Consider the following 45103-nt stretch of genomic DNA (forward strand, 5'->3'; position numbering starts at 1 on the left):
TCTGTTGTATCTGTTCCCTTGTCCATGTGTGTGTAGGATTTGATAGACTGCACTAAATGTCCTATTCTTTCAGAAGCATCTTTAATTTCTTGAACAGTATTTTCAGTAATCAGATTATTACAAATCCAATTCAAGACTGGACTGAGATGCGTTTCTGAAACAATTTCTTCTACCTTTTCCAAATCGCTCGCTGAAAAATTATATTCTACAAAAGTAGGGGCAATATCAAAGGCATTTTTTACGTCTCGGTCTTCCATGTAATCTAAAAGTTCATCTTCTAAGTTACTTTTTTGAAGAATAGATTTTTTTGTTTTATTAGAGGTATTTTTATCTCTACATTGATGTGAATTTATTTTTTCAAATAAAAAATCATTAAGTTTATCTACCTGTTGAGGATTTACTTTTATAGAAATAACATCTTTAAACTGCTCAGGTGTATTTTTTAAATGTTTTTGTAGAGCATCTGCACTTCTGACAACTGCCGAAGCAGGGTTGTTAAGCTCGTGAGCAAGTCCAGCTGAAAGTTTTCCTAAAGAAATCATTTTTTCAGTCATTTGCTGGTTTTTTGTAAACTCCCTTACTCGTGTTGTCATTCTTCTGACGAGGGCTTCTGTAAGTTCGTAATTTTCTTTAATTAGAGTTTTGAATTTATCTTTATCAAAACACAAAAGTTTTGTAGGTTCTAATGCAATACCGTACCCAGATGATTTTGTCATACGTGAGAAGGGAAGCTGACCTGTAATTTCATGAGGTTCGTAGATAGCAAGCTGACGCATTTGTCCATTTTGAGCGATATAGAGGCGAATTTTGCCACACAAAATAATGTGCATACAGTCAATTTCTTGTTCTGGTTGAAATAAAAATTCTCCCTCTGCCAAGTCTTGACAGTCTGATTCATCTAAAAGCCACTGTAATTGACTTTCAGGAACTTCTTGAAAATATGGATTTTCTTTTAAGTATTCTAAGTTGCTCATTGGTTTTCTTTGTTTATAATACAATAAAGTATTACCAATTTATAAATTTTCACGTACTTGGCACTTGGAAAATTTATTTTTTCTAAAAACTTGAAAACTCTCATTAAGAATGGTAAATTTGTCCATTCAAAATAAAAGCATATAAAAGACACAGATAAAGCATTTTTTATGTTGATTTTATCAATATTTTAGCTAGTCGTGTTAAACTAAAAGTGTTTTTATTTATTATTTATTACTGATAGTAAACCTATTGCAATTATTTTTCGTAAGATATAATGGAAGTCAAATTTACCGAAGAAGGCAGAAACTATATAATTAGTATTGATGGAGATTTAGATGCTTCTTCTTCAATCAAACTAGATAAAGTGCTTGCTAAAGCCATTGGAGAAAATCGTAATCCAATTTTAGTGGACTGTACACAATTAGACTATATTTCCTCACCTGGAATTGGAGTTTTTACCTCTCACTTGCAAGAGTGTGAGGCTAGAAATATTAGTTTAGTATTGTATGGTATGAACGATAAAGTACTTAAAGTTTTTAGAATCTTGGGTTTAGATGAAATCATTCCAATTACTAAAACAAAAGAGGAAGCCAAAAGTAGAGCAAAGTAACATCCAAGTAAAAAATATTAGTGTATGTAGAATATTTTATAATAGATACTTACTAGCGATATAATAAATAATAAATGATTCACAGCATTCGAATTTCTTGTCTGAAAAACAACCTAAGCAGAGTTCGTAACTTTGTAGAAGGGGCATTAAAGCAACATTCTATCTCGCCAATCGACATAAATTTAATGGTTTTGGCAGTAGATGAACTTTGTGCCAACCTTATTATTCATTCGCACAAATGTAATCCTAAGGAAGATATAGAGGTAAGCGTGAGCAGAAAAGACAATCAGTTTGTATTTGAAATAAAAGATGAGAGCGCACCAAGTTTTGATTTGCTTTCTTATAAAGAACCAGATATGAAACAAATTATTGCAGAAAAGCGAAGTGGAGGAATCGGACTCATATTGGTAAAGAAAATAATGGATGAGATTCAATATGAAAGAAATGGTTCTGCCAATATTTGTAGAGTTTCTAAAAGATTGGCTACATAAATAATATAGATTTATTTTACTCACTGTTATTTATTTGAATAATAGCACTGTAAAAAGCAACTTTTTTCAAGTTGCTTTTTTTATTTCTCAATACATCAAATAATTTTTTAGTTTTAATTTCTCATTATCCAACTTATGATAAAAACAGCCATTATAGCAGCCGTAAAAGCGGGACAAAGAATTAAAGAAATCTACGACAAATTTGATAATGAAAAAGATACAGATTATACTAAAGACACAATCGTAACCTATAAGTCTGATAATTCGCCCCTCACGCTTGCAGACAAGGAAGCAAACAAAATCATAGAAAAACATTTGAAACCTCTTGGGTTACCTATTTTGTCGGAGGAAGGAAAAATTATTCCTTATGCTGAACGTAAAAATTGGGGGAAATTTTGGCTCATAGACCCACTAGATGGAACAAGAGAGTTTGTCAAACGCAATGGAAATTTTACGGTAAATATTGCCCTTATGGAAAATAATATGCCTGTGGTAGGAGTAATTTATGTTCCCGTTTCTGGTGTTTTGTATGTGGGAGAAATTGGCAAAAATTCATACAAGCAGACTCTAAATATGAAAAATGAAGTGGAAAATGAATTAGATGTAGCCGAAAAAACTCTAATAGAGGTAAGCCAAAGAAAAAATCAAGATGGTATTATTGCTTTCAAGAGCCGTTCACACTCCAATGCAAAAGACAATAATTATTTAGATAGATTTAATGTCAAGGAGATTCGTAAGAAGGGAAGTTCTGTTAAGTTTTGCTTATTAGCTGAAGGAGTTGCTGATTTGTATTATCGTAATGGAACAACGATGGAATGGGATTCGGCAGCAGGAGAAGCAATTCTAAAAGCTGCTGGAGGCAAAATAATAAATGCAGAAACAAACACGCCACTAAAATACAATAAAGAAAATTTAGAAAACCCTTCTTTTTGTGCGATGAATGCTCTCATCTATGAAGACTTTTGATAGTAACAAAAAAAAATACAAAAATCTAATTTTTTAAAGTGTTTAATTTTTTCTTAAAAGAAGTAAACATTTTTGTGTTTTTTAAGGTAATATACTGTAAAGTATTTGCTCTCTTGGACAGGTATAAGCTAATAAATAAAAAATATTGTAGAATTTGTAGGGGTAAGTACAAAAAAAATCGTCTTTACTTTATAATGGAAAGTGAAAAAAATAAAATTTTTTGTTAAAATTTGTAAGTTTTTTGGAAGAAATGCTACTTATTTTATGAAAAAACATTCGTAAATTGCAGCTTCAAGGAAAATATAACAACCTTTTGCTTAATTTTTTCACTTTTTTCTCTAATTTTTTTGAAGAAGATGCAACGTTTGTTAAAAAAAACTGTCTATATAAATAGATACTTGTAACAGAACTTAATTTTTAAGTTTTGAACAGAGCTATGAAAGCTGTATCAAGTTATAAATTAGGACTCTTACTTAATTAGTATAATTATGAAAATTAAAATATGTATTCTTTTTTTGCTCGTCTTTGCAGCGATTGGACAAACTATATTTCTCAATATAGATGCCAAAAGTAATTTTTTTGATGAGCAAAAACTAGAAAATAGCCATACAACATTGGATAAAATGTCTGAAGAAAATGCAGTACAATCTCCAGAAGTAGTTGTAACTATTCGTCAGCACGAGACACAAAATGATGAAAATTTTATGAATGTAGGCTTAGATGCAAATGCCGATGATGAAAGCTTGGAAGTTTCTACTTCATCAAAAACAAAGAAACCTTGTAGTCAAACAACAAAAAAGGAACGTCTGATGTGTCAGAAAGCAAAGGAAGCTGAAGAACAAAAACGTGTAATGGGTAGTAACTTTATGAAAAATAGTACTATCCAAACGCCAATGCCTTAATAAATAACACATTAGCTTTAAGCTTTTTTGTTTTATACGCATACAAAAATTTTATAGTATATGGTACTTACTTTTATTTAGTAGCCGAACATTTTTAAAGTGTTCGGTTTTTTCTTTTAAAAAATAAAAAACTATACTGTTATACTATTAAACAATGCACAAATTTTGTAGTTTTATAGTATATGAAACCCTCAAAAAATCGCTTACAGATTCAAGACAAATACTTTGTACCCTATTTGTCGGAGCAAGAAATGCAACAGCGTGTACAAGAGTTAGGAAAGCAAATTGCAACTGATTATTCAGATAAGAAACCGTTATTGTTATGTATTCTGAACGGTTCGTTTGTTTTTGCTGCCGATTTAGTCCGAACTATGGATACTGTTTGTCAAGTTTCCTTTCTAAAATACTCTTCTTATGTAAAAGATAAATCTTCTGAAGAGGCTAAGGATTTATTAGGCATTAAAGGCTTAAATGAAGAATTGAAAGACAGACATTTGATAGTGGTAGAAGATATTGTCGATACAGGAACGACAATGAATAAACTATTAAAGGAACTTGATACCCATCACCCTGCTAGTATAGAAATAGCTACTTGTCTTTTTAAACCTGATGCTCTCAAATTTGATATTTCTCCAAAATATGTCGCTTTTTCTATTCCAAATCACTTTGTTATTGGTTATGGATTAGATTATGACAATTATGGAAGACATTTGTCTGGCATCTATATTGTCGACGAAGATTGAAAGAAATTAATACAATCTGAAGGAACTATAAGAGTTTCTTTTTCCTTTTATTTTTTAGTGAATAATACGCTGAGAAGGCGATTTGATATAGTTGTATTATTCTATTGTCCACATTATTCTATTGTCCACACTAAAATATGAGTTGCTATGGTATATACTATGAGATATAAAGACCTTAAAAATTTGGTTGCAGAAGGTGAGGGACTGCATATAGAGTTCAAACGAAAAGTATATTATCCTCAAAAAATATTACGTGAAGTAGTAGCTTTTGTCAATACAGAGGGAGGAAAACTGTGTATTGGTGTATCAGATAATGGCGAAATTCCTGGTTTAAAATATCCTGATGAGGCAATTTATATGATGGAAAAGGCAATGGAAGATTTTTGTAAGCCTCTCGTAACTTACGATATTTATAGAGTACACGTTCCTTACACAAATGGATGTGAGGTAGTTGTTTTTGATTTCAAGCCACATCCAAAACGTCCTGTTTATTTACTTTATAAGAAAAATACACGAGTGGGCAAGGCGTATGTCAGAATTGCAGACAAGAGCGCACAAGCAAGTAAAGAAATGCGTAAAATCATAAAGGCTAGAGCTAATGAAAAAGATGTTTTGTTGCAGTATGGACAGCACGAAAGAACTCTTTTACAATATTTAGGTTCTCACAAACACATCAATTTGGAAGAATATGCTGATTTGGTAAATATATCCCAAGATGAAGCCTCTGCCATTTTGGTTAATCTTACTGTGGCAAATATTATAGAGGTTAAGCCACAAGAAGGAGGATACGATTTTTTTGTACATGGAAGAACTGGCTTTAAGGCATAAAAACAAAAAAGGTAGTGATAAGAACATTTATCCTACCTTTTTTACTTCACTTATTTTTCATTTAGTGCTGAAACAGAATCTGCCTGCTTTATGTAAGATTGTTTTTTCTCTTCGTTCTTTTCTATATCATAAAGCCTAGCGATAGTTCTATATAATTTCTCTGATTTTGGAAAATATATAATTGCACCCTCAAGAGTATAAATAGCTTTACTTACCTTGCCTTGTTGCTCATATAATCTACTTAGTTTTAGATAAGCGTCTAGGTTTCTTTTATTTTTGCTAACAGCTTTCAAATATAAATCAATGGCATCTTTTGTTTTGTTAGTCGTAGAATCATTTTGACTTTGTTCTACATAAATGTTTGCCATTCTGTAATAGGCATCACCCACCACATTATTGTAATCTGAATCTTTGAAGGAAACAACTAAACCATAAGCTGCCGTAGCCGAATCGGGTTCTTCTAAAAATTCATACGTTTTTCCTAGATACAAAAATGCTTCTGGATTCATATCTATGATTCCCCATTTTTTGAAACACTCTACTGCTTGGTGATAATCTCCATTAGCTAAACACATCTTTCCGTATTCTTCTTGCGTAACAATAGATTCTGGGTTTATCTGAATAGCTCGTTTATAATAACGACCAGCTTTATCTTCTTGTCCTAAGTCAGTGTAAACTGTTCCCAAAAGAGCAATCGCATCAGCATAACTTGGATAAATTGTAACAGCTTTTCTAAGTTGGTCGGCTGCTTTTTCCAAATATCTAGCTTTCTGTCTGAAAGAAACTGTACTATCTGCTTCAATAATATAACTTCTTCCTAACATGTAACGAAGACGAACACTATTTGGAGAATTGTGTATGTCAGCTTTCATGAGGGTTAGGTCATTTTTCCATGCTTCGTTTCTTATTACTGTCTTAATACTGTATAAGACCATTACAAGAGAAGTTCCTAAGAAAGTATAGGTATAAACCCATCTTGCAGCTCTTTTTCTATTAGAAACCAACCAACCAAATAAATCATATAACCCAAAAGCTGTTGCAATACAGAAAGCTAAAGAAGGCAAGTAGAGAAGTCTTTCTGAAATTATAGTACCAGGGGAGAGGAATACAAACTCGTTAGGATTGATTAAAAATTCTGTAATGTAGATAAAAAGTAAATAACCAATGAAATAAAAATAAGCAAAAGTATAAATACCTTTTTTCTTAATATTAGCTACTGAAATAATGCCAGCTCCAACTATTGCTAAAAAAGTCATTACTATGCGTACATCTGTCCATTCTTTGAGTGTAATCTGATTGAAAGAATAATCATGAGAAAGATTGATAGGCGCAATCAAGAGTTCTATATATTTTGCAAAGGCAAAAATAAGAGTGCTTATTTTTTGAGATAGGTCAGCATAAACAAAAGGATTGTTCAAGACACTGTGCATCAAATGAACTTGATTTATATCTTTTGTGAAAAATTCCCTTAGTTGCCAGTAGGCGAGTGCTGTTAGTAAGACAGGAATAGCTAAGACAAAAATATCTACTTTACGGAGTGGAATAAAGTAATATAGAATGAGTGGCAAAATAAACAAAAATGAGATTGCTGTCTCTTCTGTCAAGAGTGCTAAGAAAAATGAAATAGCTACCAAAGGAAGATATACAAAACGAATAGCACCTCTTGCATACGCCGTACGAAGAAGTAAATAAGTCATCAAGAGTAGCCAAAAAAATGAAAGAAGTTCGTTGCGTCCTTTTATACTTGCTACAATTTCAGTATGTACAGGGTGAGCTATAAAGATAAGCGTAGCTACAAAAGCTAGAATCTTGCGAGGTCGTTCTTCTAAATAACCAGAAAAAATACGATTCAAGACTGAAAGCAAAAGCATCCCTGTAAGTGCATATAGAAGTACATTTATAATATGACTAATATTAGGGCTTTCTCCGAATAGTGTATATTCAATAGCAAAAGTCAGTAGGGTAACAGGCTGGTAGTGTTCGTTGGCTGGAATAAATTTGGATTGGCTATCCTTTGCATCTGCATAGCTATCTTGCTTAAAGATATTCATTATTCCATCTACTCCCAATCCTTTGTGGGCTACATCGCTTTGAGAAAGCAAACGAGAACCTTCAGTAGCATATTCGTGTGTAAATGTATTAGCATAGAGTCCAATAGCAAACACTACTAAAAAAATACGCTGAAAAAGAAGGCTAGAAAGCCATTCTCTGCCCAAATAACGAGTAAATTTTTGAAGAGATAGAAGAAAGGTAGAGCGTTGTTTCATTAAAAAGAAGATTATGCTATTAAAGGTCGCTATCTATGCTGTAAAAGTCTTTCTAACTATAATTTGTTTTAAGACCTTGCCTAAATAGCTTTAAAAATAGTAGATAGATACTTATTTTCCTAAAGTAAATCTGAATTAATTAACTGTATAAATCTTTATTGCTACTGTTTTTAATTGGTATGAAGTTAAATAGTGTTTAATTATTAGCAAATAGTGTTTTAAAACTAACCAAACAAAGTTCAATTCGTTTACCAAAAAGAATTTATCAATCGGCTTTTCTAGTTTACTCGTCGAAATAAATTAAAGCTTTATACTTTGACTTCTCTAAAAGTAATCTCTCAACTTATTTTCCTACTTTTCCATTTCTTATGAACCGACAGTTATTCTCCTTAGTTTTTGTTTGCATACTTCTTTTGTTAGATGTATATATTTTTCAACTTATCAAAACCCTAACACTTTCTTCAACAGAAACTACTCGCAGAACTATACATTTTATCTACTGGGGAATAAATTTTCTCACGCTTGGAGGTATTATTTTCTATAATTTTTTCCCAGCCGACCAAATTCCTTATACATTCAGACAGTTTTTACTCACTTGGGCATTTATGCTCTATTTTTCTAAATTGTTTGGTGCATTGGTGCTTCTTTTAGATGATTTTATTCGTCTTTGTATTTGGATTTATCAAAAAATAACGCCTAATGAAGTTTCTCAAGTTGTAGAAAATGGAAAACAAACTTTAGAAGAAATAGAAGATGATACAAATAAAATTCCTCGTTTGGAGTTCTTGATGAAAGCAGGCGTAGTAGCAATGGCAACACCACTCGTTACGATGAGTTGGGGAATTGTTTCTGGAGCGCATGACTATACAGTCAGAAAAAAAACACTTGTTTTGCCTAATCTACCCAAAGCATTTGATGGAATCAAGATAGTGCAGATTTCGGATGTACATTCTGGAAGTTTTTTTAATAAAAAAGCCGTAGAAGGTGGCGTAGATTTGATTTTGAAGCAAAAACCAGATGTAATCTTATTTACTGGCGACTTAGTAAATAATATGGCAAAGGAAATGAAAGACTATCAAGATATTTTTAGTAAGCTCAAAGCTCCAATGGGAGTGTATTCTACATTAGGAAACCACGATTATGGAGACTATGTACGTTGGGAGTCAGTAGCAGCCAAGCGAAAAAATTTGGAAGACCTCAAGCAAACTCACGGAAGAATGGGCTGGAAACTTCTTATGAACGAACATCATTTTTTAGAAACGAATAATGAAAAAATAGCACTTATCGGAATAGAAAATTGGGGCGCAAAAGGAAATTTTGCTCGTCATGGAGATTTAGAAAAAGCCTATCAAGGTTCGCAAGATGCGCCAGTAAAAATATTGCTCTCGCACGACCCTAGTCATTGGGATGCACAAGTAAATGGTTCAAAGGCGCATCTTTATAAAGAGTATTACGATAAAATGAATATTCAAAAAAGAGCCTTCAAAGATATTGATTTGATGTTGGCAGGACACACACACGGAATGCAATTTGGCGTAGATACAGAGGTTTTTAGATGGAGTCCTGTAAAGTATATGTATGAGCAGTGGGCAGATTTATACAAGCATGAAAATCAGTATTTATATGTCAATCGTGGTTTTGGCTACATTGGCTACCCAGGTAGAATTGGAATTTTGCCTGAAATTACAGTTTTGGAACTCAAATCTGCATAAATGAGAGAGAAATAATAAAACCATAATTCAGAGATAGAATTATGGTTTTATTGTTCTACAAAAAAAGCAAATTTATAAAGTTTGCTTTTTTTTCGGTCTGCTCTACGAGGCTGACCTTATTATCATCTGTTAGGTCAGCCCGATAGGGCAGCACCGATACATTTTTAGGTGTAATTGAGTTTTTATTTTGGTATTAGTTAGAGTGATTGTCTCCCCCTAGGCTGTAATAATTGTTTTCTTCGTCTTCCGAACCAATGCTCTCTTGTCTATCATCCAGTTCAGAACCAGGAACATCGATGGTTTCGCCTTCAAAATTAGACTGTGCATTATGAGGTGGTGTTTCTTGATAAAATTCGTTGCTACTATTTGGAGTAGGAATATGTTTATCTACAACCAAATCATTTTCATTATCGATAGGAGCTACTTTTTTTCCTTTGTTGTAAATATCCTCCTTTGGGTCGTAATCAAATTTATCCTTAAAGTATTCTTGTGAGTTAGATGAATTTCTTTCTTTATTTTCGGTCTTCATAATAATAAAAGTTTTAGATTAAAAAATGAGAGATTCCGAATCTCCTTTCATCTAATAAACACTAAAAACGATATGAATGTTGAAAATAATTTGAAAAATAAGTTGTAAAGCCTATTCTAGCCTACATTTTTAATGTCTCCTTTATCCTCTTTTTGGGGAAGCACTGGTTCTTTTTGAGGGAATAGTACAGAAGCCAAAATACTTAGAGCTAGAATCCCTAAAATAATAAAAATAGAGTGCTGATTGGTAAAACCGAGCGTTTTGAGCCAACTGCCTGCCAGCATTTTCAAACCGATATAAGTTAGTAAGAATGCCAAGCCAAGTTTGAGATAATGGAAAAGGTGCATAATGTTCGAAAGGAAAAAGAACATAGAACGCAAGCCTAAAATGGCAAAAATATTTGAGAAAAATACCACATAAGGGTCTTGTGTAACAGCAAAAATAGCTGGAATAGAATCGACAGCAAAAATCAAATCTGTAAATTCAATTACCAATACGACAATGAAAAGAGGAGTTACTGCCCAAACAATTCTTTTATTTCGCACTCTATTTTTATTGGCTATTATTTTTTTATTGGAAATGCTTTTTGTGAGGAGTGTATCTTCATACGTAGGCAACGGAATAAAAAAATGAGAACCTACATAACGTGGATAAACATTGAAAACTTTAGAAGCCCACTTTACAACAAAATTATCATCTTTATCAATTTCTTCTTCCTCTTCTCCTTTTACAAACTCATAAAACATTTTGCCTCCTGTAAAAATCAAAAATATTCCGAAAATATATAATACCCAGTGAGCGTGTTCGATAATAGTTGCGCCAAGGAAAATAAAGAGAAAACGCATTATGATAGCTCCCAAAATCCCCCAAAAAAGTACTTTTTTATAATATTTTTCAGCTACTCCAAAGGAGCTAAAAATCAAGATAATGACAAAAATATTATCTACCGAAAGCGAATATTCTAGTAAGTAGCCTGTAATGAAGTCTAAAGACATTCGGTCTCTATAATTCTGAACACTTTGTGCAAAGTCTCCTTCTACCAAAATAGCAGCTCTGTCTTCTTCTGGAATATATTTTTGCACTACTGCTACTACATCTTCATAGTTTTCTATGCCGTGTACTAGGTCGCCATAAAAATCTAAGAACACCCAAAAACCAAGTGCCAAACATACCCAAAAAATACTCCAAATAGTAGCTTCTTTAAACGAAATGATATGATTTTCTTTCGAAAAAACACCCAAATCAACCAAAAGAATAAGGACTATAAAGACAGTGAAGACACCAAAAAATATATATTCGTTCATAAAAATTGCTGACTACAAACACCTGTGTAAGAAAGGTGTGCTTATATGTATTGAATAGGCTTTTTTTGTAAATATTGTTTTCTACAATGCGTATTCGTTATTTTAATTTAATAGATTTTGATGGATAGTACGTTGCTAAACGGAAATTCAACTAGACGTGAAATTGTATAGTTTTAGAATACTTTTAACAAAGAAAGTCAAAAAATGTGATAATTCTATGTATAATTTTGAAAAAATACCAAAACTAGAGTTTTTGAATGGCTATATGAAAATTTGAAGTTGAGTTAAACTTATTTTTTTTCTATAGTTTCGCCTGTTTTGGGGTCTATCTTCCTAATCTGTATTCCTACATAGCCAAATATAATACTCATAAATGGACTAATAATATTGAAAAAACAGTAAGGAGCATAATCTAAGGTGGCTACTTTCAAAACTCCTGCTTGTGTTGCACCACACGTATTCCAAGGAATCAACACTGAAGTAACTGTTCCAGAATCTTCAAGTGTTCGGCTTAGGTTTTCTGGGGCAAGTCCTTTTTTACGAAACGCATTAGCATACATTTTTCCTGGTACAACGACAGCCAAATACTGGTCTGAAGCAGTAAGGTTAAAAACTACACAAGTACCCACAGTAGCTGCAATCATTGAGCCTGTGGAGTGCGCCAAAGAAATAACAGCATTACTAATACGAGCCAACATTCCTGCCGAATCCATTACTCCTCCAAAAATCATGGCACATAAAATTAGCCAAATTGTGTTCAGCATTCCACTCATTCCACTACTAGAAAGTAATCCGTTTACTGTTTCACTATCTGTAACAAGACTTACATCTCCAAACATTGCCATCATAACAGCCGTATAACCTCCAAAGTTTTCTAAGGCAAAAAGTCGCATATTTCTGTATGTTGTTTCAGGCTCTTTGCTCAAAGCTTCTAAGATAGGAGCAACGTTGGCTACTTGCTCTACAACTTCGGGTTGAAAAATAAGGGCAAATATGCCTCCTAAAAGACTTCCAATCAAAAGTGAAGGCAAAGCAGGAACTTTACGAACAATCAAAGCAATTACAATAACAGGCACTAAAAAAAGAAGTGGACTTACATTGAACTTCCCTTCAATCGCAGCTAAAATTTCATTGATGTTATCAGAAGAAGCCGTATTATCGCTTGTTAATCCAATAATTAGAAATAAAATGAGCGTAATTGTAAAAGATGGAACAGTTGTATAAAGCATATAGCGAATATGCGTAAAGAGGTCTGTTCCAGCCATAGCAGGTGCAAGGTTAGTAGTATCAGAGAGAGGAGACATTTTATCTCCAAAATAAGCTCCTGAAATAATTGCTCCAGCAACCAAACCTTCGCTAAAACCAAGTGCAGCACCGATGCCTAAAAGGGCAATTCCTACAGTGGCTATCGTCGACCAAGAACTTCCTGTTCCCAAAGAAACTAAAGCACAAACAATACAAGAGGCAACTAAAAAAAATGTAGGTGTCAGAACTTGCAAGCCATAATAAATAAGAGCTGGAACAATTCCACTAAGCATCCATGTTCCTGCCAATGCTCCAATCATTAGCAAAATCAGAACGGCTGACATAGCCGAATTAATGCTATCTAAAACGCCATCCATGACTTGATTCCAAGTCATTTTAAGATACCAAGCAATCAGTCCTGCTACTGCACCAGCCAAAAGTAAAGCCACTTGGTTTGCACCTCCAGTAGCATTGTCTCCAAAAATCAGAACGTTTAAAACCAATAAAACGACAAGAGATAAAATAGGAATAAGCGATTGAAAAAGTGTAGGAGTAGGTGTGTTTGTTTCAGAAGGAGTGGACATTTATTAGTTATGAATGGTGAATGTTAGGTAATTTAGATGTACAATACATCATTATTTTTGAAGCAAATTAATAAAAAATTCATCTAAACGCATAATAATCCCAAAAATAAAAAAGGGTAAGAAACCAACCTTGTACCTAATAATAGCTCCAACATTGGGCGCAGAAAGAGCTAAAAGTGTTGCCATTCCAAGGCAAAAAATAATTCCTAAACACCACAAAACAATTAAAGTATTAGGTTTTGATTTTGGAGAAAATAAAAACCGAATCTGATAGGCTAACTTCTTGATAGAAATAGTTTGTATGAGTAAAAATAAGATAACCCAGTTTTCAATGGCAGAAGCCAATTTGTAATAGTTGAAATCAGATGTGCCAAAGGAAGAAAAGTCTATTGCTAAAGGAAAAAATAGTCCTGCCAAGAGTGCTTTTGGACTTTGTTCAAAGAGTTGAAAAAGACTAGGGTAATTTTTGTAAGCTCGGTGTCCATACTGGTCTTGAAAATAATTTTGATGAAGAGGCTCAAAATCGTAATCATATACAAAATATATTTGACTATCAAAGTCAGATTTGGATAGGATATTTTGTTGATTGATAAAAATAGCTTCTGAAATGCGTGAAAGCCATAAATTAGGATGAAGATTGGAAGCTAAACCAACAATACAAACAAAGCTGCCTAAAAATACAAGTAACTGAAAGCGAATACTTTTTTTGAAAAAATAAACAGTAAAAAAACTGACTCCAAAGGCGATAAGAAGAGGAACAAGTAGAGCAAAATAATAGTATTTGAGCAAAAAAAGACAAACACATAAAATTAGAAATGAAATTGATTTTATAACAATTCCTGTAAAGGATGATTTTTTGCTTTTTGTATCTTCATACTCTTTGAAGTATTCCAAGATATCTAAAAAGAAAGCTATTAGTAATCCCATAATGAACCACATAAAACTCTCTTTCATCAGAGAAGATGACCAAAAAGCAACGGAAGGACTAAAGAAAAATCCAATGTAGAGAGCAAGTTTGATTTGTCTTGCTTTATTTTTTGAGTTACTCTCTTGAATAAACCAATTTGCCAAACGGTTTGCACATGCCCAAAGCCCAATAAAGGCTATAAAAGAACTGTAAAGGCTAGTCAAATACATATTTTGTGCTGCTAAAAGATTCAGAAGACTCAAATAACGTACAAAGAAAAATGCTCTTTCGCCTTCAGTAGCAAAAACATACTTCCAAGCAGGATTGAGCTTTCCTGTTAGTAGGAAGTTGAGATAACCTATAGTATCACTCCAAAAATAATTGCTTAGTCGGACAATATCTTGTTTGTAAAAAATAAGGTCTGGAAGAATAGCAAAACTCAAATGAAGTTGGTACAACAAAAACCCACAAAAAAGTTTGAAGCCTAAAGCGAAAAAATATGTTTTTGATAAAATCTCATTTATATTACAGTAATAATGAGTAGAAATAATTCCTAGAAAAAGCAGTGTGGATAGTAATATCATTCTATAAAACTAAACTTGTTTTTTGTAAAGACACTTTTTTTAAACATTTTTGTAAAAGTTAGAAAATACTATAACAGAATTTCTATAAAGCCTTTTCCTACAAAGCAAAATACTATTTTCTTTTTTAGCAAAAGTTTTGAAGGTGAAAATACTGCTAATGAAATTTCTAAAGTCATCAAATTCCTAAAAAAATAAAAAAGAACGTTTTTTGCTTACCATTAAAAGAAATCAGTAGAGCAACTTTATAAGTTATTTTATGTGATTTGAAAGAATATCCTACCCAAAATAAGTCCATTTTATATGAATAAAGAATTACGACTGCACCAGCTATTGAGAAAAAAAGTGTTCCTACTCACTTATGTTTGTTTTTTACTTACCTTTTCTTCATTTATATTTTCAAACAGCACTACCAATAACAACTGTTCTTATTTTTCAGAAAGTGGAAACAGAAATGCTATTTTTCCTCTAAGTTATCTTCCCAATAGTGTGAATTTTGTTCTGAATAGTCCTTCAGATGAACTTATCGACGGACGCTTTACCATAGGCTATGGAAATAAAAGTATTTTATTTGGCTATCCTTATTCTTTTTCTACCTCACATTTTGTCTTACAATCAAGTGGGAAATACGCTTCCAATAATCCAGAACTATCACAAACAAAAGCATTAAAAGGAGTTTTGGTTTCAGAAATTGATGAATATTCAAATACTATTTTTACTTCTAAGGTTATTTATACGTATGACAATTTACTCATCACACAAACCTTAGAGCCTGTGGGAGAAAATTTGGAAGATTTGGAAAATACATCGAAGGGAAATTTCTACAAAATAGAATATGAAATAGAAAATCAGTCGGATGCACCTAGAGATATAGAGTTTACACTGCTATTAGACCCTATGATAGATGCTGATGATGTTTGTAAAATGTCAGCAAATGGTTCTAATATTAAGATGGATAAAAAATTTGAGAGTGAGAATATTCCTTTTCATTTTTCATTTTATAATGGAGACTTACAAGCACAACTCATAACAAAACACCAAAAAGCTATCAGCCCAGATTTAGCTTATATTGGTCAGTGGGCATATCTGACCAGTGTTTTACAGTTAGAACAACAAGACGTAGGAAAATATACTGATGATAGTGCAATTATTTTGAGATGGAACTCACAGCCTTTGAAAAAAGGAGAATTACGCACTTTTAGAGTATTTTATGGAGTTCCGAAAGGAAAATCTGGAATCAATCTGCAACATCACAATCCTAATAAAAAATCTCAAATTACACTGTATTTTGATGCCAATGAAAGTGTTTTAAGCGATACAGAAGAAGCTCGCTTGAGAGATTTTATTGGCGCAAGGCGTTGGAAAGCAGCTTTAGTAGAAGGTTACACAGATGCTAAAGGTTCTGAAAAGCTAAATTTAGAGCTTTCTAAAGATAGAATTAGTGGCGTAAGTTATGCCTTACAGATGTTTGGAATCAAGTACGAAAAAATATTGCGAAAGTCTCACGGAGAATTTTTTGCTCGTGATGATTCTGCTGCCAGAGGAAAAGGAGAACAATCTGATAGAAAAGTAGTGGTAACAGTGTGGAGATAAATGGGAAGCATAACGAAGCACCAATTTTTATATCTTAAAAAATAAAAATCTACTTTAAATTCTAATTAACTTTAGCTTTTCTTTTTTAATTTTTCTTGTTTCCTAACTTTAGAAACTTAACTTTGCAGTAGATTTTTCCAAATCTATCTATACTATGTGTGCTTTTTTTATTTTTTTTACTTATAAAGTATGCTTTTTTGAGCATTACAAGAAATAATTAATGTTTTTAATATAATTATTTTAAATAAGAGTATAAAAATACATAAAAACAAGAAAAGGCAATATTTTTTACCTTTTCTATTCTGTATCCTTATTTTGGCTATTTTCTAATCATTTTTAAAAATCTATGTCTTACGAGATTGTCGTTATTATAATTTTTGTCTTGGGTTATCTTGCTATTGCCCTTGAACATAATATTAAAGTTGATAAAGCTGCACCTGCGCTTCTGATAGCTGTTCTTTGCTGGACAGTATATATTGTTTCAGAAGGAATACTCCCCCACGATGAGAGTATGATTCACAAAATCGTTCACGGACACGACCAAGGACTACTCACACACCTTGCCGAAACCTCACAAATTCTCTTCTTCCTGCTTTGTGCCATGACGATTGTGGAAGTAATCGATGCCCATCAAGGTTTTGAAGTCATTACAAAGCGAATCACAACAAAAGACAAAAGAAAACTTATTTGGATTATTTGTTGGGTAACCTTCTTTTTATCAGCAGCTTTAGATAACCTTGCTACTACGATTGTAATGGTTTCTATGCTTCGTAAGCTCGTAAAAGATAAAAACGATCGTCTTATTTATGTCAGTATGGTAGTTATTGCTGCCAATGCTGGAGGTGCTTGGTCGCCTATCGGAGACGTTACAACAACCATGCTTTGGATTGGTGGACAAGTAACGACTACAAATATTATCTCCAAACTAATGCTTCCTAGTATTATATGTTTGTTTGCACCTCTTACAATTATCACTTTTATGCTCAAAGGCGATTTGAAAGTCGATGAAAACTCAGCAGACTTAGATACTACTCATGGGCACGGTGGACATGCTCCAGTTAAAGTAAGAGAAACAGACAGAAACTTAGTCTTTGGAATTGGTTTAGCAGGGCTTTTATTTGTTCCTATTTTCAAAACCATTACACATTTGCCTCCTTTTATGGGAATGTCATTTAGTTTAGGTATTATTTGGCTTACTACTGAAATTCTTCATAACCGTAAGAAAGCAGAAGAAGGTGCACACGGCAAACTTTCGGTAGTTGCTATTTTGGAGCGTGTAGATGTTCCTAGTGTTTTATTTTTCTTCGGAATCTTATTAGCAGTAGGTTGTTTACAATCTATGGGAACGCTTAATAAACTAGCTGCATTTTTAGATACAACTTTCTCTGGAGATGGTGGAGTATATATTATAGGTCTTATTTTAGGATTACTTTCAGCCATCGTAGATAATGTACCGTTAGTTGCAGCAGGTATGGGAATGTACGATATTTCAACAGTAGCTGGTTCTCCTTATGCTGTGGATGGAGTATTTTGGGAGTTTATAGCTTACTGTGCAGGAACTGGAGGAAGTACGCTTATTATTGGTTCTGCTGCTGGTGTAGCTGCTATGGGAATGGAACACATCAATTTTATGTGGTATCTTAAAAAAATTGCTTGGCTTGCCCTCATCGGCTATATTGCTGGTGCTGCTGTATTTATGGCAATGCAGTTGTTCTTACACTAAGTCAAGATAAAAAATATTGTAAACAGGTAAAACGAAACGCTACAAAACCACTTTGTAGCGTTTTTTTATGCAGAGTGGTTTCAGTTATCTAAAATACCGTTTTCTTCAGTATGCTGTGATTGTATTGGGTGTACGATAAAAAATCTCTTCTTGTTTTATAGCAAAAAAATATCTTTTACATTTCGTTGCGCTGCAACTTCCAAATAAATTATGACAATCCATTCTACAAATAGGGTGTTGCGCTGCAACTTTTTCTATGTTTTTTTTACAAAAAACACATTTTTATTAGCTTTTAGCTTAAAGTAGCTGGCATTTCTGCCCTTATACAACACAAGTTGCAGAGCAACGTTCTGTTGGTAGAATAAAACAAATTGCAGAAAAAAGTAGAGTTGCAGAGCAACGAAATATTGAATGTTTTACGAGAAGTAAAATTTATCGTACACCTATTGTATTTTATTTATTTCTCTCTTTAATGTCTAAATTTTGGTATAAAAAAACACTCTATTTTTATATGAAAACAGAGTGTTTTATGAAATTTTGAGTTATTCCTTCAAGAACAATTTATAAAAATATAATTCTCAATTTTTAACCTTTAGCTCAGCGAAGCTAATTGTTTATTATTCATTTATTATGCCTCTTGAGGAATTTGTTTTTTCTCTCTTGTATCTACAACTTGTCTTCCGATGCTGTTGTAATATGTCTTCAAATCTGCCATTTGTTCTAAATCAAATACATTTCTACCATCAAAAATAACACGTTCTTTCATAATAGAAAATGTTTTTTCGAAGTTTGGTGTACGGAAAACATTCCATTCTGTAACAATGATTAAGGCATCTGCATTTTTGAGAGTATTGTACTGGTTTTCTTCAAAGGAAACTCTATCATCTCCTTCATAGATTTCAAGCACATTTTCCATTGCTTCAGGGTCAAAGGTAGAAATAGTTGCGCCAGCTTCTAAAAGCTCATCAATTATATATAGGGCTGGAGCTTCTCTGATGTCGTCTGTATTTGGTTTAAACGCAAGTCCCCACATTGCAAAGTGTTTTCCTGTCAAATCTTCGCCATAAAAAGATTTTATTTTGTCTATCATAACTACTTTTTGGCGTTCGTTTACTTTCATTACTGAATCCAAAATCTTGAAGTTATAATTGCTTTCGTTGGCAGTTCTTTCTAAAGCCTGTACGTCTTTTGGAAAACAGCTTCCTCCATAACCCACACCAGCAAACAAGAAACGCTGACCAATACGGTTGTCTGACCCCATTCCTTTACGAACAAAGTCTACATTTGCACCAACAAGCTCACAAATATTAGCAATTTCATTCATAAAACTAATACGAGTTGCGAGGTAAGAGTTGGCAGCATATTTTGTCATTTCAGCCGAACGCTCATCCATAAAAATTACTGGATTTCCTTGTCGTACATAAGGACTATACAGTTTCTCCATGAGTTTCTTTGCCTTTTCAGAAGATGTTCCCACAACAACTCTATCTGGCTTCAAGAAATCATCGACAGCTACTCCCTCTCTTAAAAATTCTGGATTAGAAACTACATCAAATTCTGTTTTTGCATTTTTAGCAATTGCAGCGTGTACTTTTTCAGCCGTTCCGACAGGAACAGTGCTTTTATCAACAATGACTTTATAATCTGTAATTATTTTTCCTAATTGCTCTGCCACACCCAATACATACGAAAGGTCAGCCGAGCCATCTTCTCCTGGAGGTGTAGGAAGAGCCAAGAATATAATTTGAGCATCTTTTACAGCTTCTTCTAAATCAGTAGTAAATAAAAGACGTTCTTGTTTGATATTTCTCTCAAACAAAACCTGTAAACCTGGTTCGTAAATCGTTAGTTTTCCAGATTTGAGGCGATTGATTTTATTCTCATCAATATCGACACACATCACTTGATTACCTGTTTCGGCAAAACAAGTTCCCGATACCAAACCTACATACCCTGTACCAATGACTGCTAACTTCATATATAAAAAATGATTTTGAAATAAATGATAATAATGAAAAAGTTGTTTAAGAATAGAGAAATAATATTTATGGTCTGCTCTAACGAGGCTGACCTAAATAAATTAAGGTCAGTACCGATAATTGTATAAAATATATTCTTAAACACCTTCGAACAATGAATAACAGGTTTGATATGTCATCAACTGGCTATTTATGTCCTTTGAAAAATATTGAAATGATTTTTCATTAAATTTTAATAAAAGCAAAGATACAAAAAGTAGATTGTATTTTAGTGTCAAACAATCTTTTCCAACTCATTAGCAATTTTTCTATCGTTCGAAAGACGAGGTACTTTATTTTGTCCTCCTAGTTTTCCAATAGATTTCATATAGGTTTGGAAACCGTCAGCAGGAAGAGAACGAACAACCAACCTTCTCAAAATAGAGCCACGTATCAAATCATCGTAATACGAATTGAGTTCTTGTAATCTATTATCTAAATCTGTGGCAAACTGTTCTATATCGTTGGGCTGATTTTCAAAGGCAATAAACCATTCGTGATAAGGCAATCCTTCTTTTGGTGTAACCTGTGGCGCAACCGTAAATTCTGTTGTTCTAGTTTCTGGATGCTTATCTAAAGCATAGCGTAAGGCTTGTTCTACCTCGCTTCCAATAACATGTTCTCCGAAGGCTGAAATAAAGTGTTTGATTCTGCCAGAGAAAATAATTTTGTATGGATTTTTACTCACAAACTGAATTGTATCTCCAATACTATATCCCCAAAGTCCTGCATTGCTATTCAGAATAAGAGCATAGTTTTTTCCTAGTTCTACTTCCGAAATGCTTAGGCGTGGAGGATTTTCGTCGTAATAATTCTCTGCTGGAACAAACTCAAAGAAAATTCCACTATTTAAAAGTAAAAGAAGAGAGTTGTCGTGTTGAGAGTTTTGATAAGCAAAAAAGCCTTCCGATGCAGGAAATGTTTCGATAGAATCTATCTTTTCTCCAATAGACTCATAGATTTTGTTTCTATACGGCTCAAAATTTACTCCTCCATAAACGAATAAAGAAAAGTTGGGGAAAATATCTTTGATATGCTTTCCTCCTGTTCGTTCTTGGAGTTTATCAAAATACATCTGTACCCAAGGTGGAATCCCAGAAATGAGCGACATATCTGAATGGATAGTTTCGTCTATGATTTTATCTAGTTTTTGCTCCCAATCTTCAATGCAGTTGGTCTGATAAGAAGGTTTTTGATTGGTTCTCAAATAAGAAGGCACATGATGATTTACGATTCCTGAAAGTCTACCAAGTGGAACACCTGCTTTTTCTTCTAAAACTGGGCTACCCGAAAGAAAAATCAGACTTTTATCTAAAAATTGGCTCTTTCCTGTCTCATTAATATAACACAAAAGCGCATCTCTAGCCGAACCTATATGATTTGGGATAGAATCCTTTGTAATGGGAATATACTTTGTCCCAGAAGTTGTTCCAGAGGTTTTGGCAAAATAAAGAGGCTTTCCTTTCCACAAAATATCTTGTTCTCCCTTTAAAATACGTTCTATGTAGGGTTTCAAACCTTCATAGTCATTGATGGAAACATTTTTTTTGAAGTCTTCATAATTTTTGATGTCTCCAAAGTTATGGTCTTTTCCAAAAGCTGTATGCTTGGCTTCTGCTACCAATTTTTGTAACCATTGATGTTGTATTTTTTCTGAATTTTGAATCCATTTTTTTTGCTGACTAACAATATAAGCAGCGAACGGACGAGAAAGAAGAGAACGAATCATAAAAAATCAATTACGAATTGGACAATTACGAATTACAAAGTAATCAGTGAAGATAATTATGAATGCATTACAGTTTGTAATCATTGATAATTTAATTTTAGTTTAGACGTGGGTCGGTAGGATAGTTGGAATAGATTTTATATTTCCCTCCCATTTCTTTCAATATCGCATTCCAAAGTTCTTGAGGTTTGTGTTCAAACATGATTTTAGGATTTACTTTTGAAATAATCCATGTATTATTTTCTAGTTCTGCTTCTAGTTGGAGTTCTGACCAACCACTATACCCTACAAAAAAACGAGCGTTTTGGTCAGTAATCTTTCCCTTTAAAGCTAAATTTTGAAGACTGTCAAAATCTCCTCCCCAAAAAATATCTTTTGAAATGATAAGAGAATCGTCAAGCTCAGAAATGGTATGTAAAAAGTGCATTGTAGTTTGCTCTACAGGACCACCCACAAAGAGTTTGTTTTCGATTTCCAATAGGTCTGTAGCCTCACTCACACTAATTTCTGTTGGGCGATTTACTATCAGACCAAAAGCTCCTTCTTTACTATGCTGACACACTAAAATAACAGTTCGGTCAAAATTTGGGTCTTCTAATAGAGGCTCTGCTAATAGAAAATAACCTGCCTGTATAGAATTATCATCATTGAACGGAGAATCAAAAAATTGCATAGAAAAGAATTGACAAGTGTTAATGGATAATTGATAATTAATTACTCACATTCAAATTATCAGCGTATTGTTCAAAAGATAAATTTATCTTAATTAACTGAAAATATGAATGATTTTAATTAAAAAAAACGATAATTCTGAATTATCAATTTTCCATTGTTAATTATTCATTAAAAAAATTAGTCTTTATAAAAATGATTTACTATTTCTAAACGGTTATTGAGAAAACGTAATAAAGGAACAAGTTGATTATCATTCGAACCAAAATAATTTTGACCTATCATTACTTTTCCATCTCTAAAACGCTCTTTTTGTAACTGATTTTGGAAATTTACACCGTATTTGTGCATTGTCTTTCCAAAAAAGTAAAGTGACTCATAACCTATATAGGCATATTCAGAAGGTAAAAGATTTGTCTTTTCTATATATTTTTTGATAAAATCATCATTTTTCAACGGACTGATATAATCTGTATAAATAAAGAACACAGACCTGTCCATAAAATCATTCATATCAATTTGTTCGAACTTTAGCCAATCTTTATCTATAAAAAGAGGAATATCTACCATAGAAGTTTTCAAAACACTAATAACAGAACCAGCTACTGCCAACTCTGAACTTGCTACAAAAATATGAGATGTGGTGTCACCTTCTGGTTTTTTAAAAGTTTGACCTTCTTTTGGTCTTTGTGGTTTAGAAGCTATTGGGCTCAAGACATTTCTAATTTTATTAAATGTAGATTTACCTGCTTCTATCTGTTCGAAAGCCATTACTTTACCTCCTCTTTCTTCTACTATTTTTTTATAGGCATTTGCCATAATTTCGTCTTTACGAGATGTGCCATAGATAATATATGCTTTGTCTGCATTGAGAGAATCAAAGGAATAATCTGCAACAGCTTTCGCCTGTGTTGTATAACTTGGTTCGAAAAGGTAAGTATTCTTTTTCCCTTCAATCAAATCTGGCGTATAAGAAAGAGGATTTACCATATTTATGTTATTCTCTTGTGCAAATTCTGAAACTATTGGAAATGTAGTTGGATATAAAGGACCAAAAAACATATCTATATTTTTCATAGCTGGAAGTTCTATCAAACTTCTAACATTAACAGCATCGTTTTCTGTATCAAAAGGAAGTAGATTTATTTTTATGCCTTCACTTTCTAAATCTTGTTGTGCTATTTTCATTCCTTCATACAAATCTAAGAAAGACTGTACTTCACGAGCCGAACTCTCATTTTTCAACTTAAAAGGCAACATCACAGCTACATTGTATTTGTCTTTTTTTATAGCTTTTTCCGTGCTTATATTGTTTGTCTTTTTTGCATAAGGAGACGTATACCCATAAGCAAATTCAATATTTTTTAGCAACTTTTGCTCTTCTTCTGAAATTTCTTGTTGCATTGCCATTTTATCAGCTAAAGCCTCTGATAAAATACGGTCTTTTGAAAATTGTTGGTACAACAGTTTTAACTCTGCAAGCGATTTTTTAGGTAAAAAGGTTGCTTTTAAATTTTGTATAGAAGCACGTATTTTAGAACCTTTAATATTTTCTAACCAAGTCATAGCTTGTAAAGATTGGTCTGATTCGAAGGCAATTACACCACCCAAATAGAGCATTTCTTGAAATTGGTCAGCTGGAAGAGTAGCACCTTTTGCTTTTTCTATCAGCTCACTAATTTTTGTATAAGCTGTTTTGAGGTCACCACCTTTATAGCTTGCCATCGAATAGAGATAACTGGCAGGGAAGAAAAATCCATTTTTTGGGTCTTCTTGCATTACCATAATTAGGCTTTGGCGAGCTGCTGAGTAATCTTTATTAGCAAGCTGTGTTTTGCCTTTCTGATAATAGCTCTGATAATCTACTTGTGCAGAAGAATAATTTGTAAGAAAAATAAATAGCAAACTAGCTATTGTATTTAAAAATAAACTAAAACGCATTAGCTAATGATTAGTGTTTAATGATAAATTATAGAAAACAGCAAAGTTTAAAAAACTGGTTACTGGTTACTGATTACTGGAAGTTGATAAGGAACAAATTTACTAACATCTTGTCCATAACGATACAATTCTCTTACGATAGAAGAACTAATAAACGTATATTGAGGCGAAGTAATCAAGAAAACGGTTTCGATATCTGAATCTACATGCTTATTGGCTTGTGAAATGGGAGTTTCGTATTCAAAATCTGTTGTATTTCTGATTCCACGAAGAATAAACCTTGCTCCATTTCGTTTGGCAAAAAGTGCTGTAAGTTCGGAATAGGTCTGAACTTCTATTCTATCTTCATCCTTAAAGGTCTCTTGTATCATCTTTTCCATTGTTTCTAGTTCAAAAAAACGCTTCTTTTGGCTATTAAATCCAATAGAAATAATGATTTTGTCAAAAAGATGAAGTCCACGTCTCACAACATCTTCATGTCCTTTTGTGAATGGGTCAAAAGAACCAGGGAAAATGGCGATACGTGGAATATGTTGTGTATTATCTTCCATAAATTAAGTTATTGTCGTATTTCAAAGTTTGAATTTACATAGAATATAAATATTCTAGCTGTTTTTCTTTGACTTTAAAATCATCTATGGTCAAAAATTCTTCCCAAAAAGGATTTTGAGGAACACCAGCCAAACAAATTAGAGGTTCTTTTTTTACTGGATGAATAAAATTTATTCTACGTGCATGAAGGTTGATATTTCCATCTTCATTGGCTTTTTTATAACCATATTTCACATCACCACGAATAGGACAACCCATAGCTGCTAACTGCACACGAATCTGATGAGGTCTGCCTGTCAGAGGGGTAACTTCTAACAGATGAAAGAGATTTAATTTTCCAATGTATCTGTATTTGAGTTCAGCACGCTGCGCTTTTCCAGTGGGTTCATCATACACTTTTACAGTATTTGTTTTAGAGTCTTTTTCAAGATAATGAACCAATTTGTCTTCTTTATTGGGTGGTCTGCGCTTCACCACAGCCCAATACACTTTATTGATTTCTCGGTTTCTAAAAAGTTTGGACATACGTTCCAATCCCTTAGACGTTTTTCCCAACACTACTACTCCACTTACAGGACGGTCTAGGCGATGCACCAAACCACAGAAAACATTTCCTGGTTTGTCGTATTTTTTTCTGATATATTCTTTTGCCAAGTCCACCAACGAATCATCACCTGTATTGTCGCCTTGAGAAAGCAAACCTGCTGCTTTATTGACGATAAGCAAATGATTGTCTTCATAAATAACTCGGAACGGTTTTTCTGTAATTGCCATTTTGATATTAAATGATTTTTAAGCTCGCACAAAAATACAGATTATTTGTTTAAGAAAATAGATAAGATTAAATTTAGAGTTGAGCTAAAGTATGAGGTAAGAAATATTTTAGAGTTCAACAATTTATTTTATTTCAGAATATATGAACAAATTAGAAAAGACTGTTCACAAATTACAAAAATATCCTACTTGGGTTTTATCTTTTGCCATTGGTAGAGTAGTGAAATTTGTAGGAACGGCTAGTTGTAGCTTTGATGTAATGACAAAAGAAAAAGTGGTAATTTCTTTAAGAAATAAGCCTAAAGTAAGAAATCATATTGGGCAAATTCACGCTGCTGCAATGGTTTTACTTGCCGAAACAGCCACAGGAATGGTTGTGGGAATGAATATTCCAGATGATAAATTACCTTTAATGAAATCTATACAATCAAAATTTGTCAAGCGTTCACAAGGAAAAATGCAAGCAGAAGCCACCCTGACAGCCGAGCAAGTCCATCAAATCAATACATTAGACAAAGGGGAAGTAACTGTACCTGTCAAAGTAACTGATGAAATAGGTCAAGAGCCTGTTATCTGTGAAATGGTTTGGGCTTGGATTCCTAAGAAGAAGAAGTAAATATTTATTTACTATACTTTTCTATAAAGTCTTTTCCATCTTTATATTCTGCTGGATTGAAATATGAAATAACTCCTATTTCAGAGTTTAGGAACTGTTGTAACTCTGAATAATATTTTGCTTCTTTTTTTAGTGTGCCATCTATTGTTAAGCTAATAACCATCATATTATCTTCTGTTAAGTTTACACCAACCATCACATTATCAAGGTTATTTTCGTTTTTCGTCCAGTAAAATCGTTGTGCTATGTTTTGTTTAGAAATAAAATAATCTATGACTTCCAATTCAGATTTAAAAACATAATCTTCATTATCAAATTTTGAATAAACAGAAATATCTAGTACATCATAATTTGGTAGAAATTTATTTAAAGTGTCATAAATAGTTTTTGCTGATTTATTCTTAACCAAAACTTGTATAACAATATCCTTTATAATCTCTTCGTTGGTTATGCTTTTATTCATCTTCCAACTCCATTTTAGAATTACTATCTTCAAGAAGGTGTAAGTAGTCTTCCACTTTAAAAATCTTTTCATTAAACCTAGAGGTTCGGTTTCTGCCTTCTTGTTGTCTTGTGATACTTCTAGCAAAACGTCTAATTTCCTCCTTTGTCGTGAGGATAATCCCTGGGACTGGCGTACTTTTTCCGTTTTCGTCTTTTGCCACCATCGTAAAATATGAGGAATTACAATGTTTGATAATACCTGTTCGGATATTTTCAGAACTTACTTTCAATCCAATTACCATAGAAGTTCTGCCCGTAAAATTGACGGAGGCTTCTAGCGTAACCAAGTCTCCTACTTCTATCGGATTTAGGAAATCTACTTTATTGACAGAAGCTGTTACACAGTAGTTGCCAGAATGTTTGGAAGCACAAGCAAAAGCAATCTGATCCATAAGGTTGAGTATATGTCCTCCGTGAATTTTGCCACTAAAATTAGAATGTGAAGGTAGCATCAGTTCTGTAATCGTAACTTGTGATTCGCTGACGTATTTGAATTTTTTGTTCATTTTATCTTTCTTAAAAGTAAGTAACTAGAGTAGCTTGTAAATTTATAAATTTTCAGAACCAATACACGTTTGCTGATGACAATAAATTAGAATGAAGTTGTTTTTTTTCATATCCTTTGCCTAATTTTAGGTTCTAAATACACACTAAAACAGCTATTAACCTCACTAAATATGAAAAAGAAAGTTATCAACTTTACCTATTATTTTTGGTTTTTTGTTTTGCTATTTGCTATTCCTATCAGTTGTGCGCTTTTTGCTGGTGGAATTGCCGAACTTATTCGGTCTAAGAATGAGTATGTTAGTTTTTTTTTAGGTAAAAAAGCAATAGATTATGGTTATCCTTATTTTATATCTCTTGTCTTGAGTCTGATAAGTAGTATGCTTGTAGTTGTATATTTAAAAAAACGTTTTATGCTCTTTGAGATAGAAAAAAATAATCATGGAACGCTCTTTTGGATGATAATTGCCTGTTATCTGATTACACAACATATTCAGATTTATTTTTATCCTAACTGGTGGGTAGATAATGTAAAGGAAAGCCTAGATTATGAGTTACTTGGTAATGTTACAAAAAAAACGAGCAACTTGTATGTCTATATTCTACCTCATCTGCTAAATACTTTTTTCCTGTTTTTTGCTATCCAACTTCTAATATGGATTTCAGATATTGAAAAAAGTTTTAAAGAGGTACGACTATTATTTAAAAAACTGTTTTTTACTAAGGAAGAACTACAAAAAATAATAGATTACAAAATAGAAGTTCCAATAGAAAATAAAGATGAGTTTGAAGAACAAAAAGAATTTTTTTTGAATCAGAAAAAATACTTTACCTATTCTGACTACAAGCATTTTCGCAAAAAAATACAATTTGAAAATTCAGAAGTATTGAATTAAAGGAGTTTAGCGTGAAGAAACTAAGATAAAGCCTGTTTAAAATACTATTTTAAGTTTCAATATTATTGTTTATATTGGCTATGTATTTGTACATCCCTATCTATACAAATACAATTATTAAATAAAGTTCCCCCTTAGAGCTTTCCAAATAGAATTCTCTAAACATCTTATTCTAATATCTATATGAATAATACCATAAAATATGCTTTTGGTGGTATGTTGTTTGGCTTATTTTTTCCTCTTTTTGCTTGGGTTTTAGATGGTGTGTTCTTCAAACAACTAGCTTTTAATTGGGCTATGGTTGTCGAACTTCACAAAGTAAACCCAATTCACTTTGTTATTGATGTTGCTCCTATAGTATTGAGTGCTGTCTTTGCTGTGATGGGGTATTATTTAGATAGGCTTATCAAGACATACAAGCAGAAGCAAGCAGATTACGAGCAATATTCTCAAGATAGTAAAGTCATAGTGCGTCGTATGCGTATTGGAAGTTTTGTAGTGCCTGCTATATGGATTGTACTTCTCTTGAGTAGTTATGTGTTTTTGCAACAATTTTTATCTAGTCGCCAACACGATGCTAGTGTTATCAATACGGCAGGTAGGCAGCGAATGCTAAGTCAAAAAATTGCAAAAAGTGCTTTGTACTTATCCATTACAAAAGGAGAAGAACAAATGCCCTACCTTAATGCATTAGATGAAAACGTAAGAGAATTTAAAGAGGCGTACCAGAATCTAACAGGAGAAGAAAGTACAATGGATTTTAGTAATGGGCATACCAATTCTGAAAAAGTAAAATTATTGTATGATTCTATTGCTCCAGAATACCACGGAATTTTGTCTGGAGTAGAACAACTTTTGGAGGCTAATAATCTCAGAGAAGGCAACGAAGGTAAAGAGGCAAGTCTAAGAGATGCTGTTGATAGAATAAGACGCTACGAAAGTAGATTTCTTCCTATTATGCAAGAAATTGTTTCTACTTATACAGATGAAGCAAGTGAAAAAGTTACCACAATAGAAAGTGTTCAGCTTTCTGTTATTATGGTGTTAATACTACTTGTCATTGCTTTAGCATTTGCTGTGAAGCCAACAATAAGTAGAGTAGAATCAGCATTCATAGATGTTGAGGTGGCTGCCAAAGAAATTGCAGAAAGAAATCAAGAATTACAAGCGTCAGAAGAAGAGTTGCGTCAGAATGCAGCAAGCCTAGAATCTTCTAATAAATATTTAGAAAAAACACAAAAAGATTTAGCGGGTTATGTTCAGCGTGTTACAGAAGCCAAAAAAATGGCGAAATTGGCAGCTTATGAGCTTTATCCAAAGGAAAACAAAATTATTCATACTGAACACTTAAATTTTGTCTTGAATATAGATGAAGATAAGAAAATTACACCTAATTTATTAGAAAGTTATATCCATAAAGACGATTATGATAAGGTAATTGAGTATCAGCAAGAAGCTATTAAGCATAAAAAAGATAATTTCTATCGTTTGCGTTTGAAAACAGAAGGGTTGAAAGGTTGGCATTGGTTTCAAGGAGCAACACACTGTATTTTGAATAAAAAAGGAGAAGTAGCCTATATTGTTAATAGTTTACAAGACATTACGGAAAGAGTCAATAAAGAAAATCAAGTAGAGAACTTATTACAAGAGGTAAATGCACGAAACCAAGAATTACAATCCTCAGAGGAAGAACTACGCCAAAACTCTGAACAACTACAACTCATCAATGATAATCTTTTTGTAGCTCAAAGAGAGGTAGAAGAAAGACAAAAACTTTTGGTACGTGCCGAAGAACTTGCCCAGATTGGAAGTATAGATTTTATAATTGCTAACAATACCTTCTCTTACTCCAAGAATTTATCAAAAATATATGGTTTGGATGAGGAAGAGATGAAGGATGTAAGAACACATGATAAATATTATAACAAGGAGTTTAGAAAAGAATTTCGTAATAATATAAAACAAATTATAGCAGGTAAAATAGATCATTTTTCTATAGTAGGGTATTTTGACAATTCAAAAGAAAAGATACAAAAAGTACTCAGACTTGAAGCCAACCTTATTAGAGATGTTATTGGGAAGCCAGAGCGTGTAGTGGGAGTAGTACAAGATGTTACACAAGATACACGTCAGAAGGAAGAAATAGAAAGTGCAAGAAAACAGTTAGAGTCGCTTAGTAATAATTTACAAGGAATAATGTATCGTGCCTTGATAGATGAAGACTGGACAATGAAATTTATTTCGAACGGAGTAGAACGCATTACAGGCTATCCAGCTTCTGATTTTATAGACAATAAAGTACGCTCTTTTTCTAGCATCATACATCAAGAAGATAACTTTATCGATGCTGAAATAGAGCAAGCTATAAAAGACAAACAGCCATATAAAGTAGAATATAGACTAGTTCATAAAAATGGTTCTGTAATATGGGTAGAGGAAACTGGGCAAATAGTAGAAGATGAGATAAACAAAGTAGCTTATATCGATGGAGTATTGATGGATATAACTCAAAGAAAAGAAGTAGAAGAGATTATAGAACAACAAACACAAGAATTACTAGACTCTAGTAAGGAATTACAACTACAACAACAACTTCTCTCTGATGCTGAAAGAATGGCAAAAATGGGAAGCTATGTTTGGGATTTACAAACCAGAGAAATAAAACACTCTACAAACCTTCCAAATATTTATGGATTGAGCGAAGATACCCTCATCGACCAAATTATTTTTGATTCTATCATACATCCTGAAGAAAGAGAAGAGCATCAAAGAGCCATTGCAGAAGCGATGATGAAAGGAGATAGACAAGTTTTTACTACTTATAGAGCGAAGCCAAAAGAACTTTCAGACGAACATTGGAAACATTTCCGTACGTATGCCATAATAGAATACAATGAGCAAGGTGAGCCTATTGCAATAATAGGAACAGTACAAGATATTACAGAGGAGGTTCTACAACAGCAAACTACTAAGGAACTTTTAGAGTATCTGACAGAAAACAAGAAGAGTTTAGACGAATCACAACTTTTAGCTCGTGTGGTAAGCTACGATATGGATATCATAACTAAGAAAATTGAATGGTCAGGGAGTTTTGATAATATATTTAAAGTAGAAACTGGGCAAATACCAAAAGATACCATAGTATTTCAAGAGTGGATAGAACAAGAAGATGTAAAAGAACTCAACGAGGCGTGGACTGTTGCTGTCAATGAAAAACAAGAATTCAATGCTGTATATCGTATAAACACACCAAATGAAAAAGTATTTTATGTGAGGGAAAGAGGCTATCCTATCTTTGATAACGAAGGAAGCCTAATAACAATGAAGGGAACACTGCAAGACATAACTCCTTCTGAAGTAGCAAAGAAAAAACTAGAAAGAACTTCGAAACAGTTAGAAAAACAGAATCACAATCTTCTTTCTAGTATCAACTACGCCCAACGTATTCAGTCAGCGATGTTGGGAGGAACACAAGAACTAAACGCAGTTTTTGAAGATGCTTTTGTTTTCTTTGAGCCAAAAGATGTAGTTTCTGGAGATTTTTATTGGTACAATCAAGTAGGAACACGAAAAATAGTTATTGTAGGAGACTGTACAGGACACGGTGTACCAGGGGCTTTTATGTCTTTGTTGGGAACAACACTCTTAAACGAAGCCATTCTGCAAAAACAAATCACTACACCTAGTAAAATTTTGGACTTTATGCAGGCTGAAATTAGAAGAATCTTAAAACAAGATACTACTGGAAACCGTGATGGAATGGATATGGCTATCGTTGTTGTTGATGATTCGGTGGGAATGATGGAGTTTGCAGGAGCAAAAAATCCTTTACTATACGTTCATAAGAAACGTAAAAAAGGAGGAGCTGAAGAAAACATGACAATGATAAAGGGAGATGTACATCCAATAGGAGGTAGAACAGCGAAATTCATAGATGCTCAATATACTAATCATATTATTGAGCTAGAAGATATAGAAACCTTTTATATTTATTCAGATGGCTATCAAGACCAGTTTGGAGGAGAAGAAGGTAGAAAGTTTTTATCCTCTAAATTTAGACAACTTCTCTATGATACTCATGAAAAATCTATGCGTCGCCAAAGAGTTGCCTTGAAAAGAAATCTAATGGATTGGGTGGGTACAGACTATGAACAAACCGACGATATTTGTGTAATGGGAGTAACTGTATAATCTTTTTAGGATACTCCCCTCCCTTGAATTTTGGTATTTCTCTGTGAACTCTGTGGTTTAAAAATTATTTACTTACCACGCATCAGAATACAAAACTTGTCCATTCTGATTGTAATAATAAACAACGGTTTTTCCATTTTTTAAGTAATCCAAACGAGCAAAACCATAATCAGCATAAGCAAAAAAAGCTTTTTTGTCTTTTTTGTAATTCTGATTAATAAAGGTTTTTTTTGAGCCTGCTCCACTATTAACTTGTCGCCAGACATTTTTATTTTCAGATTCAAGATTAAATTTATGATACTGTAAAGTGTGTTCGTGTCCACAGGCATACACTAAGTTCGAATGTTTTTCAAAAATAGCAGATAGACTTTTCTTTACATCTCTATAACGAGAATTTGAAATATCTTGCTCTGAAAAGCCTGCTTTTCGCATCAAAACATAAGCTGTTCCCAAAAAAGGTAACGGAATATATAGTTTTTTCTTCAAATCTACTGATGGAAACAAGTGAGGACGAAGTGGAAATTTTCCTCCATGTGAACTCTCACTTTCTAAGAGGTGGTGTGCTGCCACAATGATTTTTTTCTCTTGATTCGCAACAATAATACTATCCAAACGAGTATAGATTTCTTGATTGGTTTCTAACTCACAATTAGAGTTTTTCTGTTTTTGAATTAGATATTGTGTGTCTAGACAAATGAGAAGTGTATTTTCTGATAAATGAAGTATTTCTGGTGTACTACACCCACTTGTAGGTAGATAGTGATAACCTTTTTTTGTAATGTAGTTTTGTTCTTCTTTTATGAAAGATAGTTTTTTTTCGTGTCCCCAATCGTGATTTCCTGCTACAAAAATCACGTTTTCTTTTTTATGATTTTCTACAATTTTGAGTTGTGAGTTGATATGAATTTCAGCTTCTTTTCGCTCTAACATCAACTTGGGATTATTTTTTATTTTTTCTTCTGGAATTAGCCCATAAGGATAAATATTATCACCTAAAAAAATAAGTGTAGAAAACGGATTTTGCTCAATTTCCTTTTTTAAGGAGATGAAAATAGGTGTAAGTGAATCGCTATTCCCTGCATCTCCTAAAAGAAAAATTGTTTTTTCAATATCTTCTTTGCCATAATTAATAGAGAAATTAGGAATTGGCTCAACTCTGACTGATTTGCAAGAATATAAAAATGGCAGAATAAGAATAATTAAATAGTCTTTTATTATTTTCATCAATGTTATTTAATGGATTGTATTACAGTTTTTTAAAAAATTAAGATAACGCAATTCTTACAAAATTTTACCAAGAATTTAGCAAAAAAACACGCATTTTGTTTGCTTTTTCTATAAAAAATAAGAATATTGTTAGTAATTATCATAACTAGCATAACCCACAACAAAAAAAACAAATTATCATTTATGGAAGCAATTTGGAAAAAACACTATCCAGAAGGAGTAGTAAAAGATATTAATCCAGACCAGTATGGTTCATTGATAGAATTAATTGAGGAAAGTATAGAAAAATATGGAGACAAGACAGCCTATATTCACATGGGGGTAGAGATGACCTTCAAACAAATTGGCAATTATTCAGCTAATTTTGCAGCTTTCTTACAAAACGAAACCAATCTAAAAAAAGGAGACCGAATTGCTATCCAAATGCCAAACGTAATGCAATATCCGATTGCGCTTTTTGGGGCAATTCGTGCAGGCTTAGTAGTAGTAAATACAAATCCACTGTACACAGTGCGTGAAATGGAACACCAATTTACAGATGCTGATATAAAAGCAATAGTAGTTTTAGCCAATTTTGCTAAGGATGTAGAGAAGGTACTGCCTCATACCAACATTGAAACAGTAATAGTTACAGAAGTGGGAGATATGATGGGAATGTTTAAGCGCACACTAACTAATTTTGTAGTGAAGCGTGTCAAAAAAATGGTGCCTTCATACAACTTGCCAAAAGCATTACCCTTCCGTTATGTATTGGCAAAAGGCAGAAAATATCCATTTACTCCTGTAAAAGTAAAAAATTCTGATAATGCTTTCATTCAATATACAGGAGGAACAACTGGTGTAGCTAAAGGGGCAGAACTTACACATAGAAACGTAATTGCTAATGCAGAACAGATAAAAGCATGGATGAAACCACTTGTTAGAGAAGGACAAGAAGTTGTTTTGACGCCACTTCCGATGTATCATATTTTTTCACTTACAGTAAATACATTTATCTTTTTTGCTTACGGATGTAGTAATGTCTTGATTACGAATCCTAGAGATTTGCCAGCACTTATTAAGGAAATGGCAAATAATAAGATTACAGTCATGACAGGTGTAAATACGCTTTTCAATGGGCTTGCTAATCATCCAAACATCAATACTGTTGATTTTACAAGACTCAAAATTGCAGTCGCTGGAGCAACTGCTGTACAAAGTGCCGTAGCGAAAAAATGGAAAGAAGTTACAGGAAACTCATTGGTAGAAGGTTTTGGTCTGACAGAATGTTCGCCAGTTGTGAGTTGTAATCCAGTAGTAGGAGAGGTACAAATTGGAACTATTGGAATGCCACTTCCAACTACAGAAATTAAATTGGTCGATGATGATGGAAATGATGTTACTGACTTTAACAAACCAGGAGAACTTTGTGTAAAAGGACCCCAAGTAATGAAAGGTTATTGGCAGCGTCCAGATGAAACAGCTAAATGTTTGGCAGACGATGGTTGGCTCAAAACAGGCGATGTAGCAGAGCTTCAAGAAGATGGTTTCCTCAAAATTGTTGATAGAAAGAAAGATATGATATTGGTTTCGGGCTTCAATGTATATCCGAATGAAGTAGAAGATACGATTGCACTTTACCCTAAAGTTATGGAAGTAGCTGCTATCGGAATTGAGGATGAAAAGTCTGGAGAAGCTGTAAAGGTATTTATTGTCAAGAAAGATGATTCCTTAACAGTAGATGAAATCAAGAAATATTGTAAGGAAAACATGACAGGCTACAAAGTACCGAAACACTACGAGTTTAGAGATGAACTGCCTAAATCTAATGTAGGAAAAATCTTGCGCCGTGTCTTGAAAGATGCAGAAAAGACCAAAATGGCAAGTGTTTAAACATTTTCTTAGTTTTTAAACGTATAAAGCGATATGGATTTTGTTCCATATCGCTTTTAAAATTCTAAACAAAAAAAGCGATGCAAACTGCATCGCCTTTTTTCAGCTATCTTCCAAAACCCGATCACTCGGTTATCTTCAAGTCTTTTTTATTTGTACAATAATTCAATGGTCTAAAAGATGTAATTGATATCTTTTGATAATCTTTTTTAAAAGCTCTCCATAGAGAGGAGAAGTGGCATAACCTACGCCTCCAGTGCGTTCAGAGCCAATTTTATCAGCCCAGTCTTCGTAGTTTTTTCCTTTAGTAAAGAGTGGCGCATAACGTTTGTTGTTTACCAAAAATTCAGAATGCCCTCTAAAAGATTCCCACGCACTGCGATATTGTGTAAAATAATCTTGCACTTTACACTCGTACAAAACATTTCCATTCTTGATAAATGGCTTTTGTGTAAGAATAATATCTTGATTCATTGAGGCTTCTTCAGCTGTGAAATATTCAGTAGTGATAGTTTTGTTACCACTTTTATTTTTATCTTTTATTCCAAAGTAATTATTGTGAATTACTCGTGAACCATAAGCTGTTTCTAAGGCAGATTGTGCGAGCTTTATAGAAACAGGAACATTGTATTTTACCTGCTCCATAAGTGCAGTTTCTATTTTTCTTAGATGTACGGTATCTGTAAAATAGCTCCAAACATGAGGAGGAGCATTCAAATTTTGTAATACCAAACTCATAAATAAGCGACTGATATTCTTATTCATCTCTAAAAGTACACTATCTTCTAGTTGGTCTAGGCGAGAGACTTTATTTTGAATAAGTGCCTTTGTAATATGAATTTGTTTCTGTATCATAAACTCTTCCATCGTATTCTCACTCTTAGCCAGATTGGCTAAGTTGTCATAATCAGCTACAGAATGAACAAAAATAGGAAGCCCATTTTTTGTGTCTTTATCTTTCTTTTTATCTACATTATGAGAAGCTAGTTTCATTAGCTCTAAAGTAGGCGAATTTGTATTTTCAGTACTTGGAAAAATACTTGCAGATGCCATTAGTGGAGCTTCCTCCATTTTCCATAATTCAAAAGGTACTTCTTGTCCAACCTGTACCCACAGATTTTTTATATAGGTACTTTGCCTATCACCCCAACTGCCATACAGAGCTACTGCTACTAAAAATATAGTAGCCAATACGAGCATGTAATTTTGAATGATAAATGAGATGTTATATTCAAAATATTTCTCTCCAATCAGTATTTTGATAGGAATTTGTATATGTCTGTTGTTTCTTATTTTCTCCAAATTAATAGAGATAGGTAAAAAACGATTCGTAAAATTAGTTTTCATCGTATTTGTAAGTCAAATGCCCACAGATGAGAGCGTTACTATTGTTTGCTAAATTTATTATCTAAAAGAACTCCTAAGGAAAGGTTGTTCTATTTTAATTATCTGATTTTTAGGTGATAATCTATTTGTGCTATTATTTTTAGCAAAGTTAATCAACAAACTCTATAATTCCAATATTTTTAGAAAAAATAAACTAAAAATTTGAGCATATTTGTAAGGTGTTGTAAATCAAGTGGCTATGATTGTCTAATAGATGTAAATAGTAAATATATTCTCTAATAAAATATGAATAATGAAAAAGTGCAATTAATATACTTAACCAATTTTACAAATGCTCTAATTAAAATCATATATTTTTGCTTTTATTAGGTTGATTTATAAGTATTTATCTAAATTTTAGTGTAAAAAGTAATAATATTAATTTATTTAATTAACTAAATTAAAGTGTTAAAATTAAAAATAAATTATATTTTTTGTAGGATTCTAAAAATACACTCTATACATTTGTTCATAGTTACAATAATTACATTGTAATTTATTCACTAAAAAAATAAACATAAAATGAATTTTGCAATCAGAAATTTCAAGGAAAAATCTAGTAAGTGGCTACTCCTATCAGCTACAGCCCTAACTATCGGACTTTCTTCGTGTGAGAAAGAAGATCAGTTTTTGGAAACAAAAACAAATGATATTACTTCATTAGATGCTAAAAATGCACAAGGAGAAAATATCTACGATTCACAATCTGAAAACCAGCGTATTTTTGGAAAGGCACTTTTAGAAGCGATGAAAGAATCATCAGCTTTGAGAAAGTTTATCAAAACGGAAGCCCTCAAAAAATTTAATCACGATTACGACGTACTTTTTGCTACAGTAAAAAATACTGTGATTGAAGATGGCAAGACGTTTAGAGATATTATGCTTGAAAATGTAGCAAACGAAGAGGTATTAAAACAAATTGAGATTACCAATCCACTTCTCACTATTTTTGTGCCTTCGCTTCCAGACAATTCTTTTTCTGCCGAAACGTGGGACACAGAAAACCAAATCCCAGATGTAGCTTTACGTTTGCACACTACCAATGATGTGCCTTGCTTTAGCTTAGACAAAGGAAACTACACTTTAGAAGCAAAGTATATTCCTTCTTATCCGATAGTGGTGATAAAGCAAAACGAACGTGTTATATCTTCTTTGAATAAAGGATATGAATCTATAACTGACACAAGAATAATAAAAACTATTGAAGGAGTAGAATATAAATTTACTGACTCAAACTATGACAACAGAAAGGTTCTAAACAGAGTTATATTTAATTTTCAGATGGATGAGAAAGTAGAAGAAGCCTACAACATATACAAAAATATAGAGGGCTGGCATCGTGATTACATCTATTATGGCATAGAGCCTTCTAACCCTAATGGTCGTTTTACATTAGACTATAAAGAACATATCACTACTTTTAGAATGAACGAAGGAATAGAAGGATATAACAAAATAGCAGACCAAACAGGAGATCAACAAATTGTACATATGCTTATTGGAGATGCCAACGGAAATATGACTTCGTCAGGTTGGACAGATGGAGCTTTCGATTTTAAAGTAGATTTTGTTTTTATCTCTAATGACACAGATGAACCTACAGGTATTGTTCGACAAAAGCGTTTTGGAGCTATAGGAAGTAAGCTATTTGATGTAACTTACAGAAGAGAAAGAAGAGCTTTCTACGGTTCAAGTTTGTATCTTTATGTATTAGATAAAATAGAACCCAAAACACTTCATTTAGGAAAAGATGTACCACTAATTAACTGGGATTTGAAAAAGTACAGTCTGACTATGGAGATAAAAATAGAAGAAGTAGACTTAGATGAAACTTTTTCTATATCAGAAACCTACAGTTCTCAGTTTGCTAACAATTTTTCTATCAGCCCTGTATCAGAGAAAGTAGGTTTGCAGTTTGGTGGTGATGCTTCTATAAGCAGTAGTAAAAATGTGTCAGTAAATTATACAATGCGAAGCGATGAATTAGGTTCAAAGAATATTAATTTTGGTGATGATTTTATTATTAAAAAAGGCTCAATAAATCTTCCTGGAATTGGAAATCAAACCTATTTTGAAACTAGAGAATACAGTTCAGGAGACTGCAGTATAAGTGTAGAACCTTTAAGAGTTCAAGGGTTTTAATAAAAAAAATATAATAATTAAATTAAACTTATTCCTTGACGTTAGTTTTGAGAAATGAACGTCAAGTAAAGATAATCTATAAATTAAACTATGAAATATCTTATTTTATTACTATCAATAATTTTTCTCTCTTCTTGTACAAAAGAAGAACAGAAAAATCCTTTATATGAGCAACTGGTAGGAAACTATTATGCTTCTACTATCTTTGTAGAAGAAGATATAGACATAAATGGAGATGGTATTTTTTCTCAAAACGTACTTGGTGAGTTTGGAGAACAACTTAATTCATCTAATAATAGGTTAGAAATAAAACCTAACGAACTTAGTGGCAAAGAAGTATTAATAATTAATTTCCCTTCTCTTGACCCACAGAGCTTTATTCTTGATACTTTTATCACTAATGCTATTTCTCTTGGAGGAGAATATACGATAAAAGATAGTTTGCTTATCTCAGAAGATAAGGATATTACTTCTATAAAACTTATGGACAATAATATCTTGGAGGTAAAAGGAACAATGGACTACTTGACATATAATGGAACGAAACAGATAACTTATACGGCTCTCTATGAGAGAGAGTAGTCTTACAAACCTTAAAAAACCCCTGTAATCTTAAAAAGTTACAGGGGTTTTTTCTGTCTAAAATTTATCTCGTCAATACAATATAATCTTGCAAAACGGTATGTAAAAACTGTTTGGTCTGCTGTGGACTTGTAAATTTTTCTACTGAAATATCCATTTTTTTTGCTGCTGAAACGGCTGTCTTTTGCAGAAGTTTGTAAGTATCTTTTTGGTTGGGAAAACGACTAGAACGGTTCAGAATAGTTTTGATAGCTAACATATCTTCCTCTGAAAAAACAGTAACTCGCTCATACGTAGGTTCATAGTTTCTAAACGAACGAATATTGAGAAGTTCCTTCATATTTACATGTTGTGTAGATTTTACTTTGATAACCGTTGTACCTGCCAAAATATCTCCTAAACGCTGCCCTTTTTCTGTTCCTGTTATCAGAATAACAGCCAAACTGCCAAAAGAAAACATAATATCTACCATTCTGAATGCCCAACGCATAAAATAATCAGAAAGAGAAGGAATATCTCCATTGAGTTTCACTACACGTATGCCCATGGCTCGCTTACCTACACTTTGTCCATTAAACATAATTTCACAAAATAAGGAATAAAAAAACCATATTGGCACAAGTACCAAGTACATAAAAAGTGTTTCTATTATACTAGACCAACCCATAATGGCAAGCATCCAATAAAATAAAAGTGTCAGTATGCCAATAGTAGCAGAAAGCAAGACTAAATCTACTAGCCAAGCAATAATACGTTGGAAGGTAGAAGGCAGTTCGTAATCAATGGTTACATTCTGACTGGTACGAATAGAAATGGTTTTCATATATTTACAAAGTAATTTTTCAATGAGACTACAAATTACTAAATTAATTAGTATTTTGTAACTTAATACATCCAAACGAGTATAAAATATAATATTGCAACGCAATCTTATAAAAAATAGATACAATGAGAGAAAATATTTTTATAGAGCAAAATAAGGAAAAATGGCAAGACTTCGAAGAGCTTCTCAAAGAAAAGCAGCGTAATCCAGACAAAGTCAGTGAATCTTTTGTCGAAATTACAGATGACCTCTCTTATGCACGTACATTTTACCCCAATCGTTCGGTACGTTTGTATCTAAATGGAATTGCACAGCAAATTTTTAGAGACGTTTATAAAAATAAGCGAGTAAGGTGGCGCAAACTCATAGACTTTTGGACGACAGACTTGCCCGCCACCATGTATATGATTCGCAAAGATTTATTACTTGCTTTTCTTATATTTTTTGGTGCTTTCCTTATTGGTATTTTCCAAACAGTAGAAGATATTGATTTTGTACGAGTAATTTTTGGAGATGGCTATGTAGAAATGACAGAAGAAAATATTGCTAACGGCGACCCTATGGGGGTTTATAAAAATAGTAATGAGATTGAAATGTTTTTCCGAATTACGTTTAATAACCTACGAGTAGCACTTTTGAGTTTTGTTATGGGAGTGTTTTTCTGTGTAGGAAGTATTTTTGTTTCGATGTATAATGGTATAATGCTCGGTTCGTTTCAGTATTTTTTCTATGCAAAAGATGTATTGATAGATTCTTTGTTTGCTGTTTGGCTACACGGAACATTAGAAATTTCAGCCATAGTAATTTCTACAGCAGCAGGAATTACAATGGGAAAAGGACTCTTATTCCCTGGAACGCTTAGTAGGCTAGAGGCTTTTCAAATGAGTGCTAGACGTGGATTAAAGATAATGGTAGGGCTTGCTCCAATCATTATTTTGGCTGGTTTTATTGAAAGTTTTCTCACTCGTTATACAGAAATGCCATTATTTATTCGTGGTGCGCTTATTCTTATTTCACTTGCTTTTATGGTAGGGTATTTTGTTATTTATCCTCAAATATTGGCAAAACGAAATAAGATACAATTAAAAGGACAAAAATTACCAGAAAAAAGCGAAGACAGTGAATTTGAGCTTTTTCAAATACGAGGTCTTGGAGTTATACTAACCGAATCTATGATGATTCATAGAAGACATTTTGCGCCTATTTTTAGTGTTTGTGTAGCACTTTTATTCCCACTTTCTATTGGCATGTATCTTTTGGTTTTTGAAGATATTTCTAATTTTGATTTTCCTCGTGATATGCAATACAGACTCAAAGAGTATTATCTTTTAGTTATTACAGGAAATTATACAGAAAGCATCCCATTTATAGTGGCTCACGCTCTTATTTGGACAGTCGCACTTACTACACCTTATTATTTCTTCTCTGAAATTATACAACAAGAAGCTAGAAAAATAACATGGTCACTGAAAGGCTTTGGTAAATTCTTACTTAAAAACGGTTACAAATCACTTCTTATAGTTTTGATATTGAAAGCAATTGTCTTTCCTAGTCCGTATATGATATTGGTTGCTCTTTTATTTGCTCCATTATTTATGTTTTTTCTCTATGCTTGGACAACGCAGACAAACAATCCGTTTAAAGCACTTGGAAAATCTGTAAAACTGTTTTTCTTTCAACCGTTGAACAGCTTTATGATGCTTTTCATTTCATTAGCTGTCGGATTTGTGTATTTTGTATTAATCAATTCAGGACTTAGTGCCTTTTTTATTCAAGCTATAGAAATGCACTTTATAGAAGGAGAAACATTCTTACAAAAAATTATACAAGTTGTCTATTTTGCTGGGCTAATAAGTGTAACAGCTTTTATTCTTCCTATTTTTGTTTATTCCATTGGCATTCAGTATTTTAGTGTAATGGAGCGTGCTGAAAATACAACACTTAGAAAACGCATAGAAGCAATAGTAGTAGAAGAGTAAAACTTATTTTACTATTTTGAACTGACTTACCAACACATCGAACAAAGTCAGTTTTTATAAATCATTACAAGGTTTGTTAAACATAGAGTTTGACAAACCTTTTTTTATACATAAAGATTTATTTATTTCGCATTTGCAGCAGATTAACAAAATGTTTCGTAAAGAGAACAAAAGGGAGTAAGTTTTCTCTTTTACCCTTATTATTTCCCAAAACTCAAATTATTTATTCTATTTCTTTACTAAAGTTATGTGTCATACATTTCAACTACATCATTGTTTTAGAAGTCTCCCCTCAAAATTACTTATTTGTATAACCTTTTTGTTTTCATTTGCTATTTCTAGCTGTGTATATGAAGATGATTGTAGCTATACTTATATTTCTTATGAGCCTATTTTTATGAGTTACGATGATTTTCGTAATACTCCTGTTGAACTTCAAGAACCTCGTCCATTGAAAGAAGTGGGCAAAATTTACTTTTATAACAAATATGTGTTTGTCAATGAAGTCAATAAAGGGATTCATATTATCAACAATTCTAATCCTGCTGCTCCTGTTCAAATTGGTTTTCTAAATATTCTTGGTAATGTAGATATGGCTATCTCTGGAAATATCTTATATGCTGATAGTTATACAGATTTATTAGTCATTGACCTAGCAGTTGTTACAAACCCAAAAGTAGTACAGCGTATCAACAATACTTTCGACAAGCAGGTTTTTGGAAATAATGGTTATGCAGACCCAAATTATGGTGTTATAGTAGATTGGTTAGAAAAAGAAGTAGTTGTGTCAAACGATTGTAGTGGAGGCGATATTCTTTATCATGACGGAGATAACTTTGCTCCAAATCAAGGAGCTGGCAATCCGACAGTAGGTGTTGCAGGTTCATTAGCTCGTTTTGCTATTAGTCAAAATCACCTTTATACACTCAATGGAGACAATCTAAAATCTTATTCTATCACAAATCCTATTTCTCCACAAGAAAAAAATGAAGTAGAACTTGGTTGGGGAATAGAAACACTCTTTCCCTATCAGAACAATTTATTTATTGGTTCGCAGAGAGGAATGCACATCTACAATTTAGATGCTCCTAGCCAGCCACAGTTCGTTTCTACTTATGAACATATTACAAGCTGCGACCCTGTGGTAGTTTCTGAAACTACAGCTTATGTAACACTACGCAATGGCACAAATTGCAGAAATGGTGTAAACGAACTACATCTGATTGATATTTCTGATTTAGAAAACCCTTCACTCATCAATACGCAACCCATGACAAATCCTTATGGGTTAGGAGTAGATTCAAAATACACTAATAAGACGCTTTTTGTCTGTGATGGAGATGCAGGGTTGAAGGTACTCAACGTTACAAATCCATTGGAGTTAGAGCAAATTGCAGAAGATAATTCCATCAATGGATACGATGTAATTGCTCATAATGACATTTTGATGATGATAGGAAAAGATGGACTCTATCAGTATAATTATCAAGACCCACAAAATTTAGAGCTTTTGAGTATTATCCCAACAGAGAAATAAAATATTAAAAAGCAATAGTTATTTTTTTTACTGACGTTCCTATATCTGAAATGGATGTAGGAACGTTTTTTGATGAATTTTTTCAAACACAAAAAATTAATAAGTTCTTTTTTAAAAAATAAGAAACAAAAACTATCATATCTAAAAAGCATTCAATGCAATCTCCTCCTTTTCTTAAAAAAAATGACACCATTCATTTAATAGCTCCTTCTGGAATTGTAGAGCCTCAACATATAGAGCAGGCAGTAAATTGGATTATCGAAAACGGATTTATCCCACAAGTAGGTACACACCTTACAGATAATTATTTTCGCTTTGCTGCAACAGATAAGCATCGTCTGTTTGATTTACAAAAATCATTAGATTCTGATGAAGCAAAAGCAATTTGGTGTATTCGTGGAGGATATGGAATGGGACGAATTTTGGATGATATAAATTGGGAAAAGTTTATCAAAAACCCCAAGTGGCTTATTGGTTTTAGTGATATTACAGCTATTCATCTCAAGATAAACCAATTAGGTTTTCAGAGTATGCATGGTGTGATGCCTGTTCAGTTTAAATATTTGGTAGAGAATGAAAAAAATCTAGTATCTGCTTTAAAAGAAGACATTATTAAAAGAGACAACACTCAACCAATTATTCAAAGCCAAGAGATTACAAACATAACCCAATCTCTAAAAAGTTTTTTAGATGCTATAAAAGGCAAATCTTATAAAATCAATGCTGATTTTTGTCCAGAAAATAGGCTAGGACAAGCAGAGGGAGAAATTATAGGTGGAAATTTGAGTATGATTATCAATAGTCTTGCTACTCCAACAGAAATAGATACAAATAATAAAATTCTTTTTTTAGAAGAAGTAGGCGAAAATTTGTATGCTATCGACAGAATGCTTTGGCAACTTTACAGAGCTGGAAAATTTAAACATCTGAAAGGATTAGTCATAGGTAGTTTTTCAGGTTCTAAGCAAACCGTAGAACAGTTTGGTTTTTCTGTTCCTCAAATGATTACAGAGTTGGTAAAAGACTATCATTATCCTGTTGCTTTTGGCTTTCCTATCGGACACACAGCAGAAAATCAAACCGTGATGTGTGGCGCAACTGTTTCTTTTCAAGTAAATGAAGAAAAATCTGCACTAAACTTTTTCTTACTCCATTGACAAAACTTTAATTTTTTGATTAAATTTAGCTTCGCTAATCA

General features: G+C 32.9%; 35 protein-coding genes. 18 read left to right on the forward strand and 17 right to left on the reverse strand.

What is annotated here, in order from left to right; all coding sequences use genetic code 11:
- Window positions 1-974 (reverse strand): Crp/Fnr family transcriptional regulator (locus tag QZ659_RS10430; RefSeq protein ID WP_291725753.1); only part of this gene is annotated, 974 nt, incomplete at its 3' end.
- Window positions 975-1249: 275 nt separating this feature from the next.
- Here QZ659_RS10430 and QZ659_RS10435 point away from each other — a divergent pair.
- The 6 genes from QZ659_RS10435 (at window position 1250) to QZ659_RS10460 (ending at window position 5515) form a co-directional block, all read left to right on the forward strand.
- Entirely contained in the window at window positions 1250-1585 is a 336-nt protein-coding gene (locus QZ659_RS10435; RefSeq protein WP_291725754.1) for an STAS domain-containing protein, read from the forward strand.
- 74 nt (window positions 1586-1659) lie between these two features.
- Window positions 1660-2076, forward strand: a complete 417-nt coding sequence (locus QZ659_RS10440) for an ATP-binding protein (RefSeq protein WP_291725755.1) — start codon at window positions 1660-1662, stop codon at window positions 2074-2076.
- 135 nt (window positions 2077-2211) lie between these two features.
- Window positions 2212-3042 (forward strand): 3'(2'),5'-bisphosphate nucleotidase CysQ, encoded by an 831-nt coding sequence (cysQ, locus tag QZ659_RS10445; RefSeq protein WP_291725756.1) that lies wholly within the window; start codon window positions 2212-2214, stop codon window positions 3040-3042.
- Window positions 3043-3530: 488 nt separating this feature from the next.
- Window positions 3531-3944, forward strand: coding sequence for a hypothetical protein (locus QZ659_RS10450; protein WP_291725757.1), 414 nt, complete (start codon window positions 3531-3533; stop codon window positions 3942-3944).
- 182 nt (window positions 3945-4126) lie between these two features.
- Complete coding sequence (gene hpt / locus QZ659_RS10455; RefSeq protein ID WP_291725758.1) at window positions 4127-4687, forward strand: hypoxanthine phosphoribosyltransferase; 561 nt, start codon at window positions 4127-4129, stop codon at window positions 4685-4687.
- A gap of 159 nt (window positions 4688-4846) precedes the next feature.
- The gene (locus tag QZ659_RS10460) at window positions 4847-5515 is read left to right on the forward strand and encodes a helix-turn-helix domain-containing protein (protein ID WP_291725759.1); all 669 of its coding nucleotides are present in this window, start codon (window positions 4847-4849) and stop codon (window positions 5513-5515) included.
- Between the two features lie 50 nt (window positions 5516-5565).
- On the opposite strand, the gene QZ659_RS10465 is transcribed toward QZ659_RS10460, so the two are convergent.
- Window positions 5566-7782 (reverse strand): tetratricopeptide repeat protein, encoded by a 2217-nt coding sequence (locus QZ659_RS10465; protein WP_291725760.1) that lies wholly within the window; start codon window positions 7780-7782, stop codon window positions 5566-5568.
- Window positions 7783-8150: 368 nt separating this feature from the next.
- Here QZ659_RS10465 and QZ659_RS10470 point away from each other — a divergent pair, with 368 nt between their 5' ends.
- Entirely contained in the window at window positions 8151-9494 is a 1344-nt protein-coding gene (locus tag QZ659_RS10470; RefSeq protein ID WP_291725761.1) for a metallophosphoesterase, read from the forward strand.
- A 193-nt stretch (window positions 9495-9687) separates the two neighbouring features.
- Here QZ659_RS10470 and QZ659_RS10475 read toward each other — a convergent pair whose 3' ends face one another.
- The 4 genes from QZ659_RS10475 to QZ659_RS10490 all read right to left on the reverse strand — a co-directional run bounded on the left by QZ659_RS10475 (window position 9688) and on the right by QZ659_RS10490 (window position 14647).
- Complete coding sequence (locus QZ659_RS10475; RefSeq protein WP_291725762.1) at window positions 9688-10023, reverse strand: hypothetical protein; 336 nt, start codon at window positions 10021-10023, stop codon at window positions 9688-9690.
- Between the two features lie 116 nt (window positions 10024-10139).
- Window positions 10140-11327, reverse strand: coding sequence for a TerC/Alx family metal homeostasis membrane protein (locus QZ659_RS10480; protein ID WP_412728041.1), 1188 nt, complete (start codon window positions 11325-11327; stop codon window positions 10140-10142).
- Between the two features lie 290 nt (window positions 11328-11617).
- The gene (nhaC, locus tag QZ659_RS10485) at window positions 11618-13156 is read right to left on the reverse strand and encodes a Na+/H+ antiporter NhaC (RefSeq protein WP_291725763.1); all 1539 of its coding nucleotides are present in this window, start codon (window positions 13154-13156) and stop codon (window positions 11618-11620) included.
- A gap of 51 nt (window positions 13157-13207) precedes the next feature.
- The gene (locus QZ659_RS10490) at window positions 13208-14647 is read right to left on the reverse strand and encodes a hypothetical protein (protein WP_291725764.1); all 1440 of its coding nucleotides are present in this window, start codon (window positions 14645-14647) and stop codon (window positions 13208-13210) included.
- Window positions 14648-14947: 300 nt separating this feature from the next.
- Here QZ659_RS10490 and QZ659_RS10495 point away from each other — a divergent pair, with 300 nt between their 5' ends.
- On the forward strand, window positions 14948-16237 hold the full coding sequence (locus tag QZ659_RS10495) for an OmpA family protein (protein WP_291725765.1): 1290 nt from the start codon (window positions 14948-14950) through the stop codon (window positions 16235-16237).
- A gap of 346 nt (window positions 16238-16583) precedes the next feature.
- Window positions 16584-17960 (forward strand): sodium:proton antiporter NhaD, encoded by a 1377-nt coding sequence (gene nhaD, locus QZ659_RS10500; protein ID WP_291725766.1) that lies wholly within the window; start codon window positions 16584-16586, stop codon window positions 17958-17960.
- Window positions 17961-18588: 628 nt separating this feature from the next.
- Here nhaD and QZ659_RS10505 read toward each other — a convergent pair.
- The 6 genes from QZ659_RS10505 to QZ659_RS10530 form a co-directional block, all read right to left on the reverse strand.
- Window positions 18589-19938 (reverse strand): UDP-glucose dehydrogenase family protein, encoded by a 1350-nt coding sequence (locus QZ659_RS10505; RefSeq protein ID WP_291725767.1) that lies wholly within the window; start codon window positions 19936-19938, stop codon window positions 18589-18591.
- Window positions 19939-20213: 275 nt separating this feature from the next.
- Window positions 20214-21707, reverse strand: coding sequence for a GH3 auxin-responsive promoter family protein (locus QZ659_RS10510; protein ID WP_291725768.1), 1494 nt, complete (start codon window positions 21705-21707; stop codon window positions 20214-20216).
- A gap of 97 nt (window positions 21708-21804) precedes the next feature.
- Window positions 21805-22380, reverse strand: coding sequence for a YqgE/AlgH family protein (locus QZ659_RS10515; protein WP_291725769.1), 576 nt, complete (start codon window positions 22378-22380; stop codon window positions 21805-21807).
- A gap of 179 nt (window positions 22381-22559) precedes the next feature.
- A complete protein-coding gene (locus QZ659_RS10520; RefSeq protein ID WP_291725770.1) occupies window positions 22560-24320 on the reverse strand; it encodes an ABC transporter substrate-binding protein in 1761 nt (586 codons plus the stop codon).
- 59 nt (window positions 24321-24379) lie between these two features.
- Window positions 24380-24871 carry a pantetheine-phosphate adenylyltransferase gene (coaD, locus tag QZ659_RS10525; protein ID WP_291725771.1) on the reverse strand — a complete coding sequence of 164 codons (492 nt, stop codon included), beginning with the start codon at window positions 24869-24871 and terminating at the stop codon, window positions 24380-24382.
- Between the two features lie 34 nt (window positions 24872-24905).
- Window positions 24906-25640 carry an RluA family pseudouridine synthase gene (locus QZ659_RS10530; protein ID WP_291725787.1) on the reverse strand — a complete coding sequence of 245 codons (735 nt, stop codon included), beginning with the start codon at window positions 25638-25640 and terminating at the stop codon, window positions 24906-24908.
- Window positions 25641-25788: 148 nt separating this feature from the next.
- On the opposite strand from QZ659_RS10530, the gene QZ659_RS10535 reads away from it, so the two are divergent.
- Window positions 25789-26262, forward strand: coding sequence for a DUF4442 domain-containing protein (locus tag QZ659_RS10535; RefSeq protein ID WP_291725772.1), 474 nt, complete (start codon window positions 25789-25791; stop codon window positions 26260-26262).
- A gap of 4 nt (window positions 26263-26266) precedes the next feature.
- Here the strand turns inward: QZ659_RS10535 and QZ659_RS10540 are convergent, their stop codons facing one another.
- Complete coding sequence (locus tag QZ659_RS10540) at window positions 26267-26725, reverse strand: hypothetical protein (protein WP_291725773.1); 459 nt, start codon at window positions 26723-26725, stop codon at window positions 26267-26269.
- Complete coding sequence (locus tag QZ659_RS10545; protein WP_291725774.1) at window positions 26718-27272, reverse strand: acyl-CoA thioesterase; 555 nt, start codon at window positions 27270-27272, stop codon at window positions 26718-26720. The genes QZ659_RS10540 and QZ659_RS10545 overlap by 8 nt, the downstream gene beginning before the upstream one ends.
- Window positions 27273-27443: 171 nt before the next feature.
- Between QZ659_RS10545 and QZ659_RS10550 the strand changes: the two genes are divergently transcribed.
- Together QZ659_RS10550 and QZ659_RS10555 are read left to right on the forward strand one after the other, a co-directional pair.
- The gene (locus tag QZ659_RS10550) at window positions 27444-28166 is read left to right on the forward strand and encodes a hypothetical protein (RefSeq protein ID WP_291725775.1); all 723 of its coding nucleotides are present in this window, start codon (window positions 27444-27446) and stop codon (window positions 28164-28166) included.
- Between the two features lie 183 nt (window positions 28167-28349).
- The gene (locus QZ659_RS10555) at window positions 28350-32357 is read left to right on the forward strand and encodes a PAS domain-containing protein (RefSeq protein ID WP_291725776.1); all 4008 of its coding nucleotides are present in this window, start codon (window positions 28350-28352) and stop codon (window positions 32355-32357) included.
- Window positions 32358-32429: 72 nt separating this feature from the next.
- On the opposite strand, the gene QZ659_RS10560 is transcribed toward QZ659_RS10555, so the two are convergent.
- Complete coding sequence (locus tag QZ659_RS10560; RefSeq protein ID WP_291725777.1) at window positions 32430-33581, reverse strand: metallophosphoesterase; 1152 nt, start codon at window positions 33579-33581, stop codon at window positions 32430-32432.
- A 186-nt stretch (window positions 33582-33767) separates the two neighbouring features.
- Between QZ659_RS10560 and QZ659_RS10565 the strand changes: the two genes are divergently transcribed.
- Window positions 33768-35456 (forward strand): AMP-binding protein, encoded by a 1689-nt coding sequence (locus tag QZ659_RS10565; RefSeq protein WP_291725778.1) that lies wholly within the window; start codon window positions 33768-33770, stop codon window positions 35454-35456.
- A 165-nt stretch (window positions 35457-35621) separates the two neighbouring features.
- Here the strand turns inward: QZ659_RS10565 and QZ659_RS10570 are convergent, their stop codons facing one another.
- Window positions 35622-36803, reverse strand: a complete 1182-nt coding sequence (locus QZ659_RS10570) for a glycoside hydrolase family 73 protein (RefSeq protein ID WP_291725779.1) — start codon at window positions 36801-36803, stop codon at window positions 35622-35624.
- Window positions 36804-37364: 561 nt separating this feature from the next.
- Here QZ659_RS10570 and QZ659_RS10575 point away from each other — a divergent pair.
- On the forward strand, window positions 37365-38984 hold the full coding sequence (locus tag QZ659_RS10575; RefSeq protein ID WP_291725780.1) for a hypothetical protein: 1620 nt from the start codon (window positions 37365-37367) through the stop codon (window positions 38982-38984).
- A gap of 90 nt (window positions 38985-39074) precedes the next feature.
- On the forward strand, window positions 39075-39566 hold the full coding sequence (locus QZ659_RS10580; RefSeq protein WP_291725781.1) for a hypothetical protein: 492 nt from the start codon (window positions 39075-39077) through the stop codon (window positions 39564-39566).
- Between the two features lie 64 nt (window positions 39567-39630).
- Here the strand turns inward: QZ659_RS10580 and QZ659_RS10585 are convergent, their stop codons facing one another.
- A complete protein-coding gene (locus tag QZ659_RS10585) occupies window positions 39631-40389 on the reverse strand; it encodes an RDD family protein (protein ID WP_291725782.1) in 759 nt (252 codons plus the stop codon).
- A 125-nt stretch (window positions 40390-40514) separates the two neighbouring features.
- Here QZ659_RS10585 and QZ659_RS10590 point away from each other — a divergent pair, with 125 nt between their 5' ends.
- The 3 genes from QZ659_RS10590 (at window position 40515) to QZ659_RS10600 (ending at window position 45062) form a co-directional block, all read left to right on the forward strand.
- The gene (locus QZ659_RS10590) at window positions 40515-42368 is read left to right on the forward strand and encodes a stage II sporulation protein M (RefSeq protein ID WP_291725783.1); all 1854 of its coding nucleotides are present in this window, start codon (window positions 40515-40517) and stop codon (window positions 42366-42368) included.
- A 319-nt stretch (window positions 42369-42687) separates the two neighbouring features.
- Window positions 42688-43905 carry an LVIVD repeat-containing protein gene (locus QZ659_RS10595; protein WP_291725784.1) on the forward strand — a complete coding sequence of 406 codons (1218 nt, stop codon included), beginning with the start codon at window positions 42688-42690 and terminating at the stop codon, window positions 43903-43905.
- Window positions 43906-44060: 155 nt separating this feature from the next.
- Window positions 44061-45062 (forward strand): S66 peptidase family protein, encoded by a 1002-nt coding sequence (locus QZ659_RS10600; protein WP_291725785.1) that lies wholly within the window; start codon window positions 44061-44063, stop codon window positions 45060-45062.
- Window positions 45063-45103: the final 41 nt, after the last annotated feature.

The organism is Bernardetia sp. (assembly GCF_020630935.1).
Classification (GTDB): domain Bacteria; phylum Bacteroidota; class Bacteroidia; order Cytophagales; family Bernardetiaceae; genus Bernardetia.

What these genes read in the sequence shown, in the direction of transcription:
- QZ659_RS10550 (WP_291725775.1), top strand. Translation starts at nt 27,444, where the DNA reads ATGAAAAAGAAAGTTATCAACTTTACCTATTATTTTTGGTTTTTTGTT.
- QZ659_RS10585 (WP_291725782.1), bottom strand. Translation starts at nt 40,389, where the DNA reads ATGAAAACCATTTCTATTCGTACCAGTCAGAATGTAACCATTGATTAC.
- QZ659_RS10575 (WP_291725780.1), top strand. Translation starts at nt 37,365, where the DNA reads ATGAATTTTGCAATCAGAAATTTCAAGGAAAAATCTAGTAAGTGGCTA.
- QZ659_RS10580 (WP_291725781.1), top strand. Translation starts at nt 39,075, where the DNA reads ATGAAATATCTTATTTTATTACTATCAATAATTTTTCTCTCTTCTTGT.
- QZ659_RS10460 (WP_291725759.1), top strand. Translation starts at nt 4,847, where the DNA reads ATGAGATATAAAGACCTTAAAAATTTGGTTGCAGAAGGTGAGGGACTG.
- nhaD (WP_291725766.1), top strand. Translation starts at nt 16,584, where the DNA reads ATGTCTTACGAGATTGTCGTTATTATAATTTTTGTCTTGGGTTATCTT.
- QZ659_RS10545 (WP_291725774.1), bottom strand. Translation starts at nt 27,272, where the DNA reads ATGAACAAAAAATTCAAATACGTCAGCGAATCACAAGTTACGATTACA.
- QZ659_RS10480 (WP_412728041.1), bottom strand. Translation starts at nt 11,327, where the DNA reads ATGAACGAATATATATTTTTTGGTGTCTTCACTGTCTTTATAGTCCTT.
- QZ659_RS10495 (WP_291725765.1), top strand. Translation starts at nt 14,948, where the DNA reads ATGAATAAAGAATTACGACTGCACCAGCTATTGAGAAAAAAAGTGTTC.
- QZ659_RS10440 (WP_291725755.1), top strand. Translation starts at nt 1,660, where the DNA reads ATGATTCACAGCATTCGAATTTCTTGTCTGAAAAACAACCTAAGCAGA.
- QZ659_RS10535 (WP_291725772.1), top strand. Translation starts at nt 25,789, where the DNA reads ATGAACAAATTAGAAAAGACTGTTCACAAATTACAAAAATATCCTACT.
- QZ659_RS10515 (WP_291725769.1), bottom strand. Translation starts at nt 22,380, where the DNA reads ATGCAATTTTTTGATTCTCCGTTCAATGATGATAATTCTATACAGGCA.
- QZ659_RS10520 (WP_291725770.1), bottom strand. Translation starts at nt 24,320, where the DNA reads ATGCGTTTTAGTTTATTTTTAAATACAATAGCTAGTTTGCTATTTATT.
- nhaC (WP_291725763.1), bottom strand. Translation starts at nt 13,156, where the DNA reads ATGTCCACTCCTTCTGAAACAAACACACCTACTCCTACACTTTTTCAA.
- QZ659_RS10565 (WP_291725778.1), top strand. Translation starts at nt 33,768, where the DNA reads ATGGAAGCAATTTGGAAAAAACACTATCCAGAAGGAGTAGTAAAAGAT.
- QZ659_RS10470 (WP_291725761.1), top strand. Translation starts at nt 8,151, where the DNA reads ATGAACCGACAGTTATTCTCCTTAGTTTTTGTTTGCATACTTCTTTTG.
- QZ659_RS10560 (WP_291725777.1), bottom strand. Translation starts at nt 33,581, where the DNA reads ATGAAAATAATAAAAGACTATTTAATTATTCTTATTCTGCCATTTTTA.
- QZ659_RS10475 (WP_291725762.1), bottom strand. Translation starts at nt 10,023, where the DNA reads ATGAAGACCGAAAATAAAGAAAGAAATTCATCTAACTCACAAGAATAC.
- QZ659_RS10435 (WP_291725754.1), top strand. Translation starts at nt 1,250, where the DNA reads ATGGAAGTCAAATTTACCGAAGAAGGCAGAAACTATATAATTAGTATT.
- coaD (WP_291725771.1), bottom strand. Translation starts at nt 24,871, where the DNA reads ATGGAAGATAATACACAACATATTCCACGTATCGCCATTTTCCCTGGT.
- QZ659_RS10450 (WP_291725757.1), top strand. Translation starts at nt 3,531, where the DNA reads ATGAAAATTAAAATATGTATTCTTTTTTTGCTCGTCTTTGCAGCGATT.
- QZ659_RS10600 (WP_291725785.1), top strand. Translation starts at nt 44,061, where the DNA reads ATGCAATCTCCTCCTTTTCTTAAAAAAAATGACACCATTCATTTAATA.
- QZ659_RS10505 (WP_291725767.1), bottom strand. Translation starts at nt 19,938, where the DNA reads ATGAAGTTAGCAGTCATTGGTACAGGGTATGTAGGTTTGGTATCGGGA.
- hpt (WP_291725758.1), top strand. Translation starts at nt 4,127, where the DNA reads ATGAAACCCTCAAAAAATCGCTTACAGATTCAAGACAAATACTTTGTA.
- QZ659_RS10540 (WP_291725773.1), bottom strand. Translation starts at nt 26,725, where the DNA reads ATGAATAAAAGCATAACCAACGAAGAGATTATAAAGGATATTGTTATA.
- QZ659_RS10555 (WP_291725776.1), top strand. Translation starts at nt 28,350, where the DNA reads ATGAATAATACCATAAAATATGCTTTTGGTGGTATGTTGTTTGGCTTA.
- QZ659_RS10510 (WP_291725768.1), bottom strand. Translation starts at nt 21,707, where the DNA reads ATGATTCGTTCTCTTCTTTCTCGTCCGTTCGCTGCTTATATTGTTAGT.
- QZ659_RS10465 (WP_291725760.1), bottom strand. Translation starts at nt 7,782, where the DNA reads ATGAAACAACGCTCTACCTTTCTTCTATCTCTTCAAAAATTTACTCGT.
- QZ659_RS10570 (WP_291725779.1), bottom strand. Translation starts at nt 36,803, where the DNA reads ATGAAAACTAATTTTACGAATCGTTTTTTACCTATCTCTATTAATTTG.
- cysQ (WP_291725756.1), top strand. Translation starts at nt 2,212, where the DNA reads ATGATAAAAACAGCCATTATAGCAGCCGTAAAAGCGGGACAAAGAATT.
- QZ659_RS10590 (WP_291725783.1), top strand. Translation starts at nt 40,515, where the DNA reads ATGAGAGAAAATATTTTTATAGAGCAAAATAAGGAAAAATGGCAAGAC.
- QZ659_RS10490 (WP_291725764.1), bottom strand. Translation starts at nt 14,647, where the DNA reads ATGATATTACTATCCACACTGCTTTTTCTAGGAATTATTTCTACTCAT.